The 57,671-nt window shown below is 43.8% G+C and carries 48 protein-coding genes and 1 tRNA gene (1 of these 49 cut by a window edge); 33 read left to right on the forward strand and 16 right to left on the reverse strand.

Annotated elements, in window-relative coordinates; genetic code table 11:
* A protein-coding gene (thrS, locus tag JKP82_RS11030; RefSeq protein ID WP_159531032.1) for a threonine--tRNA ligase crosses the window boundary here: on the reverse strand, positions 1–421 show its beginning. The gene continues 1,496 nt to the left of window position 1, outside the view; only the first 421 of its 1,917 coding nucleotides appear in the window; its start codon is at positions 419–421; the stop codon falls past the left edge of the window.
* A 589-nt stretch (positions 422–1,010) separates the two neighbouring features.
* Here thrS and JKP82_RS11035 point away from each other — a divergent pair.
* Together JKP82_RS11035 and JKP82_RS11040 are read left to right on the forward strand one after the other, a co-directional pair.
* A complete protein-coding gene (locus tag JKP82_RS11035; protein WP_373996596.1) occupies positions 1,011–1,757 on the forward strand; it encodes an SDR family oxidoreductase in 747 nt (248 codons plus the stop codon).
* Positions 1,744–2,868: a DUF3080 family protein gene (locus tag JKP82_RS11040; protein ID WP_218397051.1), complete on the forward strand. Its 1,125-nt coding sequence runs from the start codon at positions 1,744–1,746 to the stop codon at positions 2,866–2,868. The genes JKP82_RS11035 and JKP82_RS11040 overlap by 14 nt, the downstream gene beginning before the upstream one ends.
* Positions 2,869–2,932: 64 nt before the next feature.
* Here JKP82_RS11040 and JKP82_RS11045 read toward each other — a convergent pair whose 3' ends face one another.
* A complete protein-coding gene (locus tag JKP82_RS11045; RefSeq protein ID WP_258544388.1) occupies positions 2,933–4,135 on the reverse strand; it encodes a mechanosensitive ion channel family protein in 1,203 nt (400 codons plus the stop codon).
* Positions 4,136–4,439: 304 nt separating this feature from the next.
* On the reverse strand, positions 4,440–5,069 hold the full coding sequence (locus JKP82_RS11050; protein WP_159531040.1) for a CPBP family intramembrane glutamic endopeptidase: 630 nt from the start codon (positions 5,067–5,069) through the stop codon (positions 4,440–4,442).
* 396 nt (positions 5,070–5,465) lie between these two features.
* Between JKP82_RS11050 and JKP82_RS11055 the strand changes: the two genes are divergently transcribed.
* From JKP82_RS11055 to JKP82_RS11110, 12 genes are all read left to right on the forward strand, one after another.
* Complete coding sequence (locus JKP82_RS11055) at positions 5,466–6,323, forward strand: MurR/RpiR family transcriptional regulator (RefSeq protein WP_159531042.1); 858 nt, start codon at positions 5,466–5,468, stop codon at positions 6,321–6,323.
* 157 nt (positions 6,324–6,480) lie between these two features.
* Positions 6,481–7,044, forward strand: coding sequence for a DUF924 family protein (locus JKP82_RS11060; RefSeq protein WP_218397054.1), 564 nt, complete (start codon positions 6,481–6,483; stop codon positions 7,042–7,044).
* 194 nt (positions 7,045–7,238) lie between these two features.
* On the forward strand, positions 7,239–8,501 hold the full coding sequence (locus tag JKP82_RS11065; protein WP_218397056.1) for an amidase: 1,263 nt from the start codon (positions 7,239–7,241) through the stop codon (positions 8,499–8,501).
* 69 nt (positions 8,502–8,570) lie between these two features.
* Positions 8,571–10,148: a gamma-glutamyltransferase family protein gene (locus JKP82_RS11070; RefSeq protein WP_218397058.1), complete on the forward strand. Its 1,578-nt coding sequence runs from the start codon at positions 8,571–8,573 to the stop codon at positions 10,146–10,148.
* 254 nt (positions 10,149–10,402) lie between these two features.
* The gene (locus JKP82_RS11075; protein ID WP_159531050.1) at positions 10,403–11,221 is read left to right on the forward strand and encodes a sulfite exporter TauE/SafE family protein; all 819 of its coding nucleotides are present in this window, start codon (positions 10,403–10,405) and stop codon (positions 11,219–11,221) included.
* Positions 11,222–11,230: 9 nt separating this feature from the next.
* Positions 11,231–12,466, forward strand: a complete 1,236-nt coding sequence (gene pucG / locus JKP82_RS11080) for a pyridoxal-phosphate-dependent aminotransferase family protein (RefSeq protein ID WP_218397060.1) — start codon at positions 11,231–11,233, stop codon at positions 12,464–12,466.
* Complete coding sequence (locus JKP82_RS11085; RefSeq protein ID WP_159531054.1) at positions 12,459–13,691, forward strand: allantoate amidohydrolase; 1,233 nt, start codon at positions 12,459–12,461, stop codon at positions 13,689–13,691. Before pucG ends, JKP82_RS11085 begins: the two co-directional genes overlap by 8 nt.
* Before the next feature lie 74 nt (positions 13,692–13,765).
* Positions 13,766–14,131, forward strand: a complete 366-nt coding sequence (locus tag JKP82_RS11090; protein WP_159534555.1) for a cupin domain-containing protein — start codon at positions 13,766–13,768, stop codon at positions 14,129–14,131.
* Positions 14,132–14,356: 225 nt separating this feature from the next.
* The gene (locus JKP82_RS11095; protein WP_218397062.1) at positions 14,357–15,826 is read left to right on the forward strand and encodes an adenosine deaminase family protein; all 1,470 of its coding nucleotides are present in this window, start codon (positions 14,357–14,359) and stop codon (positions 15,824–15,826) included.
* 2 nt (positions 15,827–15,828) lie between these two features.
* Entirely contained in the window at positions 15,829–17,202 is a 1,374-nt protein-coding gene (locus JKP82_RS11100; protein WP_159531058.1) for a uracil-xanthine permease family protein, read from the forward strand.
* Between the two features lie 257 nt (positions 17,203–17,459).
* Positions 17,460–19,877 carry a TonB-dependent siderophore receptor gene (locus JKP82_RS11105; RefSeq protein WP_218397064.1) on the forward strand — a complete coding sequence of 806 codons (2,418 nt, stop codon included), beginning with the start codon at positions 17,460–17,462 and terminating at the stop codon, positions 19,875–19,877.
* A 96-nt stretch (positions 19,878–19,973) separates the two neighbouring features.
* Entirely contained in the window at positions 19,974–21,056 is a 1,083-nt protein-coding gene (locus tag JKP82_RS11110; protein ID WP_159531062.1) for a purine nucleoside permease, read from the forward strand.
* A 37-nt stretch (positions 21,057–21,093) separates the two neighbouring features.
* Here JKP82_RS11110 and JKP82_RS11115 read toward each other — a convergent pair whose 3' ends face one another.
* The 3 genes from JKP82_RS11115 to JKP82_RS11125 all read right to left on the reverse strand — a co-directional run bounded on the left by JKP82_RS11115 (position 21,094) and on the right by JKP82_RS11125 (position 26,405).
* Positions 21,094–23,106, reverse strand: coding sequence for an ATP-binding protein (locus tag JKP82_RS11115; RefSeq protein ID WP_159531064.1), 2,013 nt, complete (start codon positions 23,104–23,106; stop codon positions 21,094–21,096).
* A gap of 145 nt (positions 23,107–23,251) precedes the next feature.
* Positions 23,252–24,169, reverse strand: coding sequence for a diguanylate cyclase (locus JKP82_RS11120; RefSeq protein WP_159531066.1), 918 nt, complete (start codon positions 24,167–24,169; stop codon positions 23,252–23,254).
* 127 nt (positions 24,170–24,296) lie between these two features.
* Positions 24,297–26,405, reverse strand: a complete 2,109-nt coding sequence (locus JKP82_RS11125) for a putative bifunctional diguanylate cyclase/phosphodiesterase (RefSeq protein ID WP_218397066.1) — start codon at positions 26,403–26,405, stop codon at positions 24,297–24,299.
* Positions 26,406–26,723: 318 nt separating this feature from the next.
* On the opposite strand from JKP82_RS11125, the gene JKP82_RS11130 reads away from it, so the two are divergent.
* Positions 26,724–27,074 carry an Hpt domain-containing protein gene (locus tag JKP82_RS11130; protein WP_218397068.1) on the forward strand — a complete coding sequence of 117 codons (351 nt, stop codon included), beginning with the start codon at positions 26,724–26,726 and terminating at the stop codon, positions 27,072–27,074.
* 26 nt (positions 27,075–27,100) lie between these two features.
* Here the strand turns inward: JKP82_RS11130 and JKP82_RS11135 are convergent, their stop codons facing one another.
* On the reverse strand, positions 27,101–28,105 hold the full coding sequence (locus JKP82_RS11135) for an adenosine deaminase (RefSeq protein WP_159531071.1): 1,005 nt from the start codon (positions 28,103–28,105) through the stop codon (positions 27,101–27,103).
* Between the two features lie 288 nt (positions 28,106–28,393).
* Between JKP82_RS11135 and JKP82_RS11140 the strand changes: the two genes are divergently transcribed.
* Positions 28,394–29,725: an NCS2 family permease gene (locus JKP82_RS11140; RefSeq protein WP_218397070.1), complete on the forward strand. Its 1,332-nt coding sequence runs from the start codon at positions 28,394–28,396 to the stop codon at positions 29,723–29,725.
* A gap of 126 nt (positions 29,726–29,851) precedes the next feature.
* On the opposite strand, the gene JKP82_RS11145 is transcribed toward JKP82_RS11140, so the two are convergent.
* Genes JKP82_RS11145 through JKP82_RS11155 form a run of 3 tightly spaced genes read right to left on the reverse strand, consistent with a single transcriptional unit; the run spans position 29,852 to position 31,736 of the window.
* Positions 29,852–30,109 carry a DUF3862 domain-containing protein gene (locus JKP82_RS11145; RefSeq protein WP_159531075.1) on the reverse strand — a complete coding sequence of 86 codons (258 nt, stop codon included), beginning with the start codon at positions 30,107–30,109 and terminating at the stop codon, positions 29,852–29,854.
* Between the two features lie 51 nt (positions 30,110–30,160).
* The gene (gene puuE, locus JKP82_RS11150) at positions 30,161–31,087 is read right to left on the reverse strand and encodes an allantoinase PuuE (RefSeq protein ID WP_159531077.1); all 927 of its coding nucleotides are present in this window, start codon (positions 31,085–31,087) and stop codon (positions 30,161–30,163) included.
* Positions 31,077–31,736 carry a TetR/AcrR family transcriptional regulator gene (locus JKP82_RS11155; protein ID WP_218397072.1) on the reverse strand — a complete coding sequence of 220 codons (660 nt, stop codon included), beginning with the start codon at positions 31,734–31,736 and terminating at the stop codon, positions 31,077–31,079. The genes puuE and JKP82_RS11155 overlap by 11 nt, the downstream gene beginning before the upstream one ends.
* 309 nt (positions 31,737–32,045) lie before the next feature.
* Between JKP82_RS11155 and xdhA the strand changes: the two genes are divergently transcribed.
* Genes xdhA through JKP82_RS11190 form a run of 7 tightly spaced genes read left to right on the forward strand, consistent with a single transcriptional unit; the run spans position 32,046 to position 40,086 of the window.
* Positions 32,046–33,509: a xanthine dehydrogenase small subunit gene (gene xdhA, locus JKP82_RS11160; RefSeq protein ID WP_218397073.1), complete on the forward strand. Its 1,464-nt coding sequence runs from the start codon at positions 32,046–32,048 to the stop codon at positions 33,507–33,509.
* Positions 33,502–35,874 (forward strand): xanthine dehydrogenase molybdopterin binding subunit, encoded by a 2,373-nt coding sequence (gene xdhB, locus JKP82_RS11165; protein WP_159531083.1) that lies wholly within the window; start codon positions 33,502–33,504, stop codon positions 35,872–35,874. Before xdhA ends, xdhB begins: the two co-directional genes overlap by 8 nt.
* A complete protein-coding gene (gene xdhC, locus JKP82_RS11170; RefSeq protein WP_218397075.1) occupies positions 35,871–36,725 on the forward strand; it encodes a xanthine dehydrogenase accessory protein XdhC in 855 nt (284 codons plus the stop codon). Before xdhB ends, xdhC begins: the two co-directional genes overlap by 4 nt.
* A complete protein-coding gene (gene uraD / locus JKP82_RS11175) occupies positions 36,722–37,240 on the forward strand; it encodes a 2-oxo-4-hydroxy-4-carboxy-5-ureidoimidazoline decarboxylase (RefSeq protein WP_159531087.1) in 519 nt (172 codons plus the stop codon). The genes xdhC and uraD overlap by 4 nt, the downstream gene beginning before the upstream one ends.
* Entirely contained in the window at positions 37,240–37,560 is a 321-nt protein-coding gene (uraH, locus tag JKP82_RS11180) for a hydroxyisourate hydrolase (protein WP_159531089.1), read from the forward strand. The genes uraD and uraH overlap by 1 nt, the downstream gene beginning before the upstream one ends.
* 5 nt (positions 37,561–37,565) lie before the next feature.
* On the forward strand, positions 37,566–38,882 hold the full coding sequence (gene guaD / locus JKP82_RS11185; protein ID WP_218397077.1) for a guanine deaminase: 1,317 nt from the start codon (positions 37,566–37,568) through the stop codon (positions 38,880–38,882).
* Positions 38,869–40,086: a urate hydroxylase PuuD gene (locus tag JKP82_RS11190; RefSeq protein WP_159531093.1), complete on the forward strand. Its 1,218-nt coding sequence runs from the start codon at positions 38,869–38,871 to the stop codon at positions 40,084–40,086. Before guaD ends, JKP82_RS11190 begins: the two co-directional genes overlap by 14 nt.
* Before the next feature lie 90 nt (positions 40,087–40,176).
* On the opposite strand, the gene JKP82_RS11195 is transcribed toward JKP82_RS11190, so the two are convergent.
* Positions 40,177–41,562: a diguanylate cyclase gene (locus JKP82_RS11195; RefSeq protein ID WP_218397079.1), complete on the reverse strand. Its 1,386-nt coding sequence runs from the start codon at positions 41,560–41,562 to the stop codon at positions 40,177–40,179.
* Positions 41,563–41,892: 330 nt separating this feature from the next.
* Here JKP82_RS11195 and JKP82_RS11200 point away from each other — a divergent pair, with 330 nt between their 5' ends.
* Positions 41,893–43,023, forward strand: coding sequence for an MBL fold metallo-hydrolase (locus tag JKP82_RS11200; protein WP_258544385.1), 1,131 nt, complete (start codon positions 41,893–41,895; stop codon positions 43,021–43,023).
* Positions 43,024–43,194: 171 nt separating this feature from the next.
* On the opposite strand, the gene JKP82_RS11205 is transcribed toward JKP82_RS11200, so the two are convergent.
* Positions 43,195–44,865, reverse strand: a complete 1,671-nt coding sequence (locus JKP82_RS11205) for an Aq_1262 family (lipo)protein (RefSeq protein ID WP_159531099.1) — start codon at positions 44,863–44,865, stop codon at positions 43,195–43,197.
* Between the two features lie 59 nt (positions 44,866–44,924).
* The gene (locus JKP82_RS11210; protein ID WP_218397081.1) at positions 44,925–46,790 is read right to left on the reverse strand and encodes an alkaline phosphatase PhoX; all 1,866 of its coding nucleotides are present in this window, start codon (positions 46,788–46,790) and stop codon (positions 44,925–44,927) included.
* 386 nt (positions 46,791–47,176) lie between these two features.
* On the opposite strand from JKP82_RS11210, the gene JKP82_RS11215 reads away from it, so the two are divergent.
* The gene (locus JKP82_RS11215; RefSeq protein WP_373996597.1) at positions 47,177–49,114 is read left to right on the forward strand and encodes a tetratricopeptide repeat-containing diguanylate cyclase; all 1,938 of its coding nucleotides are present in this window, start codon (positions 47,177–47,179) and stop codon (positions 49,112–49,114) included.
* A gap of 10 nt (positions 49,115–49,124) precedes the next feature.
* On the opposite strand, the gene JKP82_RS11220 is transcribed toward JKP82_RS11215, so the two are convergent.
* Positions 49,125–49,201, reverse strand: a tRNA-Val gene (locus JKP82_RS11220).
* A 143-nt stretch (positions 49,202–49,344) separates the two neighbouring features.
* Positions 49,345–50,427, reverse strand: a complete 1,083-nt coding sequence (locus JKP82_RS11225; protein ID WP_218397083.1) for a patatin-like phospholipase family protein — start codon at positions 50,425–50,427, stop codon at positions 49,345–49,347.
* Between the two features lie 257 nt (positions 50,428–50,684).
* Between JKP82_RS11225 and hmgA the strand changes: the two genes are divergently transcribed.
* Entirely contained in the window at positions 50,685–51,986 is a 1,302-nt protein-coding gene (gene hmgA / locus JKP82_RS11230) for a homogentisate 1,2-dioxygenase (RefSeq protein ID WP_218397140.1), read from the forward strand.
* 320 nt (positions 51,987–52,306) lie between these two features.
* Positions 52,307–53,380, forward strand: a complete 1,074-nt coding sequence (hppD, locus tag JKP82_RS11235; protein ID WP_159531109.1) for a 4-hydroxyphenylpyruvate dioxygenase — start codon at positions 52,307–52,309, stop codon at positions 53,378–53,380.
* 124 nt (positions 53,381–53,504) lie between these two features.
* Here the strand turns inward: hppD and JKP82_RS11240 are convergent, their stop codons facing one another.
* A complete protein-coding gene (locus JKP82_RS11240) occupies positions 53,505–53,873 on the reverse strand; it encodes a VOC family protein (protein ID WP_159531111.1) in 369 nt (122 codons plus the stop codon).
* 403 nt (positions 53,874–54,276) lie between these two features.
* Between JKP82_RS11240 and JKP82_RS11245 the strand changes: the two genes are divergently transcribed.
* The 6 genes from JKP82_RS11245 to JKP82_RS11270 all read left to right on the forward strand — a co-directional run bounded on the left by JKP82_RS11245 (position 54,277) and on the right by JKP82_RS11270 (position 57,611).
* Positions 54,277–54,666: an ACT domain-containing protein gene (locus tag JKP82_RS11245; RefSeq protein WP_159531113.1), complete on the forward strand. Its 390-nt coding sequence runs from the start codon at positions 54,277–54,279 to the stop codon at positions 54,664–54,666.
* Positions 54,666–55,169: a PTS sugar transporter subunit IIA gene (locus tag JKP82_RS11250; protein ID WP_218397085.1), complete on the forward strand. Its 504-nt coding sequence runs from the start codon at positions 54,666–54,668 to the stop codon at positions 55,167–55,169. The genes JKP82_RS11245 and JKP82_RS11250 overlap by 1 nt, the downstream gene beginning before the upstream one ends.
* 84 nt (positions 55,170–55,253) lie before the next feature.
* Positions 55,254–55,601 (forward strand): ArsC family reductase, encoded by a 348-nt coding sequence (locus tag JKP82_RS11255; RefSeq protein ID WP_159531117.1) that lies wholly within the window; start codon positions 55,254–55,256, stop codon positions 55,599–55,601.
* On the forward strand, positions 55,595–56,728 hold the full coding sequence (gene dapE, locus JKP82_RS11260; RefSeq protein WP_159531119.1) for a succinyl-diaminopimelate desuccinylase: 1,134 nt from the start codon (positions 55,595–55,597) through the stop codon (positions 56,726–56,728). The genes JKP82_RS11255 and dapE overlap by 7 nt, the downstream gene beginning before the upstream one ends.
* Complete coding sequence (locus tag JKP82_RS11265; RefSeq protein WP_218397087.1) at positions 56,725–57,408, forward strand: M15 family metallopeptidase; 684 nt, start codon at positions 56,725–56,727, stop codon at positions 57,406–57,408. The genes dapE and JKP82_RS11265 overlap by 4 nt, the downstream gene beginning before the upstream one ends.
* A 35-nt stretch (positions 57,409–57,443) precedes the next feature.
* Positions 57,444–57,611 (forward strand): DUF2897 family protein, encoded by a 168-nt coding sequence (locus JKP82_RS11270; RefSeq protein ID WP_159531123.1) that lies wholly within the window; start codon positions 57,444–57,446, stop codon positions 57,609–57,611.
* Positions 57,612–57,671 lie beyond the last annotated feature (60 nt).

The following is a 57,671-nucleotide window of genomic DNA, read 5'->3' on the forward strand; positions in this document are numbered from 1 at the left end:
AGCTAACTTTGTTTTTAACCACGTTATAGTTAGTTTTTGCTAGCTGAAGCATACGCTTTTCAAGCTTTTGGATATCTTCCTGAGTAAGGCTCTCTTCCATATCAACATCGTAGTAAAAACCGTTGTCGATAGTAGGGCCAATCGCCATTTTGGTATTAGGCCAAAGTTGCTTAATAGCATGGCCTAACAAATGCGCGCAGCTGTGACGAAGAATTTCTAAGCCGGCTTCGTCTTTAGCGGTAATAATTTGTAGTTGAGCGTCTGACTCAATAAGGTCTACTGCGTCTACCAATTCGCCATTCACTTTACCCGCAATAGTCGCTTTCGCTAAACCTGGGCCGATATCGTTGGCAACATCTAATACAGAAACTGATTGGTCGAAAGCGCGCTGGCTTCCATCAGGAAGGGTAATTACTGGCATGATATATCCTTTACAGTGGTGACGCCTACTCTGCGCCACTTGCATCTTTAATTATAAAAACACTTAATTTGGTGTTTACGCGTAGTCGTTATATTCATTACATAAGCGGAAAGTGCTATATAAACCATATAAGCCTTATAACCGTTTACTCTTTGCCAACACGCATACTTGGGTTGGCGGTATAAACAATTATCGATGGGCGATTATAACGGCTGTAAACACACATGCAATGGGCAAGCGTATTTTCGATGCCTTGCGAGCTATATTTTGTGCTTACGGGGTATAAACAATAAGTGAAATATCCCACCAGCTGCTGCAAAGCTTACTTATTCTTATCTTTAAATTGTTGGAAATGCTGTCAAACTTATGCAAACAGAAATAGTAAATAACAGATTATTGATTAACAGAGCAGTGCCTGCAAATGCCTAACGAACACATACCTACTGAAAAAAACGCTATTGGGAATACAGTAACGGCTGATCCTACCAACGCCTCTCACATTGGCGAGCCAAAGAACGGATATAAGGCTGGACAAGGCAATCCACCAGTTGCACTCATTACTGGTGCAGCGAAACGCATTGGTGCCACTATGGCGAGAACCCTTCACAGTGCAGGCTACCGGGTGATTGTACATTATGGCCATTCAGCTGAACACGCCAACGCATTGGTAAATACATTAAATGCAATAAGGCCTAACAGTGCAGCATGTTTGCAAGCAGATTTGTGCAAGTTAGACGATATTACTCGTTTAGCACAGCAAGCCACTGCGCCGAATGTCTTTGATGTGGACACTGAGCAACCAGCCCGTGAAGATTGCAGTGATAATAGTGCAACCGGTATTAACGTATTAATCAACAATGCGTCTAGCTTTTACCCTACCCCGTTAGGCAATATTTCTGCCAGTGATTGGCAGGCACTGGTTGGCAGCAACGTTCAAGGCCCACTGTTTTTATCTCAAGCTTTATGGCCTGCGCTAAAAGCAAATAATGGCTGCATTATCAACATGGTTGATATGCATATAGACCGCCCACTGCCCCACCATACGGTGTACGGCCTGGCTAAAACGGCGTTGGCGTCTATTACACGTTCACTGGCGGTTGAAATGGCACCAGAGGTGCGGGTGAATGGTATCGCACCTGGCGCCATACTGTGGCCTGAAAGAGAATTAGAGCTCGACCAAAAACAGCGATTGCTAGATAGCATTCCATTGGGCGGATTAGGCTCGCCTGAAGATATTGCAAACACCGCAACATTTTTAATTTCAGCTAATTATATTACGGGGCAAATCATTTATGTGGATGGTGGCCGAAGCTTGCATACTAATGCATCGGCATAAGCGCATGCGACTAGCTGGCGTAGTAATAGCCTTGGGGTTATTGCAAGGGTGCTTTGGTGCGCCTAGCATTAACGACACCATGGATGAATACACCACCCGTTTATCGAGGGTATTAGAAAGCCCGTTAGCCGAAGCAGCTTTGCCAGATGCTTCTTTACCAAATAGCGCCCCGGCAGATGAAACCTTAGAAGGTGAAGCCCATTCCACGCTGCAATTAGACGCTACGCTTGCCCTGCCTTCTCAAACCTATCCATCGCTCACGGCGCTAGGCAACAAGGTTACTGCGCTGAATATAAACATTAGAGAGTTTTACGCCATACAAGATTGCGAACTTGGCCGGATAGTGGCTGAAAGAAACACAGCTTTGGGTAAAACCCAATTGCCTTCACAGCGCTTGCAGTATGAACATCAATTATTGAACGCATTGGCAAAGTGCGAAACCACACTGAAAGAGGCACAAAACCCCACTGCAGCAACAGTAGCAGAATGGCGTAAACAAAAACGCAGTCAGTATATGAACGTTTGGGCAAACGTGGTGCAAACCAGTTCTGAAATGAAACTTGGGTTAAGCATGGCTTCATCGCCACTACAGGCCAATGGCAATAAAGATGCCAAGGCGTCGGTCAGTGCGCTTAATTTTATTAATGGATTAGCTAAAACTGCTCAGTCACAAGGTGTTGTTGAATATGAACTTGAACAACAATTACAAATAATTGCGTCTTCTCGGCTTCCTGCAAAGCTATGGCAAACCCAAGCTATATTGAATAACCGTTTAGCGTTACTGAACCAAGTATTAGCACCTGCGCTAAATGACGTGAAGTGCGAAAATGGAACAAACAGCGACAAAGCCACTATTTTACGAAATGTGTTTTACTTGTACTTTATAGAAGAAATTCAGCCCATTGCGAGTACGCTTAATAGTTACCACTACCAGCTACAGCCTTTATGGGAACAATGGGCGGAAAACACTGCATTGAGCGTCCCATTTAAAGCGCACATACGCACCCACGCTGTTGATAACTTCACGCAATACAGCGCCACAATGAAAGCCCATGTTACGTTATGGCAAAACTTTCTAGGTCGCTGCAATTTATCGCCAACCGCGCCCTAGTTAACGTAAGGCGGCTAAACGTTTCATCACTCAGCTTAGAGTGTTCAACCCTATATGCTGCAAGCTAAAGAATATTCTCACCACTTTCAGGGTCGCGGGCTTTCTTCGCTTGCTCTCTAATATCTTCTGCTTCACTGCTAACGTCTTCGTTGTCATTTTCGTGTTCAAGCGCTGAATTAGCACTGCTGCGAGCTGTATCTGCCTGAGCTTTATTTGCCTGAGTTGCAGATGCCGACGCTTTACTTTCTTCCGACTCACCCGCTATTTCTACCGCTGATTTTTTGTTAGTCGCTAACGGGAAGTTATTACTTTCGGAGATGGGTTTATTAAGCGATGTGAAACCGCTGGCATCATCAGCTGTATCTTCTTTACTCACCGATTGATTAGACACTATGGCTAACCCATTGGGGAATACACGTTCGCGAGCATCGTCAGGCATGCTAATGTTTTCCTCAGTAAATCGGCCTACAATTTGGCGCATAAGTAACGACGACATTTTAAGCACGCTGGTATCTTCAACATTCACCCAAAAATACACTTTTAAATTGTAGGTCGATGCCCCTAAATTATCGATTAGCACTTGGGGTTCAGGATCGGTAAGTACCTTCGCATGGCTAGAAATTATCTGTACCGCTAAATGCTGTGCGTTACGAATGTCTGCATCATAACCTACTCCCAGCACGAAGTGGCCGCGCATTAATGGGTTAGCCGTCAGGTTTTTTATCACACCTTTGTAAATGGTCGCGTTGGGAATTTGAATATGATTTCCGTCAAAATCCACCATGGTAGTAGCACGAGACGTTACCTTTTGAATAATGCCGGTAAACTCGTTTATTTCAACAATATCGCCTATTCGAAACGGCCTTTGAATGGTAAGTAACAAACTAGAAATAAAGTTTTCGGCAATATCACGAAAGGCAAAACCAAGAATTAACCCTACTACGCCAGTTCCGCTTATTACCGCTACCGCGAAGCCGGTTAAGCCTGCCATAAATAGGAATAAATACACCCCAAGCAAAATAATAACCAAGCTAATAGAGCGTTGCGCTACCGACTTAATTAAGGGGGTTAACGAAGAAAAAGAAAAAGGCTTAAGTAGCAATCGGGATAATGGCCCTGCAGCAAAAATAAACAGCGCCATAATGAGCAGGCCAACACCAAGGCCAGGTAAGCGATACAAAAAGCCGTGCCATAAATCTAATAAAACCGACTGCGCTTCTGAAAGGTTTTCTACTCCAGAGGAAGGCGCAACGGCATCTGCGGCCAATAAAGCTGTGGGAAATATGTTTGTTAGAATGAAATTTGTTAAGTCGAGCTTTGTTAGGTAGAAACCTACTAGGTTAAAAAAAGCCGTTAAAGAATTGATGTTGCCCACCTTCGCTCCTTGAAATGAGGTTACTTGCCACGGGTGCAGCCTAACAATATGACCATCACCACGCTAGTTTCTACGTAGTACCATATCTGTAGTACGCACATGCTCATGTACTGGTTTAAGTTCTGGCTTAAGCTGTAACAAAGTCTTCGATATAGCCTCTGTTATGGCCCTACTTAGCCCTTGCTTTCCCTTTGTGTTAAGGGCCAGCCACTACTAAGTATGAACCTAAACCGATGGTGAAAAGAAAACTTCCCCAAATAGCATGTTCAATTACCACAATGGGCGTTGAGTTTGTTTGCATGTAGCGATAGCCAAATATAGCACCACCACACCACGATATAATGACAGCCACCCAATTACCGTAAATTAAATGCGCCAAACCAAACACGAAGGTACTTAACACCCAGCGCGCATTACGCGAAGGTAAAATAAGTTTGTAACGATGAAAAAAGAAGGTTCTAAAAATGATTTCTTGTGGAATAACCGACACCACTGGATACACCAATAACGTAACTACCCACATCCATGGCTCGTTAATGGGCCAATGCAAAAATAGTTCAGGTTTAATGAGATAAACGCATAGCGCAAGCAAACTTGCCCAAGGTAAAAATAGCTTAAGTGTACTTTTTAAATGAGGCCCGTAATCTTCCCAATGCCATAAACGAATTCGTTGGAATTGTTTATCGGCTAGCAGCACGCTTAAACAAAACAAACACACTATGCCCAAAATAGGCATAAGCCAATCGGAAACGTGGTTTATCCAGTAAAGTACGGCAATGGGCAGTGCAACGAACAAAATGAGCAACTCAGACCACAGCTTTACCACGAAGACCCCTACTTGATTGCAAATTGATGACATAATTATGAATTATAAAAGATAATGAAATTATAGTGCCAATTGGCGTAGAAGTCTTATCTTGCAGCGTTATACATTAGGCGTAAATTAGTAAGTCACCAATATACGGCGGGTTTTTGAAGCTTTCTGTCTTGAATTAGGGTGTGATAATAGAACGTGATAATGTGTGAAGAAGGCACGGCGGTTGATTTTTCACTTAATTACACCCCGAAGAATGTTTTTTGTGTGTATAAATAACAGGCTCATGGGTATATTTGGTGAAATTTTTTCCTTCACGATATTGTTGTTATTTGCTAAAAAGCATCAATATAGGTACACACCTAAAAGCACGCGGCAAGCACACTGAGCAGTTAAAGATAATTCACTATGGCCCAAAATTCGAACGATGTTATTAAGCAAATAGAGAAGCACTATGCGTCTTTATCACCTTCAGGCCAAACTATTGCTCAGTATTTACAGCGCAACCCTATTGCCGTTGTAACCCAATCCACCTCTCATATTGCTGAACAAACCAACACCTCGAAAGCCACGGTAAGCCGTTTTTTTCGCCAGCTTGGTTTTGAGTCGCATCAGGAAGCAAAAAATACGTTGCTTACCTTACGCGAACAGGGCGTGCCGGTAAGCCCGAGCACGACTGCGGTTCTGCAGCACGAGCAAGAACTCAATAATATTTCGCACACTTTCGATAATATTGATATTGCTACGCTTACTGCCATTGCTGAAAAGCTGGCGAACGCGCAACAAATTACCCTTATCGGCTTTCGAAACGCCTATCCATTAGCGCTGCATTTTCGCCAGCAGCTTAAGCAAATTCGCACCTCAGTCAGGCTTTTGCCTCAACCTGGTCAAACCTTGGGGGAAGATTTAGTCGATTTAGGTAAAGACGATGTGGTGGTGTTATTTGGGTTTCGTAGGCGCACTCGGCAGTTCAAGCATGTATTAAATACCGTTTCTCACTGCCAAACTATTTTAATCACCGATCCAACCGGGCAAGTATATCGGGATAACGTAAAGCATCTGCTCGTGTGCCATTTGGGCAACCATCTAAGTTCACAGGTAGATAACTACGCCCCCTTCGACAGTTACGCCGCCCCAATGAGCTTGGTTTCTACCTTATGTAACTTTACGTATTCCGCACTGGGTGATAGTGCATCTGAACGGGTTAAAGCCATTACTAACCTGTATGGCGACCTTGATGAATTAGAGCCTTCCGAGCGAAAGTAACATTAACGACTTTTATTAGATTAATTTTTAGGCAAGAATAGAAGATCGAATAAGTAAACTGGTACGTATTAAGAATCGTGTTGCCACACGTGCTACAAGAGATAACTGCGCTGTTCTCCCGTAAAAAGGCAACCTAGCATTCGTAGTTGGAGTAGAAATGGACAAATCTCACCTTGTTATAGAAGAGTCTAGCAGAGTTTTAGCATTTTGGTTTAATGAACTAACTCCTTCACAATGGTTCACTAAAGACTCTGCACTAGATCGTACTATTGCATCGCAATTTTTAACCTTGCATCGCGCCGCATCTCGGGGCGAGTTATGGCCTTGGCGAGCCACCCCTACAGGCCGGTTGGCGGAAATTTTGTTGCTTGATCAGTTCTCACGAAATATATACAGAGACACGCCTCACGCTTACTCGCAAGACCCTGTGGCTTTAGTATTAGCCCAAGAGGCTGTTAGCGTTGAGGCTGACAAAACCCTTACCCCTCAACAATGCATATTTCTTTATATGCCATTTATGCATAGCGAATCTTTGGCTATCCACGATATTGCGCTTCAACTTTTTGCGGTTCCTGGTTTAGAAAAACAATATGAATATGAGTTGAAACACGTGAATATTATTAAGCAATTTGGTCGATATCCACACAGAAACTTGGTATTGGGCAGAACCAGCACGAAAGAAGAAGAACAGTTTCTTTTGGAACCTGGCAGTCGGTTTTAATGCGAACACAGCTTCGCCGTTGTATTGGTTATTAACCCACCTCACAAATCGCCTGTAATTGCCTTATTGAAAACAACTCATAAACTAGGCCACAAAAACAAAGCATATTACACACCAGCAACAAACGTTTCACTTGACAATAAAGAGAAACGATTGTTTCATGGAGGTATCTTTTTCACTATTGCGAATGTACCGTGTCTTCTCCTTTTGTTTCTATTCCTGCTGATTTTAAAATACATGCTAAAAGCCCTTCAGCATCTGCACCAGATTCTGCGACAGTCAATGCGTCACCAACAGCTTGCGAATTAAAGGGCTATTCCTTAAAGGGCTATGCATTAGCGGTAAAAGATTTATTTCACATTGAAGGGCTACCCACCGCAGCCGGGAACCCTGATTGGTTAGCGACGCACCCTGTACCTACGGCCACCAATAGTACCGTTGAAGCATTATGTAGTGCAGGCGTCACGTTTAAAGGTAAGACGATTACCGATGAGTTGGCTTATAGCCTACATGGACAAAATAAACATTATCCACAACTGGTTAACCCCATTGCACCTGCTCACATTCCAGGGGGGTCATCTTCAGGTTCGGCAGTGGCGGTGTCGGCGCATTTAGCTGATATTGGGTTGGGTACAGACACAGGTGGCTCTATTCGTGTTCCTGCTAGTTATCAAGGATTATGGGGCTTACGTACTTCGCACAACGCGATACCGTGTGACAACATGGTGGCACTGGCACCGTCTTTCGACACCATAGGTTGGATGACGCGGGATATCGACACCTTAGAAAAAGTGAGCCACGTTTGTTTAGCCAATGCTGGGCAGGAAGAACTGTCTACCATCGCAAACGACACTAACAACATCACAATACGAATTGGTGCTGTTCAGCATTTGCTTCAAAGTGCGAAACACGGCGCTTTGGTCACAAAATGGCTTGAAACGCTTAACGAAAAAGCGGGTGTGACGGTTTGCACTATCACCGAAGACGAATTGGATTTATCGGCACTGAATACTGCCGCGACGTTTCGCGTTTTACAAGGTGCTGAAATTTGGCAGCAACATGGCCAGTGGATAACTGACACTCACCCTGATATTGCCCACGATATTATGCTTCGATTAGATTGGTGTGAAACGATTTCCGAACAAGAGATTGAACATGCCAAGAAGCAGCAAGTGGCGTTTCAAGAATACATAAACGGCTTATTTGAAACCGTAGACGTATTGTTGATACCCACTACTCCCGGTATTGCACCTCGGTGCGATGCTGATGAAGAAACATTAGCGAACGATAGGAATGCCCTGCTTGCGCTTACCTCAATTGCAGGTTTAGCAGAGCTTCCACAAATTCATATGCCGCTATTTACCCTACAAAACGCCCCATGTGGTTTATCACTGGTGGGCAAAAAAGGCAGCGATCTTGCACTCATTAAGCTAGCGAAAGCACTGACAGCAAATTGATTGGTCATACTAGGCTTTCTGAGAAAACAAGGTTGCATTGGCCAAATAACAAATGGATAAAAAAAGACAATGAGTGAAAAGCATAACGTAGGCTTTACAGCCCCTCACTTTGCGGCGTCGCAAGTGGGTTTGAATATTTTAGAAAAAGGCGGCACCGCGATTGAAGCTATGGTGGCGGCGGCGGCGTCTATTGCCGTGGAATACCCCCATATGAATGGCATGGGTGGCGACGGATTTTGGTTAATTAGCGAACCTGGCAAAGCCCCTGTTGGCATTGATGCGTCGGGCGTTGCCTCACTAGGTGCCACCCCTGAATTTTATAAAGACGACAGCGCTATTCCTAGCCGAGGCGGAAAATCAGCCCTGACTATGGCCGGTGCTGTTGCGGGTTGGAATGAAGCGTTAAAAATAAGCCACCAGTGGCAAGATGGTCTGCCGCTTAATACCTTGTTTGATACGGCAATTAGCCAGGCTAATTGGGGTATTGAGGTAACGCAAAGCTTGGTAGATGCCAGCAATAAAACCTTTGACGATTTGGCGAGTGACCCAAACTTCGATCAGTTTTTAATTAAGGGCAAAGCACTTAAAAAAGGCAAAATCCTTAAACTGACAGCGTTATCTAAAACACTCAGCCACTTAGCCAAAGCCGGGCTTGATGACTTCTATCATGGCGAACTCGCTAGCAAACTAGCAGCCGATTTAGAAGCCGCTGGCTCACCTATTCGTATTGAAGATTTCAATCAATACAAAGCGCAAATTGTAGAACCGCTTTCAGTTACTACCAGCAAAGGCACTTTGTATAACTTACCTGCACCTACCCAAGGTGTAGCGTCGTTAATTATTTTAGCGCTGTACGACAAGGTTCAGCATTTAGGCACTACCGATGCTGACATGGTTCACTTATTGATTGAATGCACCAAACAAGCGTTTATTGCACGAAATGCGAACGTGACCGACCCATCACGTACGCCTGTAGATTTATCTAGCCTATTAACCGATGCCTCGCTAGATGAAATGGTTAAACACATTTCGGTAGAAAAAGCGCAGCCATGGCCACATGTGGCGAAGCCAGGCGATACCATTTGGATGGGCGCGTGTGACAGCGAAGGCCGAATGGTAAGTTACATTCAATCGCTTTATTGGGAGTTTGGTTCAGGCATTGTTAGCCCACAAACCGGCATTGTATGGAATAACCGAGGGACTTCATTCTCGTTAGACTCTGCTAGCAACCAATACTTAAAGCCTGGGTTGAAACCGTTTCATACGCTTAACCCTGCCTTCGCCGATTTATCCGATGGGCGACGCATGAGTTACGGCACCATGGGCGGTGAAGGTCAGCCACAAACACAAGCTGCTTTATTTGCCCGCCATATTTATCACAACCAACCTATTGATAAAGCCATTGCGCTTGGCCGCTGGTTACTAGGCCGTACTTGGGGTGATGAAAGTAACAACTTAAAAGCCGAGCGTGACTTAGCCGAGTATGTAGGCGAAAGCCTTATTGCCCGTGGTCACGACATGGTGACTGTCGACCCTTGTAACGAACTGATGGGTCACGCGGGAGCGGTCATTCGCACGCCAACGGGGTCTGTCAGTGCAGCAAGCGATCCACGCAGCGATGGTAAAGCCTTTACTGATAGGGTTTAACTGCGCAGCTTAATCGTTAGATTCTACATCTATCGATAATAGTTAACTCTATACGGGTTTAATAAACTACCCAAGCCGTTTTATCGGTGTGTTGCTTTTGGCTTATTTTTAAAGGACGTCCACCCCTTTTTAGATAAGCCAGAGCAATCCACCATAATTTAATTGTGGCCAAGCGTTTTTTTACTTACACAAATTTGTATACAAAAAGCTTGCTCACAAGCACAAGATTTAATTCATAACGAGACTCTTTATTTATGCAGTTTTTACTCGATAACATGACGGTAATTTTATCGTTAATTGGTACAGGCGTGTTCGCCGGATTACTGGCTGGCCTGTTAGGTGTCGGCGGCGGTATTGTTATAGTGCCAGTCCTGTTTTTTCTATTTCAAGCGTTAGGCGTATCGGCAGAAAGTGCGATGGTAATAGCAACCGCAACATCGCTGGCCACAATTGTTCCAACGTCTATTAGCTCTATTCGCGCCCACCACAGCAAAGGTAACGTAGATTTTGCGCTATTAAAGGCATGGGCTGTGTTCATCTTAATTGGCGTTCTAGCAGGAAGTTACTTAGTCACCGTACTAGACGCTAACTTCTTAACATTGATGTTTGGTGTTATTGCCACCTTGTCTGCCATCAACATGCTAATTGGCAAAAAAGATGCCTTGTTTAACAGCCTACCTGGGCGTGTTGGGCAATCTATTATGGCGGCGTGTATTGGCTTTTTCAGTTCCATGGTTGGGATTGGTGGCGGCACACTTACCGTACCTACCCTTACCTTTTGTAACTACCCTGCGCACAGAGCAGTAGGTACAGCTGCCGCTGTTGGCCTAATTATATCGCTGCCAGCTGCTATTACCCTTTTATTTGTAGGCACTACACCTGTTGATGCGCCGTTTGCTACCTACGGTTACGTTAACCTACTTGGTTTCGCATGCATTGTACCGCTAACGGTAATTTTTGCGCCAATTGGTGCAGGCATTGCCAATAAGTTAGACGCAGGCCTACTTAAGAAGATTTTCGCTGTTGTTCTCATCATTACTGGCCTGCGCATGCTTGCGCAGGTGTTTATCTAGGAGCCTAGTATGACTGGTTTTGCACCTTTAACCCCTCCACCGCGCCTTTTAATGGGCCCAGGCCCTATTAACTGTTATCCCCGTGTTTTGTCTGCCATGTCTACACAATTGGTGGGGCAATACGACCCAGTAATGACGGGCTACATGAATGAAACCATGGCGCTATACCGCACGTTATTTAACACTGAAAACCAACAAACCATGCTGATTGACGGCACGTCGCGCGCTGGTATTGAAGCGGTTTTAGTGTCGGCTATTGAGCCTGGAGACAAAGTATTAGTACCTATTTTCGGTCGTTTTGGGCATTTATTGGCTGAAATTGCAGAGCGCGCCGACGCGGAAGTACACACTATTGAAGTGCCATGGGGTGAAGTATTTAAGCCCGAGCAAATAGAAGCGGCCATTAAGAAAGTTCAGCCAAAGCTGTTAGCGATTGTACAAGGCGACACTTCTACCACTATGTTTCAGCCTCTTGATGACATTGGTGCCATTTGTGAAGCCAACGACGTGTTGTTCTATTGCGATGCAACCGCATCGGTAGGTGGTAACCCGTTAGAAGTAGACAAATGGAAGCTAGATGCAGTTTCAGTAGGTTTGCAGAAATGTTTAGGCGGCCCTTCAGGCAGTGCGCCCATTACCATGAGCAAAAAATTCGTTGATGTGGTGCGAACTCGCCATCACGTTGAAGCCGGTATTCGAGATGCACACCATGAAAGTGCCCGTGGCCCGAAAATTCGTTCTAATTATTTCGACCTTGGCATGATCATGGATTATTGGGGTGATGAGCGTTTAAACCACCATACCGAAGCCGCTACCATGCTTTATTGTGCCCGTGAATGCGCTATTTTGCACCTTGAAGAAGGCCAGCAAAATGTTATTGCACGTCACAAAGTAGCAGGCGATGCCATGCTAGCAGGCGTGCAAGCGTTGGGGCTAACACCATTTGGCGACCTAGCTAACAAAATGAGTAATGTAGTAGGTGTGGTTATTCCTGATGGCGTACACGGCGAGCAAGTACGTGAAGACCTGCTACTGCGTTTCAACATTGAAATTGGCACCAGCTTTGGCCCTCTCAAAGGTAAAATTTGGCGTATAGGCACCATGGGTTATAACGCCCGCCAAGATGCGGTATTGCATACCCTTCAGTCGCTAGAAACCGTATTACGTAAGCAAGGTATGTCGCTACCGGCTGGCGCTGGCGTAGACGCCGCACTTGCTGTGTATTCGGGAGCCATGAATGTCTGAGTTTTCTGATGCGGCCGCGTTAGTCATGGCGCGCTGTGAAGCACTAGGTTCGTTAAGCCAAAACCCTACCTGTTTAGACAGACGCTATTTAACCGAACAGCACAAGCTCGCCAACCAATTAACCTCTGGTTGGATGATAGAAGCTGGCATGACAACTTGGCAAGACAGTGTGGGTAATATTTGGGGCCGCTATACATCGGCCGTTCCAAATGCACCTCGATTGATTATTGGCAGTCACTTAGACACCGTTCCAAATGGCGGTAAATATGATGGCATGCTAGGTGTGGTAGCCCCTGTTACGCTAATGGCCATGTTCAGCGGCGTAGGCCAACAGTTTCCTTTTCATATCGATATTGTTGGTTTTTGTGACGAAGAAGGCACGCGTTTTGGCACCACACTTTTAGGTAGCCGTGCATTAACGGGCAAATGGCAAAACGAATGGCGCAGGCTAAAAGATGAAGATGGCATTTCGCTTGAAGATGCGATGAAAAACTTCGGACTGGATTTTGATGCCATTAACAGCGCTACCATTGCACGGACCGACTTACTGGGTTACTTAGAATTGCATATTGAGCAAGGCCCAGTATTAGAGCAAGAGAATTTACCGGTCGGTGTGGTTAACGCTATTGCCGGTGCGAAGCGCTTTTCTTTAACCGTTACCGGTATGGCAGGACACGCGGGTACTGTGCCTATGTCGATGCGCCATGATGCTTTGTGCACCAGCGCAGAAATGATTTTAGCAGTAGAGTCTATTAGCCAGCAGCGTCCAGGCGTTGTGGCTACCGTGGGTAAAATTGAAAATGCGCCCAATGGAGTGAACGTAATTTCAGGGCGCTGTCAGTTCTCATTAGACATTCGCAGTGAAGAAGACCCGTTAAGAGACGCCGCATTGGCAGAGATTTTGCAAAAAATCAATGACATTGCCATATTGCGTAATGTGGAATTAAAAGTTGAGCAAACGCACAGTGCGCCAGCGGTTCACTGTGATAGCGCCCTACAAAATACATTGCTTAAGGGTGTAACTGAAGCTGGGATAGTACCCAAAGTACTGGCCTCGGGTGCAGGACATGATGCAATGGCAATGGCTGAGATATGCCCTGTTGCTATGTTATTCACACGCTGTAAGGGTGGTATTAGTCACCATCCGGCTGAGTCAATCACCACAGATGATGTTGCCGCTAGCTTGGCGGTATTGCACCACAGTCTTCGCACGTTAAAGTACTAAGGCATAGTTCCTGCCTACGCAAGGTTCACGTTTAAGCATTATTCGTTAAATGATAAGAAACAGGTATGAGTAAGATGAAGATAGCAAGGATATATAACGACGATGAAGGCAAGAGCCACTTTGGTGAAATCGATATTCCACTGAAGGATGGCGGACCTATTGGTCTGTTGTCAGAAAAGTTTGGGGCCGATAAGATTATCTTTAGAGAAACCCCTGCTGACTATGACTTTAAATGGCACCCCGCGCCAGCACGCCAGCTTCTTTTTATATTAAAAGGTCGCGCAGAATTCACTGTTTCTAGCGGTGAGCGCCATGTGTTTGGTTCTGGCGATGTTATTCTACTCGAAGACACCGAAGGCGAAGGTCATTGCTCAAAAGCCATGTATAACGAAGTGCGTCATTCTATCTTTGTAACGCTAGACGAAGGCGTTGAATTTTAATTAGTTTCAAAGCCTTGCTGTTAATTTGAGCGCGTCATATTGGCGCGCTTTTCGTTTAAAGGCACTACATTGGTGCAGCGTATACTTAATGTCATTTTCTCCCTTCGCTTATTTTACCTTAAATTACCCGTTAATCATTGAGTTAACCTTCTTTTTAACCATAGACTAACTGGTCAGCTTCTTGCAAACCTCACGCATTATGATTTTAACACTGCTGTAGTACTCATGCGTTTGCGACTTACCTTGTTATCTTTTCCACTTGTTGTCTTTATCTGCCTTACCAGCGTTGCTATCAAAAGCGCTGCCACACCAAGTTCAGTAGCCAGTTCTTCTACTTCCTCATTTTTTTCAATGCCCTTATGGTTTGAAAGTTTTAAACAAACGGCCACGCCACGCCAGATGTATCAATTTTTACAAGCCATGCCAAAAGGAGGCGATTTACATCACCACTTGTCAGGTTCAGGGTTTAGTGAATGGTGGTACGAACTGGCAGCAGATCCTACTAAAAATGGGGGATATACCTATTACACACTGGTGAGCAACACCCTATGCCATTCAGGCAAACAAAGTGCATTACGCTTTCATACCATCAGCAAAACGACATGGGCTAGGTTACCGCCGTGTATTCAGAAAAATTACACTGAATTAGGATTGCTTGATGACAATTTAAAACGCGAGTTTATGGATAGTATTCGCTTACATACTCCGTCAGAAGGGCGAGAAGAATTCTTTTCTACCCATTGGCAACGGTTAAACGAGCTCACGGCTAATCCCACGTTAGTATCAAAAATATTGCTACGTAATATGCAAGCTTACCAAAAGGAAAATCTGCAATATTTGGAAACCCAAGTGAATGTTCGCTATACAAAGAAACCGGATGGTAGCCCTTATACGCCCGACGAAGCACTCGGTATTTATACCGACATGCTTGCCAGCGACGAGGCACAAGCCACGCAAGTTACTGTTCGTTTTCAATATGCTCTGGTGCGTTTTTTACCCGACGCCGAAGCGCAACTAGAATGGATTTATGACTTTGTGGATAGCCACAGAGACTTGTACGTGGGTATTAATTTAGTAGGCAGAGAAGATGACATGAATGGGCAACCGAAACGGTTTGCATCAACACTTCGTAAGCTTCGTGCCAAATACCCTAAAGTTTCATTGGCCTTTCACGCTGGTGAGTCAGAAACCGCAGACACAAACGTACGAGACACCTTATTGCTTGGAGCAGAGCGCATTGGGCATGGTTTAAATACCATTTTCGACCCAGATACTCTATTGCTAATGAGAAACGGCCAGTACCTTATAGAAATTAACCTTATTTCGAACTTACTGCTTGAATACATTCCCAGCTACGATGCCCACCCCTTTCCAGAATATTTGCGAACAGGTATTCCTACCGCGCTATCTACCGATGATAGAGGTATGTTCGATTCCACCTTGACCGACGAGTTTTATGTTGCGGTTACCGAATTCAACTTAAGTTGGGAAGAAGTACTCACATTAGGCACCAACAGTTTGCAGTACAGTTTTTTACAACCCGATGAAAAAGCGCAGCAGCTTGCTTTATATCACCAACGTATTGCTGGGTTTGAACGCTTAGTTGCAGTAGATAACGTCACCACTCCTACCCTAAAATTTCGCGCATTCATCTGTACGTTTGAAAGCGAATTGTGCAGCAACGATAAGGATTAATCATGCAAGAGAAACCTCAAGATTTACTTTATAGCCTGCACGACAAACCCAATGCGGCAGCTTGCTTAACGGCTGCGGTTCAGCACATGCTGGCGAGCTTTATTGGTGTCATAACGCCTACATTAATTATCTCTGCAACTCTGGGACTTACAGAGCACACGGCCTACCTTATTTGCATGGCGCTTTTTGTCAGTGGTGTTGGCACCTTTATTCAAACGAAAAAATTTGGCCCAGTGGGCAGTGGATTAGTGGCTATTCAGGGCACTAGCTTTGCCTTTATCAGTGCATTGCTATTGGCCGGCATGAAAGTAAAAAATGAAGGTGGCAGTAGCGAAGAAATTTTATCTCTACTTTTTGGTTTAACCCTAGCGGGGGCGGTCGTTGAGGTAGTTTTCAGTTTATTTGTTACTCAACTTAAACGCATTATCACACCACTAACGACGGGTATTGTTATTACCGCCATTGGCTTATCGCTTATCAATGTTGGAATGACCGACTTAGCAGGTGGGTTTAATGCTGAATCATTTGCGAGTTTAGATAATTTAGGATTAGGGGTAAGCGTTTTACTAATTATTGTATTTTTAAACGCGTCGAATAATCACTGGGTACGACTATCGGCCATTTTTGTGGGGATGACATTGGGTACCGCCTATGTGTGGATCACCAAAGGATTAGACTTTTCTCACTTAAATGCCCTACCTGCTATTGCGGTTCCCCAACCCTTTGCGTTTGGTATTAGCTTCGATATCACCTTGTTTTTACCCATTGCCCTCATTTATTTATTTACTGCGATTGAAACCGCAGGCGATTTAACCGCGAATAGCCTATTTTGCAAAGAACCCGTGACTGGCCCACTTTATTTATCGCGCATTAAAGGTGGCATTCTAGGTGATGGACTTAACTCAATGATTGCGGGTGCCTTTAATACATTTCCCAATACCACCTTTGGGCAGAACAACGGGGTTATTCAGCTAACTGGTATTGCGAGTAGAAAAGTGGGTTTCTTCGTGGCGGGCATGTTTGTGTTTGTTGGTCTTTTTCCTGCTGTGGGGGGGGTGCTACAAGCTATACCTAAGCCGGTGTTGGGCGGGGCAACACTGGTTATGTTTGCCATGGTGGCCGTAGGTGGTTTGAAGTTACTTGCTAGCTACGCGTTAGATAGAAGAAGTAGCTTGATCACCGCGTGTGCATTAGGGATGAGTATTGGTGTAATGATGGTGCCCAGCGCATTATCGCAATTGCCTACATGGCTGGAAAACGTTTTACTTTCACCCGTAACCTCTGCGGGCCTGACTGCCATCATTTTAGAACTTTCTTTGCCACGTGCACCGCAAAAATCAGCAGAAGTCACCTCAGATACTCAAAGTGAAGTATAAAGAGCAAATTTGGTGCAACACGCAGGGTAAATATCACAACGCTGGTGCAGAGAGCCATCAGCATTGCTCCACTTCACATTTTGATAACATCACCACTTTCCCAACTCTAGAAAAAACTCAATAAAATCATTAATTTAAATTTATTCTACTTCCTGACCAACTGGACAAGAAGCTGGCACTCATTGTGCTTTTACCCAGACAGAAAAATAAAAAAGTATAAAAAGCCTTTTAAAAGGTTATTAAAAATAGAGGAAACCATGATTAACACTACATTCAAGCTTAACCCACTAGCCCGTGCGCTAGCATTCGGTCTGACGTTGTCAGTGCCTTCAATCGCACTTGCACAAGAGGCTGAATCTGCGCCGAAAGACGCTGACGTTGAAAAAATTGAAGTAACAGGCTCTCTGGGCAGTTTGCCTGGTCAAGATGTTGAATCAGTTTTTGGTTTTGGAAAATCAATTCTTGAAACACCGCGTTCTGCATCAACGATTTCTCAAGAACAAATGGAGCGTTTTAACGTTTCAGACATTGATGAACTAGTGGCATTTGCTCCTGGTACATTTACCCAGTCATTCTTTGGTGTAGCTGGTTCACTTGATGTACGTGGTACGCCTGGTGAAACCTATTTCCGTGGCGTTAAACGCCTAGATAACCCAGGTAACTACCCTACGCCAATTGGTGCTTCAAGCCGAATTGATATTGTTCGTGGTCCAGCATCGCCAATTTACGGCCCGTCTAAAATTGGTGGTTACTTAAACTTTAACCCTAAATCTGCCCGTGCTTCATCTGGCCAGTATTTAGAAAAGCCTGAAGGCGCAATCTCTTACACGACGGGTTCGTGGGATAAGAGCGTGTTAACGGCAGAGGTTGGTGGTCCAGCACAGGTTGGCGATAAAACAGTCGGTTATTACCTGTACGGTGAAGTAGAAAACTCAGATAGTTACTACGAGAACACACAAACTGACCAAACTATTTTACAAGCCGCTTTCAACATAGATATTACTGATAACCTTCGTGTTGAATTTGGTGGTATGTACCACGATTACGATGGTAACCAAGTTGCTGGTTGGAACCGTTTAACACAAGAGCTAATCGACGACGGTACTTATATTACTGGTACTGCACAGCCACTTGATACAGACGGCGACGGCTCAATTAGTCACGAAGAGTATGGCGCAGTAAATATTGCGGGTAACAGCTTCTTCTACGTGCCTGGTGCTGCATTTACCGATGATGAAGCCACTGCCCTAATGGCACTTGAAAACGTAGGTACTACTACCCTAAGCGGTAGCCAAGTATTGGTTGCACCAGATGACCAATTGGGTAACGAAGCGATTACTTTCTACTTCGATACCATCTATTACGCAGACAACTGGGAAATTCGTAACCAGTTCTTCTACGATTCATACGATAACATTAACGAAAATGCGTATGGCTTCTCTCAATTCCACGATAGCTGGGTAATTGAAGATAAGATTGTTTTCGCTACCGAATATGAAAACGATAGCCTATTAGCACAATTCCAAATTTCTCCGTCAATTCGTTACACCGACTTTTTACACGGTGATGATTTTACGTACGAGTACTTTAACCGTCGTGACCTAACAATGGCATCATCGGCGCTTGATAGACGCTTGCTTTCTACTCGCTCTGGTATGAACTACGATAACTACGATGAAGGTAACTACCTTGATTTAGGTATTGGTGCCATGACCGACCTTACTTGGGATTGGGGCTTAAATCTTGTGCTTGGTGTACGTTACGACACCATTGATATCGAAACGACTTCACGTACCGACCTGCTACTTGGCGCAACTGGCGATGAAGTACCTGTATATGCTGAGGATACAGTAGGCGGTTGGTCTTGGAATACCAGTATTTCATACGAACTTCCGTTTGGCTTAATTCCTTACATCACGGCTGCTGAGCAAGCAACGATTGTTGCGGGTCAAGGTGCAGAAATTGGTGTTGGCCAACTAGAAGACGGTGCTTTCGATACGTCTGAGTTATTCGAGTTCGGTGTTAAAGGTTCATTGCTAGACGATACCCTTTACTTTGCACTTTCTTCATTTGAAATGGAAAGAACCGACTTTAGCAGCCAAAACACGGTTACTAACAACACCACAAACAACAAAGGTACTGAATTTGAACTTCGTTGGGTTGTTAACGAAAACTTAGTGATGTCTGCAGGCTACACGAACATTAAGGTTATTAACCTTACTGCACTTGAAAATGGTAGCCAGTTTGGTTTCCTTGGTGCTGAAGACTTAACAAGTCTTACCGATCCGTCGCTCGTGTTTGGTGGTAACGTGATTGGCTTGAACTTAATTGGTGAAGGCTTTGCTAACACTGATGCACGTAAAGCGGGTATCCCTGAAAACGTGTACACAGTAACGGCAACTTACGACTTCCAAAACGGTTATGCGGCTAACGTGAGTGTAGTTGACGTTGAAGAAGTAGCTTCTGGCTTCTCTGCTTCGGTAATGCTTCCAGCGTACACGCTAGTGAATGCAGGTGTTTCTTATCAGGCAGATGACTGGTCTGTAAACTTTACTGTTAAGAACTTAACTGATGAGCGTTATTTCCGCGCTAACTTCCCTGACTTGTTCGGTAGCCAAGTTGTGTTGCCAGAACTACCACGTCATTGGAGCGCGAAGTTCGCTTATAAGTTCTAAGACACTGCATTATAAGCTGTTGTAATAAAAAATGTTATAAAGGTAAATCTACCCTCGTAGATTTACCTTTTTTTATACCTAAGAGGACAATTATTAATGCGCTATTTTGCTAATGCTATTCTCGCCCTTTCTTTTTTCGCTTCTGCTGGTCACTGCGCTGAAACAACCGATACTTCCCCTATTGAGATTAAAGCCGTTGTGGTTGCCATGTTTGAAATTGGTGAAGACGAAGGTGACAAACCTGGTGAATTCCAACTTTGGAAAAAAGGCCAAAAGCTTTCAACCCGCTATGCCCTGCCCCATGCTCACCATGATATTTTTGTTAATGAAGAAACCGGGGTATTAGGTATTGTAACGGGAATGGGTATAGCCCGCGCCTCGGCTGCTATTATGGCACTTGGTCTAGATCCTAGATTCGACTTAACGCATGCTTACTGGCTTGTAGCCGGTATTGCAGGTATGGATCCTGCTGACGGCACCATTGGCTCTGCAGTATGGACTGACTATGTGGTTGACGGCGATCTTGCTCATCAAATTGATGCACGTGAAATTCCAAGTGACTGGAAAACGGGCTACTTCCCGCTTTTCACTCACTCACCTTATGCTAACGCCGCATCGGTAAACCCAGAACAAGCGCCTAACGGCGAGGTTTACATTTTAAATGCCAGTTTAAGAGACTGGGCGTTTAACCTTACAAAAGATACAGCGTTACCCAATACACCCGCCATGGATAAATTGCGCGCGACTTATACGGGGTACCCTAATGCCCTTGCTGCCCCAACCATTATGACGGGTTCACATTTATCGGCATCTACATTTTGGCACGGCAAATTACTTAATGACTGGGCTAACGATTGGGTGGGCTACTGGACACAAAGCAAAGGTAACTTTGTCACGTCAGGCATGGAAGATTCAGCCACCTTACAAGCGCTTACTTACTTAGACAATGCTAACTTGGTTGATAAAGACCGTGTACTTATTCTTCGTACTGCCAGTAACTTTACCATGCAACCTGCAGGTTTGACCGCAGCGAAAAATCTTGAGCTAGAGAGTTCAGGGGAAGGCTACGCGGCATTGCAGTCGGCAGTAGAAGCAGCATACGCTGTAGGCGCTGTGGTTATTGAAGAAATTACAAAAAACTGGGATACAGTGAAAACTGACATGCCGGTTAAGCAATAGTCAAAAAATGAATATTAGGTGACAGCGGGGCCCGCTGTCACTGATGCATTTCAAGTGACTTACTTAGCAAGGCTTTCTTAAGTTCTAACGTGACTTTGCGTTGGTCGACTGGTTTACATAAAAACGCTGACATTCCCGCCTCTGTACACGCTTTTCTGTCATCTTCTGACGTATTAGCCGTAACTGCAATAATGCTACCTTGGCTGTGCATCAACCCCTCTTCAAGTATGACTTTGGTGGCTGACACCCCATCAAGCACCGGCATAGCACAATCCATGAAAATAAGGTCGTAGTCTTTTTCTCTGGCTTTCTGTACTGCAACTTCACCATCTTCAGCTTCATCGGCAATAAAGTTATATTTTTCCAACATTGAAGTAAGCACAATGCGGTTAATATCGTTATCGTCCACCACCAGAATAGACAATGGGATAGTGAGTAAACTAGATGGTAGGGCATCGTCGTGGTCAAGCAGGCCTTGTTTAGCATCTGTCAGGGTGACAGGAAGGACAATATCAAAGGTAGTGCCTACATTCCTTTCAGAGCGAATATCTATCTCGCCATCCATTTTGTCAACTAGCTGTTTTACGATAGAAAGCCCTAAGCCTGTTCCACTGCCTTTAATTGCCGATTGCTTTTGCCCTTGTATGAAAGGAGTGAACAACGAGGTTTTAGTGACCTCATCCATTCCCTCCCCCGTATCTTCTATAGAAATAAGCAAGTTAGGCTCAGTTAACGCTTCTCTAAGTGTTAACTGGATGGAAATGTGCCCTCGTGAAGTAAACTTAATGGCGTTGTGCAGTAACTTAGAAATAATTTGCCCTATTCTATTGGCATCACCATTTATATAGGTATTCTCGGGGAACGACAAAACCGCGTATAAACGAAGGCCTTTTTCTTTGCACAAGGATTTAAATACATCAATCAACTCTTCTGCCATTGCACGCACGCAGAAGTGACTTTTCTTCAGTACAAGCTCGCCACTGGAAATTTCAGTGTAGTCTAAAACATCATCTATTAGCAGCAGTAAGCGGCTGGCGCTCTTAAGTGCTAAATCCGTTTTTCGCTCTCGAATATTCACTCGCTGCTCGAACTTTATGGCCTGTAGCATTCCCGTAATACCATTTAGCGGCGTTCTTAATTCATGACTGATACGAGATAACAAGTGACCCCGCTCTTTAAATGCAGCTTCTGCGTCTTTCTGTCTTTCCTCAAGTTCCAAGCGAAGCTTTACCGGCTTATCAACATTTTGAAACGTACCGAAAAGCCGAACACAATGACCTTCAAACATTTCAACCATACCGTGGTTTTCTACCCACACCGGGTTTCCCTTTGCGGTAATTATCTGCAAGGTAGCGGTCCATGGTTCGCCTGTTTCTATCGCGTGATTAACCAACCTTGTAATTTCATCGCGATCTGCCCCCTCTTTATAAAACTCAATTGCTGAGCCAAGTTCTGGCGTATAATTTTGAGGCACTTCATGAATAACACGGGTTTGAGAAGACCAAAAAAGTGCATTGTCGGCAATATCAACTTCCCATACACCTATGTTTGCCACTGACTGCAACTTTTCAAATAACTCAGCATGTTTGATTGAATTATCGTCTGCTCCACGTTCTTTTTGTAAAACGCTTTCTAGCCAGTTATCAAGTAACGATAACTTCCCTTTATCGAAAGAAAAATCTATACCTTCCACACTGTTTACCAGCATTAACACAAGGTGATAGTTACCAACACGATGAACACGGCCAATAATATAGTTTTTCGCCGATAAATTTTGCTCTGCCCACTGCTTAACCTCACCGCAGCTTGCGAACTGGCCAGCCGGAAGGGAGGTTATATCAACAGGAAAAGGGGGTAGGAGTAGTTGGTTAGGTGCAAGAGAAACATCGGCTTTGGCGATCACGTCGATATGTTCGCAAGTAACATGTAAAAGTATACCTTGCTGCATGGATAATATGTCGCAACCGGATTTAAGCACTTTCTCGAAGTTAAGTACCGTCGATGAAACGGAAATAGGGTACTTTTCTTTACTATTGAATTGTTGAGACATAGCAAACCGCCATCAAAATCAAGAAGCCCCCTGAGGGTCAGAAGAGCCACTACAGTTTTTACACTGCTCCATTACGGCAATGATAGTGGTTATTTCAAATAAAAAAAATTAAACAATAGGCTAGTTGTGAAAAGGGTAACACCATTTAACCGATAGCGCGGTTACGCCCAGCCTCTTTGGCTTCGAAGAGAAAAATATCAGCTGACTCTATAAGAGAAGATACACCATTATCTTGCAATTCATTAGCAGCTCTCACCGCAAAACCCGCGCTGAGGCTTAGCTTCCCCCCCTTGCCGGCATAATGCGTGATATTCTCACTTCTTATTGCAGCCACAATGTCTTCAGCAATTTTCTTAACCCCGTTCATGTCGGTGTAAGGTAATACCAGCATAAACTCTTCACCACCAAATCGAATGGCTGCATCTTTGGGACGGCGCGCATGCTCACCAATAACCCCTGCCACTTGTTGAAGGCAGATATCCCCTTGAAGGTGACCATAATTATCGTTATAGAGTTTGAAAAAATCGATATCCATCATGATGATACCGACAGTTCCATGGTCGCGAGCAACTTGCTTTACTAATAATGGAATTTCATTACTTAAGTACAGTCGGTTGTATAAGCCTGTTAACTGATCGTGAAAGGTCATTCTTTCAAGCAAATCTGTACGTAGCTTACCTTGCAAGTGGTTTTTTATGCGATGCACTAGTGTAGAGGCGGTAACCGGCTTCAACACAAAATCTGAGGCCCCCACTTCCCAACACTCATTTTCGGTTTCAACGTCAATAGTAGAGGTAACAAAAATAACAGGTATGTGGGCTGATTCAGTGCTTTCTTTTAAAGTACGACATACGGTAAGACCGTCAATATCAGGCATGTTCATATCTAACAGAATGAGGTCAGGCTTGTGTATAGCACAATGGCCAATTGCCTCTTTGCCGTTTGAAGCAGCAATGCAGGTAACGAAAGGCTCGAGTATGGAGGTAAGAAGCATTCTGCTAATAGGCTCATCATCGACCACGAGTACCTTACATGCCGAGTATGGTTTTAGTTCTAACTGCATAAATTTAACAGGACTATCTTAAGAAATTGAGGGGCAAACCGTAGTAGTCTCATATTACAACATTACTTACGGGATATTAACCCAAAAAGGAGAAACTTCCATCTTTTCATATTTTTAAAATTTACTGTTACGTCATTATTGTCGTTTGATTTAAAAACCGTGTGGTAAATTCATTTTCTGATATCGGCTTACACATGTAGTAGCCTTGACCATATTCACAGCCTAACTGCCTAAGCGTATGAAACTGCAATTCGGTTTCAAGCCCCTCTGCCACTAGAATCATATTAAGACAATTGGCGAGACGAACAATAGCAGTCACAATATCAAGCGCTTGGGGTTCGTTATCCATATCTTTTACGAACGATCGGTCAATTTTAAGTACGTTTAAAGGAAACTGACGTAAGTAGGATAAGCTTGAGTAGCCGGTGCCAAAATCGTCTAGTGCTAACGTAAGCCCTAATGAGGACAACGCCAGTAACATATTTCGCGTTAGGTCGAAATCGGCCATTAGTGCTGACTCTGTTACCTCTAGCTCTAACAACTTTGGGTCGATTCCGGTCGAGACAATGACTTCTTCAACTTCTTTCGCAAAGCTAGGGTTTGCTATTTGCTGTGCTGACACATTAACCGCAATTTTAAGCGGTTTATTCGCTTCAACACACTTAGCAATAAACTCACAGCTTTTTACCAAAACTTGCTTACCTAGGCGGTGAATTAACCCCGTTTCTTCAGACAGCGGAATAAATTCATCTGGTGAAACAATACCACCATCGTCATCAATCAATCTAACGAGGCTTTCTGCGCCAACGACTTTGTTTAAGTTTAAATCATATTTAGGTTGAAAAAATAATGCCAAGCTGTTGTTATCAAGTGCTGTGCGAAGCTTTACTTCCATTTCAACTCGTTTGCGCATAGCCAGTTGAAGATCTTTCGAGAAGAAACTGAACTTGTCTTTACCAGTCGCTTTCGCGCGATACATGGCAGTGTCTGCATGCCGCATCATTTCTTCTGCACTAGAAGCATCTTGAGGGAACAAGCTAATACCAATGCTCAAACTAAGTTGGTGATGCCGACCATCAATGTGAATAGGCTCCCTTGCACTTTGCAAACAACTCATTGCCACCCCATCGGCACTTAAACCACTACCTACATCGGCTAATAAACATGCAAATTCATCCCCACCAACCCGCGCTAACGTTGCAGACTTACCGCATGCTTGTTGAAGGCGCTTCGATATAGATAAAATAATGGAGTCGCCGACTTTGTGGCCGAGCGCGTCGTTTAAATATTTGAAATTATCAATATCTATTAGTAACAGTGCGATACTTGGCTGTGCCGTGTCGGTGCGATGAATACACTGAACAATTCTGTCGTGCAATAACACGCGATTAGGCAGGCCGGTAAGTTGATCATGATTAGTGACATGGGTCATTTGTACAGCCATTGCCACAGATTCAGACACGTCTTGGAATACAACCACGGCCCCTTTGACGTTTCCTTGCGTGTCTAAAATAGGGGATGCTGTATCTTCTACCCTACACTCTTTACCTTGCTTGCTAACTAACTTTACGTTGAACGCCATAGCAACAGGCCGCTTAACCTTCATGGTATATAACGCTGGGTTAATCACTTCAGCATTAGTCGTGGCATCTCGTAACTCCATAATGTCATCCACCATTCGCCCGCACGCTTCAAACTCATTAAAGCCAGTTAAGCGCTGAGCAACCGGGTTAATAAAAGTCACAAGACCTTCTGCGTCTGTGGCAATAACCCCATCAGCGATAGCATTAAGTGTAATATTTAGCTGCTCTTTTTCTTCGAGTACTCTTTCGTTATAAGTAGATAACTGTGATTTTTGGCGTTGCATTAGCAGGTGATTCTTTACCCGCATCCTACAAATTTCGATATCAATGGGCTTAGCAATAAAATCAATAGCACCCAATGCGAGTGCTTTTCGCTCATTTTCACTGTCGGTAAACGATGTAACAAAGAGTATCGGAATTTCTCGTAAACCCAAATCAGCCTTAACTGCCCTACAGATGTCAAACCCTGACCGCTTAGGCATACTGATATCAAGAACAATTAAATCGGGTTTATGAATTTGGACAAGTTGAAGGGCTTCTTGACTGTCGCTGGTACTAATTACGTTCGCTAAGCTACTTACAGCCGATTCTAAAATGACAATATTTACAGGTTCGTCATCAACAATAAGCACTTTTTGCGCACGCATATCCATAGCTGTCGTTTTTCCTATTTACTTTTTTCTCTATTTAGTATCGACTACGTTATACTTTTTGTTATTAGCCTTTAGTATATATTCGTCTATGCTAATATTATTAGTATTGCGATAATAGATTATGTACGCAAGGCTTAACTGATAAATCAACGTGTACAGCAAATACTATCACAACCACAAAGAGAAACTTAAAGGTGAATTTAATAAAACAATAGACAACCTTACTTTAAATAGCTCCACAATTAAATTTTAAATTTAAGTTTTAACTGTAAATTAACTACTTACACTTTTTAAATGGCTTATAAGGCAAAAAACGTTATGAATTTTGATAGTACGTCGCTTTGGCAATATGAAAAAGCATTACAACGTTTAGCGGGAAACCACGATCTTTTGAAACGCGTTGCAAAGATGTTTATTGATCAAATCGATGAAAAATACTTAACGCTTACTACAGCGGTTACAAATAGAGATCGCGAAGAAGTTCGCTTCACTAGCCATGCTATTAAGGGGGTTTCAGGTGATGTGGGTGCCGAGGTACTACGCCAGAAAGCTTCATCCATTGAAATATTATCGACAACAGACGATTGGGATGAGATTGAAGCACACGTTGAAGCGTTGGCATCAGTAATCGATGCCACTAAATCTGAAATGACTACCGCCCACGCTTAGAAAGAAGCAATAAGCGGCTTAACAGTTTAGCTTGTTAAAGAATGTATGTGAGCAATGTGTCGTTGCTTAATGTCATCCGGTAAAAAGCTAGCCGTAAAACTATTGATAGCAAGTTGCTTCACGTGTGCTTCTGTTACAGGTAGCGCATCACACAATGCAATATAATTATCATTTAAAAAACCACCAAAGTACGTCGGATCGTCTGAATTCACTGTGACCATTAAGCCCTCATCGAGTAACGATAAAATATTGTGCTTGGCTAGGTCATCTACCACACACAATTTCAGGTTACTCAACGGACACACGGTAAGAGGAATTTGATTATCGTTAATGTAAGCCATCAACTTTTCGTCTTCCTGGCATCTTACACCATGATCAATCCGGTCAACGTTAAGCAAGTCTAACGCTTCCCAAATATATTCTGGCGGGCCCTCTTCACCTGCATGGGCAACTATTTTAAAACCAAGTGCTCGCGCTTCTTTAAATACCCGTTCAAATTTAGACGGCGGATGTCCCAGTTCAGAACTGTCTAAGCCAACCGCGTCTATGACACTGTAATAAGGTTTGGCGGCTTCAAGTGTGGCGAAGGCATCGCTTTCTGGTAGGTGCCTTAAGAAAGACATAATTAAATAACTGGAAATACCGTACTGCTTTTGTGCATCTTTCATGGCACGTAAAAAACCGGGCATGAAAACTTCAAACCCTATCCCTCTTGCGGTATGGGTTTGCGGGTCGAACATGATTTCGGTGTGTACCACGTTGTCTTCGTGGCAGCGAGTGAAATACGCCCACATTAATGCGTAAAAATCATCTTCATCAATGAGAACGCCCGCGCCGGCATAATATATATCGAGGAAGCTTTGAAGATTAGTAAATTGATAGGCGGCAGCTATCTCTTCAATGCTTTTATATGGCAACGTGATACTATGCTTGCTTGCCAGGTGCCACATAAGCTCAGGTGTTAGGCTGCCTTCTATATGCAAGTGCAGTTCAGCCTTCGGGAGTTTTTGAATTATTGTTGATAGCGACATGGCCCCTCACAGTTAGAAACGCACCATTTTGATGCAACTTGATCTTAATTAGTGCGCAACTTCTTTTCTAGCGTTGATTTAGTCAGGCGTTGTTATAACGCTTCCGATGTGAAATAGACGGTTTTTAAAACCTTTATTAGTTGATTTCACTGGCGTACCACTGACTTTGCGTATTCTGGCTATGATTACCGTAGCACAAAACGCACCAACAAACTGACTAAGTGGTCAAGTTTTTGCTTCATGCAACATCAAATAATGATAAATGACTCAACGCATAGAGAAATCTACATGTCTAATAACGTATTAGAGCGCCTGTTTAAGCTTCAGGCGCATGGAACCACAATAAAAACAGAAGTGGTAGCGGGGCTAACCACCTTTGCCGCCATGTCGTACATCTTAGTGGTAAATCCAGGGATCCTTGGCTTAAGTGGCATGCCTATCGAAGGATTAATTACGGTAACCGCGCTCGCTGCCTGCTTGGGTACTTTATTGATGGCGTTTATGACTAACTATCCCATTGCACTTGCGCCTGGTATGGGTTTAAACGCCTTTTTTGCTTTTACAATTTGTTTATCTCGAGAAATCCCGTGGGAAGCCGCGCTTGGAATAGTCTTTTGGAACGGTGTTCTCTTTTTAATTCTGTCCTTAACCGGGGTAAGAACTAAAATTGCGGAGTCTATTCCTCCGGCTCTAAAAATTGGTGTGCAATGCGGTATAGGGTTATTCATTGCCTTTATTGGGCTTAAAAATGCGGGCTTGGTTGTCGACCATCCTGCCACCTTTGTGAGTCTTGGTGATTTATCTGACCCTGCGGTAATGCTAGCGCTACTTGGAATTATTTTTACCATTGTCATGGTAGTAAAAAAAGTAACTGGCGGTATTCTTATTTCCATCGTGGTGCTAACGGTGATTGGTGCTTTCGTACCTACCGAAAATGGCATGTTAACCGCAACGCCAGAAGCCATTATCGGCTTGCCGGAACCTATTTCGAACACCTTCATGGCAATGGACTTTTGGTATCCTATTGATCATATCGCTGAGACATGGGACTTAATATTCGCGCTTATGTTTGTGAACATGTTCGACACCATTGGTACCTTAATTGGGGTTTCTCGCCGTGCGAACCTTCTAGATAAAAACGGTAGATTACCTAAAATAGGGCCTGCCATGACCGCTGATGCATCAGCTAGTGTAGTGGGTGCTTTTATTGGCACTTCACCGGTAACCAGCTACGTAGAGTCTGCTACTGGGGCGTCTGCAGGTGGTAGAACAGGGTTAACTGCAGTAGTAGTTGCACTGTGCTTTGTGCTCGCTTTGTTCCTTACGCCATTAATGAAAGTTATTCCGTTGATGGCAACGACGCCTGCCCTCATTATGGTGGGTATATTGATGATGGAAGCCATACGTCAGATAGATTTCGATGATTTGGGCGCACTGGCTACCGCATCAGTGGCACTGTTGGCCATGCCACTAACGTTTAGTATCAGCGAAGGTATTGCCCTTGGGTTTATTACTTATGTCGGTATTAAGATGGGCACAGGGAAATTCAAAGAGGTGAGCGGATTAACCTACGTGTTAGCGGGTGTGTTTATACTGCGCTATATATTTGACCTAAAATAACAAGCGCAGACTTATGCTTAGCATATAAAAAAACGGTGAAGATAATCTTCACCGTTTTTTTGTGTTTTGCGTAATCTATTTAGGCTACTTAGATTATGTAAATTACATAGATTGGGCTTTCTACCCCTACTCTAAACCGTCGTAGCTAAAGGTAACGGCTTTATCACCCATAAAGACTATCTTTACGTGCTTCGCTTCTTCGTTACCCCAAATACAAGACACTGCGCCCATGGTTTTTGCGCAATTATCTGCAGCCCCTATCACCGATGACACTTCATCTTGAGACATACCCATTTTTAATTTGTCGTAGTTTTCCTGATTTAGCTTCGAACAGCCCGTTAACACGAGCGCTGTTAATAAACACAAGGCAATTTTTACTTTCATTTTTATATCTCCAGTTTATATAGCGTAGCTTGCTTCTTATAGCTTTACACTTTACTGGGATTTTTCAACCAAAGGATGTTCTGCTAACCAATGTCTCGCAATGTCTTCACGAGTAGCAAGCCACACTTTGTCGTGAGATTGCACATATTCAATAAAACGTTTCAATGCCGCCATTCTCGCTGGCCGCCCTAAAATACGGCAATGCATGCCTATCGAAAGCATTTTAGGTGCTTCACTGCCCTCTTCGTATAACACATCGAATGCATCTTTTAGATATTGAAAAAATTGCTCGCCACTATTGAAACCTTGTGGAGCAGCAAAGCGCATATCATTGGTATCTAACGTATAAGGCACCATTAAAAGGGGCTTGCTGTAATGATTATCAAAATAAGGTAAATCATCGGCATAAGAATCGGCACAATAAAGTATGTCATCACGCTCAGCTATCAATTTGAGCGTGTTAGGGCTGGTACGCCCTGTATACCAGCCAACCGGCTTCTTGCCAGTAAGTTGCTCATGCAACATGATAGCGTCGTCTATTTCTTTTCGTTCAGTCGCTTCATCCATATCTTGATAATGCACCCAACGCATAGCGTGACTCGCAATTTCCCATTTAGCATCTAACATGGCTTGCACGGCATCTGGGTGACGTTGCATGGCCATAGTGATACCAAAAACCGTTACCGGAATATTGTAGCTGGTGAGCAAACGATGAAGTCGCCAGAACCCCGCTCGACTGCCGTATTCGTAAATAGACTCCATACTAAGGTGTCTATCATTAAATGCTTGTGCCCCAATTATTTCAGACAAAAAGGTTTCGGAGTGCGCATCACCATGAAGCACGCAGTTCTCACCACCTTCTTCATAATTTAAAACAAACTGGAGCGCAATTTTAGCGCCGTTCGGCCAATTGGCCTTAGGTACATCAGCCCCGTAACCTATAAGGTCGCGAGGGTAAGTATGGGAATTATTCGACATCAATATTCTCAATATAACGACTTGGCACTGGCAGGTTGCACCCACCTAGCACCAATTGAATTAATTGGCGTGTGGCCGTTTCAAAATCGGCCTTAATCATTTTACGACCACGAAGACGGGTAATTTGAGCAGAAAAGTCTGCATAATGCTGGGTGCTAGCCCAAATAGTGTAAAGTAAATATTCGCCATCAAGCTGAGGAAGTTTACCTACTTCAATCCACTGGTCGATAAGTGCTAAGCGCCCTTCCATCCATTTGGCATGTTCTTCATCAAAATAACCGGTTAAGTTCTGCGCACCGTTAATAATTTCCATCGCAAATATTTTAGACGCTTGGGGATGGGTGCGAGATACTTCCATTTTTTCTGTAATGTACGCTGCTAACACTTCAGCGGGGTCGTCATCTACAGTGGCTCTGTCGAAATGGGAATTCCACAACGACAGTGTTTCTTCTAACACTGCCACATACAATTCTTGCTTCGTTTTAAAATAATAAAGCACATTGGTTTTAGGCAGTTTCGCTTCATCTGCAATTTTTTGAACCGCAGTACCTTTGAAACCGAACTGGGCGAAACATTTTTCAGCCGCCTGCAGAATGTTTCTTTTGTTTGTGGCGCCTACTCCTGCGTCTGTGTCTCTTAATTTGATCATCGTTGTTATTTTATCCTTCACTACACGTCTGGCATCCGTTTGTATTACGTTATCACGGTTTTAGCGTAAAACAGAAAACGTAAACACTATACCGTTACCTCTACTTAACTTCGTGTTCTTTATATTAAACCTTGCACGATTCTTGCCTGTATGACATCAACAAGTATGCAGTTTTGCTTACCAAATCAGGGGCTATTCTCAGGGAAGCCTTTTTTTTAAAGCAATTTTTTGACCAAATGGTCTACTTTTCTATCAAGAATACCGCTATATTAATGGATATATCAATGAAAACAGTGATGAGGTGCGGGTATGATTCGCTTTCTTATTAATCAACAACTCGTTGAATTGGACGATACCCGGGCAGACCTAACGTTACTCCAATTCTTACGCGAGCACAGGAAACTTACCGGTACCAAAGAGGGTTGTGCTGCAGGCGATTGCGGTGCGTGTACCGTTGTGATTGCCGAGCCTACTCCACAGTTCGATGGGTTACATTACCGTACAGTAAACAGTTGTATAACCTTAATGTCGGCTGTGCATGGAAAACAACTTATTGCGGTTGAGCACTTAACTCAAGGCAACACATTACACCCTGTACAACAAGCACTTATCGACTTTCATGGTTCGCAGTGTGGCTTCTGTACACCGGGGTTTATTATGTCGATGTTTGCTTTGTATCATCAAGAGGGTACGCCAAATCGCGACGATGTTCTGCATGCACTTTCGGGCAATTTATGTCGTTGTACCGGCTATCGCCCTATCATTGATGCGGCGCTATCAGTATGTGGAAACACACCTGACGACGCATTTTCACGTAACACGCCCAGCACGCTAAGTTCATTAAAGCAACTGGCTGGAACCCCCTTACTGGGTACGAGCAACTTGCTTGTTCCTGATACTCGCGCAGCGCTGGCCCATGCTATCGCACTGCATCCTGATGCACTATTAGTCGCTGGCAGTACCGATTTGAGTTTGATGTTTACTCAACAACTCAAAGATGTGAGCACATTAATCAGCTTGGCTGGGGTAAAATCGCTAAATGGATGCACTGCAAACGAACATTCGATCACCTTTGGTGCAACCACGCCATTAAGTGATTTGACGCAACCTTTACTGGCGCACTTTCCCCAGTTAGCAGAGTTGATTACCCGATTTGCTTCGCTACCTATTCGTAACCAAGCTACCTTGGGCGGTAACGTGGCTAACGCTTCCCCTATTGGTGATATGCCGCCTGTATTGCTAGCATTAAACGCGGTGCTGCATATTGATAACGGCACACAAACGCGCGCTGTACCTGTAGACGCCTTTTTTACCGGCTATCGACAAACGGCGCTAGAAAAAGGCGAATGGCTATCTGCCATTGAAGTTCCTTACCTAACACAAAATGAATTGGTCGCGGCTTACAAGATTTCAAAACGTATGGAAGATGACATTTCTGCCGTATGTGCTGTATTCAACGTAACGCTTAATAACGGCAAGGTTGAAGGCGTTAGTACTGGCTTTGGCGGTGTTGCCGCAATACCAGCTAGCTGCGAGGCGCTTAATAGCGCATTAAAAGGCAAACAGTGGGCAAGTAGCGAATGCTTGAATATTGGTAAACAGATTTTAAGCGAAGCCTTTGCACCGATAGATGATGTAAGGGCCAGCGCAGAATATCGTAAAACAGTACTGGCTAATTTATGGCATCGGTTCTGGCTAGAGCATCAAAACACTAGCCAAGCAGGCAGTCATAGCAGCAACAAGATTGAAACTCGGGTGGTGCAACATGCGTAAACTTATCGATAGCGCGAAAGATTCAGCCTCAACACAGGTTGTTCATACGTCGGTAAAGCATGAAAGTGCTGCTAGACAGGTTCAAGGTAGTGCGAAATATATTGACGATTTGGTAGAGCCGCACGGCACGCTGTACGCCGCTGTGGGCACCAGCCAGTGCGCGGCGGGTATTATTGAAACTATGGATTTATCTGCCGTACGTGCAAGCGAAGGTGTGGTAGATGTTATTACCATCGATGATGTACCTGGTCATAAAGACATTGGGCCTGTTTTTGAAGGCGATCCGTTACTCGCCAATGGTGAAATTAAGTTTTACGGCCAACCGTATTTTGCTGTTCTTGCCACCTCGGTGCACTTAGCGCGAAAAGCGGCACTAAAGGGCACCATTAAGGTTATTCCTACTGCAGGCGTATTTACCACCGAAGAAGCACACAAACACGAGCGCTTTGTTCGCCCTACTCACAAGTTCGGCCAAGGTGATGCTGATACTCAACTGGCCACTGCGCCTTTGAGCTGTAAAGGCCATCTCTCTATTGGCGGCCAAGAACATATGTATCTTGAAGGACAAGTATCTCTGGCTATCCCAGATGAAGATGGCCGTATGAAGGTGTATACCTCAAGCCAACATCCTAGCGAAGTACAAAAACTGGTTGCTGAAGTGCTCAATATTAAGCTGCATCATGTGATGGTAGATATGCGCCGCATGGGTGGCGGGTTTGGCGGAAAAGAAACCCAAGCTGCCCAGTGGGCGTGTTTGGCGTCTTTGTTAGCGTCTCGCAATCAGTGTGCAGTGAAGTGCCGATTACCCCGCAGCACAGATATGCATGTAACAGGTAAACGCCACCCTTTCGATAACAGCTTTGAGGTTGGCTTTAACGAAAACGGTAAAATTGTTGCTACAAAAGTAGATATTAACGGTAACTGTGGGCATTCACCTGACTTGTCTGACGCTATTGTCGACAGAGCCATGTTTCATGCCGATAACGGTTACTTTTTGGGTGCAAGCTACATTGTAGGTCATCGCTTGCAAACTAACATGGTATCGCACACCGCTTACCGTGGTTTTGGTGGGCCGCAAGGAATGATCATGGCTGAAGCCATGATGGATGCCATGGCACGCAAACTGGAAGTAGACCCGCTTACCGTACGTAAACAAAACCTGTACGGGCCAGAAACTGGCACGACTACCCCTTACGGCATGGAAGTAGAGCACAACCTATTGCCAGAAATGATAGCTAAACTTGAAAAAGACGCCGATTATTGGGCACGTAGAAACGCGATTACCGACTTTAACCGCAATAGCCCTGTTATTAAGAAAGGCCTAGCCCTTACTCCGGTTAAGTTTGGTATTTCCTTTACTGCAAAACACTTAAACCAAGCAGGCGCACTGGTACATATTTATACCGACGGTAGCATTCAAGTGAATCATGGCGGCACAGAAATGGGCCAAGGCTTACACACCAAAATAGCCCAAATTGCAGCGAATGAGTTTGGTGTGTCGATGGACATGATAGAGGTGACTGCCACCCGCACCGATAAAGTACCGAACACATCGCCAACGGCGGCGTCGAGCGGCACAGATCTAAACGGTAAAGCGGTGCAAAATGCCTGCATAACGTTAAAACAACGCCTTGCGCAGTGCTTTGCTACCGAGCTAGGCATGCCAGAGCAAGCCGAAAAGGTACAGTTTACTGCCGGTAACCTAGTGCTAGGTGAACATCAAAAAGCCTTTAGCGATTTAGTTCAGGCGGCGTATTTTGATCGTGTGTCATTATCGGCCAATGGTTTTTATAAAACCCCTAAACTACACTACAATCGCGAAACTGGCGATGGCCGCCCGTTTTTCTATTTCTCTTATGGCGTGTCGGTAAGTGAAGTATCTGTTGATACCTTAAGTGGTGAGTACTGCGTTGATAAAGTAGACATACTCCACGATGTAGGTAATAGCTTGAACCCTGCTATTGATATTGGCCAAATAGAAGGTGCTTTCATTCAAGGCATGGGCTGGCTGACTACCGAAGAACTAGTGTGGAATAACGATGGTCGCTTAACCAGTGAAAACATGGCCACCTATAAAATTCCTGCTATTGGCGATACCCCTAAACATTTTGATGTGAAACTTTTTGGCAGAGAGAATGCTGAAGACAGTATTTACCATTCAAAAGCCGTAGGAGAACCCCCCTTCATGCTAGCAATTTCGGTATGGTGTGCTTTGAAAGATGCCATTTCAAGTATTTCTGGTTACACCCAAGATCCACAATTAGATACACCTGCCACGCCAGAGCGTGTACTGAATGCCGTAATGCAGCTGCAACAAGCAACACACTCTCAATCGGTTCAGAACGCGCAACAGGAAACGCAATGAAAGTGAGCACATGGTACGAAGCGGTAGCGCAGTGTCAACAAGACGGTGCGCCCTACGTTATTGTGACGGTCATTAGTATTGCTGGCTCCACACCCCGTGAAGCCGGAAGCAAAATGGTGGTTACCGATGCACAAAGCATTGATACCATCGGCGGCGGGCATTTAGAATTCGACGCAATCAAAACAGCCCGTGAGATGCTAAGCGGCGGTAGTCGTAGTAAAGAGAGTGCAAGCACAGAAATACGTTCATACCCCCTTAGCAGTAAGCTAGGGCAATGCTGTGGCGGTGCTGTTAAAGTGTTGTTTGAAGTGTGCAATCGCCATGCGCAGCACATCGCTATTTTCGGTGCAGGCCATGTGGCAAAAGCACTGGTACCTATTTTAGCCCAGCTTCCACTTCGTATTTCCTGGATTGATAGTCGTGAAGATTTGTTCAGTCACCCGCTGCCGGCAAACGTCAAAATGGTGGTAGAAGAAGCGCCAGAGACTGAAGTACGGGGGCTGGAAGAAAATACCTGGTTGGTGATATTGACTCACGATCATCAACTCGATTACCGCATTACCGAGCAAGCATTAAAATACCCTGCGTTACCCTTTGTTGGCCTTATTGGTTCACAAACCAAAGCCAAGCGTTTTATCACTAAATTGGAACACCGTGGTTTTAATGAAAGTGATTTAGCGCGCTTAGCAACCCCTATTGGCGATACTTCAATACCCGGCAAGCGTCCTATTGAAGTGGCGGTATCTATTGCTTCACAAATTATCCAGCGTTTACACGCCGGTGAAGACAATGTTGAAGATGCTACGGTGACTAACGCCGATAGATTTAACACTAAGGAACATAATGTATGACCTTAAACGAACTTAATACCCTATCGACCAGTGCTGCTACCGGTTGGTTTCAACAAACCTGCGCAGCACAGTCGTGGATTTACAGCATGGTGAACGCCCGCCCTTTTGGCACCGTTAACGATGTAAAAGAATATGCCAAAACCGCATGGGCAAAATGCGGCAAGGAAGACTTTTTAGAGGCATTCACCGCCCACCCAATGATTGGCGATGTAGATTCGCTGCGTAAAAAGTTTGCCAACACGAAAACCATTGCCAGCGGTGAACAATCAGGCACAGCCAGTGCGTCAGAAGCTACGCTGCTTACGCTAAAAGAAGCGAACCAAGCGTATCTTGATAAGCATGGTTTTATTTTTATTATTTGTGCCACAGGGCTTTCGGCCGACGCGATGCTTAGCGCCTTGCAAGCGCGATTACCGAACAGCACCAATGAAGAAATTCGCACAGCAGCCCAAGAACAAATTAAAATTACCTTGTTACGCTTAGACAAAGCGTTAACTGCCAAGGACGAAAATTAATGAATACCTTATCAAGTCATGTATTAGACACCACATCGGGCAAGCCAGTAGAAGGTATTGCGCTTACTCTTACTTTGCCTAATGGCGATGTACTTACCGGTAAAACCGATAACGACGGACGCTTTAACCAATGGGGTCAGACATTCGAAGCCGGTGTGTATACATTGCGTTTTCACAGCCATGACTACTTAATTGCTACCCATGGGAAGAGCTTTTACCCCCATATAGATATAGCGTTTGAACTTGAAAGTGACGGCGGCCATTACCATGTGCCTTTGCTTATCTCTCCTTTTGGTTTTAGCAGTTATAGAGGCAGCTAAATATAATGCAGCTTTTTCGTGCGAATATTGCACACTTTCCAACACCTAGTACTACGTCATCTTCCTTAGTGGAAGATATTAGTGTTATTTACGATGGCGGCTTGGTTATTGATGGCAAAAAAATTATCGCCACTGGCGGGTATATCACGATGCGTGAGCAGTACCCTGATGCAGTGTTACATGATCATAAAGACAGCTGGATTTTACCTGGGCTAATAGACAGCCATTTGCACTACCCACAAACTGAAAGTATTGCTAGCTATGGTGAGCAGCTATTAAGTTGGCTTGAAAACTATACTTTTCCTACCGAAAAGCAGTTTGCCAGCGTGGAGCATGCCCAAAAAATTGCCAAGGTGTTTTTGCAACAATTGTTGAAGAACGGCACAACGACTGGCTTCGTTTTTTCATCGGTACACCAAGGGTGTTGTAATGCCTTGTTTAGTGCCGCCAGTGAAATAGACATGGCGATAGTGGCAGGTAAAGTGTGCATGGACAGAAACTGCCCTGCGGACCTACAAGATTGCCCCGACACTGCACAAAAAGACAGCGCCGTGTTAATTGAAAAATGGCACAACACCGGCCGAAATCGCTACGCGATCACCCCTAGGTTTGCGCCGACTAGCTCTGAAGCGCAATTGGCAGCTTTAGGTGAACTGGCAACCCAATTTAAAGATGTCTTTGTGCAAACGCATTTGTCTGAAAATGTAGATGAAATTGCATGGGTGAAATCTTTATTCCCGAGGGCATCTGGATACTTAGACGTTTACGATAAGTACAACTTAGTACGCCCCCGTTCGGTATTTGGTCATGGTATTCACCTTTCTAGCGATGAATGGCAACGATTAGGTGAAGCGGATGCAACCTTAGCGTTTTGCCCTACCTCGAATCTATTTTTAGGTAGCGGGTTGTTTGATATGCAAACCGCACGGGCCAATAATGTGCATGTAGCATTGGCCACCGATGTTGGCGCTGGCACCAGCTTTAGTATGTTAAAAACCTATGGCGATGCGTATAAAGTTAGCCAGTTGCGCCACGCGCCTATCTGCCCAATCGAAGGGTTTTACTTGATGACCCAAGGCGCTGCGGTAGCACATAAATTAGATGACGAGATTGGAAACTTAAACCCCAATACGGTTGCCGATTTTATTATTGTAACGCCCCGTTATGATGAACTCATGGAATTACGAATTAAGCCTAATGCTGAATTTGACGATGTCTTTTTTGCACTCAGTATATTGGGTGATGACCGCGCTATTGCAGAGACCTGGATAAGCGGTCAATGCTGTTATAATAAGAAGGAAACACACTATGCCATGGCTTGATTGGATAAGCTTATTTGTACGCTGGTTTCACGTAATTGCCGGTGTGGCGTGGATTGGTGCGTCGTTCTATTTTGTCTGGTTAGACAATAATTTGCGCACCCCGCCTAAGTGGAAAGAAGATAAAGGCATTAAAGGCGATTTATGGGCTATACATGGCGGCGGCTTTTATGAAGTAGCCAAGTATGCTTATGGCCCAGAAAAAATGCCTGAAACCTTACACTGGTTCAAATGGGAAGCTTATACCACCTGGTTATCAGGCTTTGCGCTACTCATCATAGTGTATTACTTTGGCGCTTCGGCGTATTTGATTGACCCTCAAGTCAACAATATGTCGCCCTCGATGGCAATATCTTTAGGCCTTGGACTTATTTTTGGTGGCCTTGCCATCTACGAATTGGCCTGCAGAAGCCCATTGGCTAAATACCCTATTGTCTTTGCGTTATGTCTAGTCTCGCTTATTTGTGTAGTCACTTATCTATCAACACAATGGTTTAGTGGTCGTGGGGCTTACATTCATGTTGGGGCGTTAATTGGCACTATTATGGTGGGTAATGTGTTTTTCAACATTATGCCTAACCAACGTAAAATGGTTGCTGCGGTACAAGCAAAAGAAAGTATCGACCCACAATGGGGCGCGGGTGCCAAATTGCGTTCGATGCACAATAACTACTTTACCTTGCCGTTATTGTTTATCATGATTTCAAATCATTACCCTATGACCTATCAGCATGAGCAAAATTGGTTAGTGCTTATTGCATTAATGGCGGCTGCCGCGTGGATTCGACATTTCTTCAACCTACGTCATGTTGGCAAAACTAAACCATCGATATTAGTAACAGGTGCTGTTGCTATGCTTGCCATAGCTCTTTGGGTTTCGTGGCCGAAAACGCCAGCGAATGTTGAGGTAGCGGGTACTGAAAATGAAAGTGTAGCCGTGGTAACTAATGAACGAGTAACCGAGCTTGTGAATACCCATTGTGTAGGCTGTCATTCACGTACCCCAACTGATGATATATTCAAAGTGGCCCCGCTAGGTGTGGTGCTAGATAGCTGGGAAGATATCACTCGTTATGCACCTCAGTTAGTAAGACGCACTACCGTGACCAAAGACATGCCGTTTTTAAATAAAACCGGCATGACCGATGACGAGCGGGCTGAAATAGCGGCGTGGTTTGCCACAACGCATGCCAATAAGGAAAACTAAAACCTAACTGGGCAATTTAACATTGCCCTTCATGGTAGCGCATGCCGTTGCACTGTTTTTAGATTAATTGGATTAGAGCAGGCCAGTGATTCAACTTACCTTTTGCGCGCCAGTATATTTTTTATACTGGCGTTTTTGTTTATACATGGCTTCGTCAGCGGCATCTACCCAGTTTTGGGCAGTCACAATATTTGAATCCCATGTATGCCACCCCAAGCAAAAAGACAGAGAGGTTCCGGTGGTAGTGGAACTATCTTTTCCACTATTCACATTACTGTCTTGGCTAGCGCCGGAAGCTGCTAATTCACTGTCAAACTCACTGTCAAATTCAATTTCGAATGAGGTTTCTGCTAAGCGTTCAAAAAACACCTCAGCATCGGTGTCATTTGAACCAAATAAAAGCACAACAAATTCATCGCCGCCTAACCGAGCAAAGCGGTCGGTTTCTCGTAGGAAATTTTTCATAATATCTGAGAAGCCCACCAATGCTTTATCACCGGCTTTATGGCCAAAGGTGTCATTGATACTCTTAAAGTCGTTAAGATCGATGAATACAAGCGTTGAAGGTTGCTGACCACGGTTTATTCGTTGTATTTCTCTATCTAATTGAATGAACATCTCTCGTCTATTTGAAATACCGGTGAGTGGATCTGTTTTGGAAAGATACTCTAGTTTAGAAATCGCCTCTAACAACGCTTGTTGTTGCTCTTTTTCATAAGAAACATCGTCAGCGGTGCCTACCACCAATATCTGTTGCTCATTCTCATCAAATAGTGGCATGCCCCTATCGTGGATATATTTTACCTCTCCCCGACTGTTTTTGATGCGATATTGTAAATCCCAGCTTTCTAACGGTTTCGCTTTATATGCCTTTTCTACAAGCAAGCGATCGTCTTCATGAACATAAGATAAAAATGCATCAGGCTTAGTATGCAACTCATATTCATCACGCCCGTAAATATTACGATAACCCTCGTTAATGTAATGGATGCGGGTTAACTCTGGGTTCGCAACCCAAACAAAAGAATGCGAAGAAAAAGCTGCCACTATCTTGCTGAAAAGCGCCTCTGCTTTATAAAGCTCTGATTCAATGCGCTTCTTATCATCGATATCTTCAACGACAGAAATAAAATAATCTGGCTCACCGTTTTCATCACGAACCAAAGTGACCGTTAATTTTCCCCAAACGTTATGACCTTTAGCATGAATGTATTTTTTTTCTATGCTGTAAGTATCTATTTCGCCGCGAAGCACTTGGTGAAGAAGATATAAATCCTCTTGAATATGTGAGGGTTCTGTAATGCTTTGAAACGACATTTTGATAAGTCTCGCACTCTCATAACCTAAAAAGCCGCTTAGCTTGCTGTTCACACGGATAAAATCACCGTGCGGGCTCACATGCGCTAATCCCACGCCACATTGCTCAAATGTTTTTTCGAAAATATCCTTTTCTCTCATAAGCCCCGTACTATCCATTCACTACCCGCTACGCTACGTTTTCAATTCACACTTTTAGTGTAGTCAACATTTCTAAGCTGGGATGAATTACGAAGACTTTTAAAAAAAATTACTCCTGTTTTTGGGCATAACGCACTTACTTCATTTGCATCCCACAAAAACCGCACAATAAATAGACAGCCAGTGGCTTTAACATCGCGTTACGCATTTTCAATATTTAATACAAGATAACGACAAAATTACACTTACCAGTTTACTTTTTCTGAAATTACACTAAACTACACCGTGCAGTTTACTTTGTTGGGGTTTTATATGCTTCGCAATTTTTTCACTTTAGGGTTCATATTAATGATCAGCACCAACGCATTGGCGACTAATGGTTTACAAGCAAATGTATCAGACGGAAAATTTAAAAATTCTGAAATAGAGTATAAAACTGAATTGTCATCTATTTGGAAAATCACTAAAGCCTACCTTACCGATGATCGCGAATCAGCAGTACCTGATTTCCCGATCCCTGTTATTCCGGTGACCCGTGATGCCCTATTGAACCTAAACCATGATGCTATCATTCGTTTAGGTCACTCCAGTGTGTTGCTTAAAATTGACGGAGAGTTTGTACTGTTAGACCCCGTTTTTAGTGAACGAGCCTTCGCCGTAGAATGGCTTGGCCCTAAACGTTTTCACGACACGCCCATCAGTATTGATGAATTACCGCCTATTAAAGCGGTTATTATTAGTCATGATCACTACGACCATTTAGACAAATCGGCAATCAAGAAGCTCGCTCATATTACAGAGACATTTGTTACTCCCCTTAAAGTGGGAAACCATTTACGAAAGTGGGGCGTGCCCAATGAGCAAATTGTTGAGCTAAATTGGTGGCAAAGCACTTCGGTGTCATCTATGACTTTTACTGCTACCCCTTCCCAGCATTTCTCTGGCCGTGGGCTATTTGATAAAGACAAAACGTTATGGGCAAGCTGGGTGATAAAAGGTGAAAATACCAACCTATTTTTCAGTGGCGATTCTGGCTATTTCGGCGGGTTTAAAGACATTGGCGAGCGCTTCGGGCCTTTCGATTTAACCTTAATAGAAACCGGTGCCTACAACGATATGTGGTCAGAAATTCACATGCTACCTGAGCAAAGCTTGCAAGCTCATATTGATGTTAAGGGGCACATCATGATGCCCATTCACAATAGTACGTTTGATTTAGCACTGCACAATTGGTTTGAGCCTTTAGAAAAAATTACGCAACTGGCTACTGAAAAGCAGGTAACAGTTTCTACGCCTAAGTTTGGCGAAGTGGTTAATATCAACCAGCTGCCTAAATCACTAAATGTTAATAACGAGCACAAGACTGCTAACGATGTGAGTTCATCCACTACTGACACTCATTTAAAAACGGCTACTGAATCTGGCGCAGAAGCGATTAGTGGAGCACCTCGTCCTTGGTGGTATCCGCCATTGATGTGACTGTGGGGCAACGGAAAAATTAGAAAGCCCCCAATAAGATCATAAAAAGCTCACCGCATTACTGCGGTGAGCTTACTTTCAGCGATAGAGAGCAAAGCCTTTAGCTTTGATTACTTGCAAGGAAAAGTACTTTTAAACTATTTATCCTTAAACAAATTAACCGCTGTAGTATTACTGCCCAGCAACTTCTTCCGTATCTTTGGCATTCCAATTTAAACGCATGTCCCACTTAAAGCGATGTTCTGGCTTCAGCGGTGGTTGTGCAGCATCAATATGGCTTAACACGTTGGTGGCCTCTGTGAGTGTGGCATCGCGGCCAAATAAGTAACTTTGTTCTTGTACAATAGTTAAATAAGCTTTATTTAATGCTAATGCACGCTCGGGGCTTGGTGTTATCAGTTCATAGACAGACGCAGCTTTACTTACTTTTTCAGCATTCACCATGCCGTTATCAGTAAACCATTTGGCTAGCATCTCGCCATTTTGGCGAAATTCGTCGCCCCCACCTACACGCTGCATGTAAGTAAGAAATTCACCTTGCTCTTCATTAATGTTAGGTACATCTTCCATGGCATGCAGGTTGATATACCCCCAGCCATTGCTGCCTGGCACTTTGCGCGCAAAAGAGAAGGTTTGATCGAATGTAGAGCCTACGGTTTTATGGCATCCATTACAAAACGCGAGCTCTTGATCATGCTGAGCGCGCAATTCACCTTGCTCATTTTCAATAAAGCCATTAATGGTCCAGCCAAAACCGTTTTCAATGCCCTGCTCACCTAAATAGCGAGTTTGCGGTAGGTTTTCAAAGTGCTTGTCTTTGGCTTCTGCATAATAAGCTGAAGCTAAACTTTCCCGGCTTCGAAAACGGTGCTTTTGCATATAGCGTACTTCTTTCATGCGCTCAGCGTTGTAAATATCGCCGTTCTCATCCACCCCTACATAGCGCACGGTGTGCAAAAACTCTGTGCCTTCTGGGAACAACATATGTGCAAGCTCAATATCAGCCGCGTCGCCAATATAGTTAGGCCGGCGCACCATGGTTGTCACCCGTTCACTTAATGCTTTGTCGCCGCTTATATCAAGGCCCAATACTTTTTCATTAATGCCCAGTACTGGCAAGGCATCTACTTCTTTGAGTGCCATTTCAACCAGGGTTAAATTCGCTAAATAGACATCACGGCTGTACTCCCCTTTGTGCTGTTGGAATGCACTGGGTAAGCGAATCATAGCATCGCCCGTTGAGCCATTGGTGGGCCAAAATGTACTGGGGAAAGGTTTGTAGTTATACGACACCCACCCGCTACTGTCTTTCGCAAGACCGTCTTCATCAAACGCAGCGGCACCAGCACTTAAGTTTTTAATATGCATATAGCTTGGAATAGTGCTATCGCCTTCGATGGCGGCAGTATAGTTATCTTGGGATATGTATTTTAAAATGGCATCGTCTTCTATGCCCGCGATTAATTCTCGTCTATCTATAAACAGATTTTTCCAGCTGTTGGTTAGCCCAACATCTGAGAATTCGTAATTCCCTTGTAGTGTACCGTCGCCCATTTGATTAGGGCGCTTTTCGGCGCGATCATAACTTTGATGACACGCATAACACGGGTTATTTTCACCTTGGGTTTTGGTATAGCACTGAGGCGGGATAACCGATTCAGGATTATAAACTTCGTTATGCGCTATGTAGGCTAACGCGGGAATGGCATCACCCTCTTGATAAGGGTAAATGTTCGTCTCTTCTGCTAGCACGGCTTCAACTTGCTCGGCAGGCGAACACGCAAATAATAAGGGCAGCATAGCCGCGGTTAATAAAGGAAGTGATCTAATTTGTATTTTCATAATAGTAACAACGACAAAATCCGGGCACAAATGTGCCCGGATGAATTAAAAGGAAAAACTTACTTATCTGCTGGCTCGTACATCCACAGCGTATTGTTTTCCTGGAAGCCGTCTTCACCAATTAAAATGCGACCATCGTTCATTACAACTACGTTGTCAGGTTGAGATAGCTGATCTACGTCACAGCGTTCTGCACCAGTTAGGCTTGACCGGAAAGTGCCGCCCATAACAACAGGTTCGATGCGGGTGATGTCATAGCCAGCTTCAAGACGTGCACGATAAACACCGCCACAATCTTTAACACGAGCTGAAAGCTGAATATCACCTTCATCATCAACCATAGTGTTATCTAAATCGGCAATACCGATATAGAGGTAAGCATTCTCAACCACTTCACCGTCAATGGTATCGGTACCTTCCACGGCTTCTTCAGCGCGTTTAAGGTTAATTGAAATACCTTCAAGCTTACGCCATTCTGCAGTGGCCCCTTTCGCGCGAGCAGCAGCTCGTGATTCTAAGAATGCGACACGGTCGTCCATGGGTTCGCCAGCCGTTTGACTGCTTCCGCCATCTTCAACAGTAGGGTAAGTAGCATCGCCATTTGCCCACGCTTCTACATCAGCCATCGTAATGTAAGAGCTTTGGCCTTCTACATAGTCATCAGTGCCAATGCCATTGTATTCATCAACCCACGCACGAATAGTCATGTTGTCGCCACTGGCAAGTTCAACCCACTCAACCGCAAAGCCCGTTGTGGCTGGGTCGTTTTGGCCAATATCTTGAGTTAATTTTGCGCCATAGAGCGTACCTGCTGAAAGGTCTTCAGCTGTATCAGCAACAAATTTGAACAGCACACCACCGGTATCATCTTGCGACAGATAAACGGTTTTTCCATCAGGCATTACTGTCGAGTTTTCATGTTCGTAACGGCCCATTGCTAGGTGTTTAACAATAACTGGCTCATCTGCAAGCGGCTCGGTCACTTCGGCAATGTAACCATAATTATATGGGTTTGACGCATCTGGTGCGGTCATTTGCCACATACGACCAAGGCGCGCTTCAGTGGCTACCGCTTCAGGATTATTCCAGTTAGGCGATGTAGTTGAATCTACCGAAGAATCAACGACCCACTCTTCTGAGGTTAGCGGAGTATTCCAAGGTGACATTGAACCAAAACAGTTGGCCGCTGTGCCCCATACTGGCGAGAAATCAAGCATCATGGCTTCGGTGACTTGCCACATACCAAAGTCATCTTTTTCAACTTTCATTCGGCTCATGCCACCTGGAAGTTCTTCCCAGTTTGAGAACAAGTAGCCTTCGCCAGCATCGGTAGAAATGAACCCATTAAAATCTGGCATATCGTTTTCTAAAACCAGCTCTTCGCCATCTAGTGTATAGATGTGGCCTAGCCCTTCAGGTAACTCAGTACCAAAAGTGTCGCCCGTTTGACCAAGTACTTGGTATTGACCAATAGCTGAAACCACCACTTCTTTTTCTTCATCAGAAGCAGGTACAGGTGAATTAGGCAGCGTAACAGGTAAGTTATTGAAGTTAGCACCGGCTAACACACCTACCGTTCCTGTATTAATAGGCATGGCATTAACGTCGTTAGTCACTGAGTTAGTGCCTGATGGATGTTGCACGTTGAAGAAAAGATCGCCTTCGTCGGTCAAGAAAATTCCGGTAACTTCTGCACCTAAAGGAACTGTCGCAATACGGGTTAATGTTCCCGCTGTATCGCCTTCTTCACCTTTATCGCCTTGCTCTCCCTGTTCACCTTGTTCTCCAACAGGGCCTTGCTCACCAATTGCTCCCGCGACACCATCTTCACCGTCATCGCCTTCCAATGAACAAGCAGAAATACCAAAGGCTACCGCTAAAGCTAGCGCCGAATATTTTAAATCGCGTAAACGTTCAATTTTCATCAACTATCCTTTTTATAATCGTTAGGTTGAGATGAGACTGCTTCCTTCATCTCTAAAATGGTCTTAGCGGCAAATATAGTGAGGACGTTATATGACTGGCCCATTACACATTGCTTACATAAAATTGAAGGTTTCTTGACAAAGGTAAAGTTGGCCACCTTGATACAAAGAAATAGGTGTGATAACTAATGAGTAGAGATAACCCTGTTTTTTATCGCGTTCAGATAGCTAACTAGGTATGTAAATTAACAACCATGATGCAAACAATATCTGTTCAATTTATACCCATTGAGTAAGTATAACTTTGTAAGCATAAGCCATTAATTTTTCAGCTAATGCTATAGTGCTAGGAGCAGTTAATATCTACTGGTTTATAAGTGATAATTATCGATAAAAATTTTCAGAATAAAGGGTTATTTAACGCGCGTTGGCTTAACGCTTTGGCGATCTTACTTTTTTTATGCTTGACTCAAATGTCTGAGGCTCAAACTAGTCTTGCATCCGAAAGCGCTTCAAACCCATTTTTAGGCGTTCCCGATTTTGAAAGTACACGCAGCGTTATTAATGACATTAGGCAAAACAAACTTGATTACCTGCGCAACAAAGAAAAACTAGAAAGTGCCTTTAAAGTCAGCAAGGAAAAAGGCTGGGAGGAACTTCACTTAGAAGCAGCAGCGCTTTATTCTGAACTCCTCTTTAGAGAGGAAAAATATGCCGATTTAATGGCTCATTTATCACACTATTTAAATGATAACGAATTAGTAAAGCGAAAAGATATTTATCTACTTTTCTTAGAGACTAAACTAAAGGCTCTTGCCAGATTAGATGATCCCACCCCAGCAAAAGATCTTTCTAAAAACTTAGAAGCGCAAATCTCGCAACACTCACTAAATGAAAAAATCATTATTTTTCGCGCTTTGGCTTATTACTATACGGCTAATGATGCGTTGAGAAAAACGCTAAGTGCAGCGTTAGAGGGCCTTGAATTAGCAATAAAAAGCGATGACTTCCCTTCGCAAGGCTATTTTTACAGAAAGATAGCAGATGCTTATGGGTACTTAGAGGAAGATGAGGACAAAGCAGTAAGTTACGCAAAAAAGGCGGTAGAGACATTCGAGAAAACAAATGATGGGCTTTTTACGGCAAAAGCGTATTGGAGCTTGGGTAATATACTTCTTGAGACTGGCGATTCACAAAATGCCTTAGTCTATCTAAACAAAGCCTTAGCCTATTTTAAAGACGTTAATATGAATAAAGGGCTCGCTTTTGCCCAATACTCAATTGCAAATATTCAATATCTTCAGGCCAATTACGATAAAGCCTTATCATTAGCAAAAGAAAATATCGAACTTGCTCGCACCGCGGGCATTGATGATATGCATCTTGCGTCTATGATTTTACTTTCGAATATTTATGTAAAACAGGGCCATTTAGATAAAGCCGAGCAAGTCAATGACGACGTTTTTGCACTTGTAGATAATTTTAGTCGAAGCATTTATAAAGCGGATTTTTTCAGTGAACGCTATACATTGAAGCGAGAACTAAACCGCATTGATGATGCATTTGATGCCATAGAAAAAAAGCTTTTGTATACTAAAAAACACTTTGAGGCCACCAGCGAAAGCAACATTAAAGCCTTACAAGTACAGTTTGAAGTAAAAGAAAAAGAAGACACAATCCGTAAGTTAGAATACCAAAAAGATATTAGTAACCTTCAAGCTAAAGAGGAATACCAGCAAAAAATTATATGGCGCTTAAGCACTACTATTGCTTTTATTTTAGTTCTTGTCGCCTTGATTTTAGTTTACAGACAATCACTCCAACGTAAAAAATATCATCGTATGGCATCCACCGATCACCTGGCGAACTGTCTTAATCGTCGGGGAATACTGGCTACTGCCAACACTAAACTTGCGCAACAAAACATAACGGTCGCCATAGTTGATTTAGATTACTTTAAAAAAATTAATGACGAATATGGACACGATGTGGGTGATTTAGTGCTGATTGCTTTTGCCAATGCTGCAAAAGAGACACTGTCTAAACATGATCATTTTGGCCGTTACGGCGGCGAGGAATGGTTATTCGTTTTACATTCGTCGGACGAAATTGTAGTTCACCAGATGTTTGAGCAGCTAGCTGCAACTTATCAAAAGTACTGCAACAACATCGATGCCATTAAGGAAGATTTAAGCATGACGTTTAGCGTTGGGGTATCGCTTGGGAATAAATCGAACAGAACATTAGATACGTTAATTAAGCATGCCGATAATGTGCTCTATCAGGCAAAAGAAAACGGTAGAAATCAGGTGATAATAAATTGAATCTAAGAAGTGGTGCGACTACCCTGATTCGAACAGGGGACCTCTACCATGTCAAGGTAGCGCTCTAACCAACTGAGCTATAGTCGCAACTATACTTCGGCAGAACTGCCTGAAGGACGGCGCGTATCATAGCGATGCGCAGTGCGTCCTGCAAGCTTATTTTGTGTTTAAGGTGTGTGTTTGATTGATTTGCCACCATTTATTGAAAAAGTGAGCCTTTTCACACCGAATTAAGCGTTTTCGCGCTGCATAAATGGCAACGGCTTGATTTTATCAACAATGCTGCCATCACTCGAAATTTTCATAAAGTACTCCCCTAACCTATCGGTTTCTTGCAATACGGTTTGCCAGTACTTAATACGGGTAGTGGCATCGAGTTGCTCGAAGTCTTTTCGATCTGGAATTTTACCATATGGCAGGCTTGCAACGAACTCGGCAGAAGGCACAAGCATGACCACATTATCGTAACTGTTTTTATGTGCAACACGGCGCTTTAGCCCTTTATCGAACCACCCCGGAATGGGCTTAGGGTAAAAGTGTGGATATAACACTAAACCTTTGTCAGGGCCAAATTCTAGGTCAAAATGATAGTCAACAATACCACCATCACGATACATAGCTTGCGGGGCACCCGCAATATCTCGTATTCCTTCTAGAACAACAGGAATAGCACCGGAAGCAAGCAGTGCGTTATGGATATTTTCGTTATTTAATTGGTAATGCTCGGTGGGTAATTGATACGGGTCTTTAATTGAAAATTCAGTATTAGGCGACGAAAAAATACAGCGGGTGTAATAACGCCCCAGGTTTTTCCGCGTAACCGCGTTAGCAGCAGCACTCATAGCAAGGCCAGACAGCTGCGAAAACTTATGCTCGCGTCGAGTCGCGCCTAGGCATTTGGCGACGAAGATGTGTGCTTTAAATCGCTCGTTGGCCAACACCTCTTTTTTGCCTTCGCTATTGACCATTTCTTTTACCAAAGCTTCTGCTTTGCGGGTTATTTCCGCAGGCGTTGGTTTATCACTATAAGTGGTGGTTGAATAGGAAGTGGCTAGCCGATTTATGGCTGCAAGCGGGTCATCTTGAACTGCACAGATAGCCCTAAATGCACCCGCAGACGACCCTATAACATGTATTTGATGTGCGACATGACTAAACCACTCAGGAAACAGTACTCTGTCTAACCCTGCAAGTGAAAACCATTTTGGACCGCCTGAAGCGCCGAGAAAATAACTAAATATTTCGGGGTGAAAGCCTAGCTGCTTAATGGTATTCATTGCCCCATTGCCGGCATAAATTTCTAGCGGTGCCACGTGTTGTCTCTACTATGATGTTTGCGTCTAATTTATCAGTAAAAGCTGTAAAATCAATGAGCCGTCCATCACCTTTATGAAACCAGTACTATAAGTGGGCGCTTATGTAGGAAGTTTCCACCTGTGTAAACAAATCATCACACATCACCATTTCGCAAAAACCCTATCGGCACCACGCAATTGATTTACTTATTATTAATATTTACGCTACATAAATAGAAGCGTTAAGCATCAGTAGTATTTAAAAGGTGGGTATGGTGAATCAATTAACTTATTTGTCGGGTTTTAATAATGAGCATGAAACTGAAGCCTTGCCTAATGCACTACCCAAAGGGCAATTTAGCCCGCAGAAAGTTAATTATAAACTTTACGCTGAGCAGTTCAGCACCAGTGCTTTTACAACGCCCAGAGCCGAAAATAGACGCAGTTGGACTTATCGAATACGACCCTCTGTCGCCATGGGTGATTTTTCACCTTATAAAAACACACAGCTTCAAACTGGCCCTGAAACGCAATCGCCGTGCCCGCCAAATGTAATGCGTTGGGATCCTATCCCCCTTCCCGATGAGAGTAGCAACATAGACTTTATTGAAAGTTTAGTGACCATAGCCACGAACGGCGACGCTAATCAGCAAACCGGTATGGGCATTCACTGCTACAGTGCGAATTCGTCTATGGGGAATAAGGTATTTTACTCATCCGACGGTGAGATGCTGTTCGTTCCACAACGTGGAAACATGGAAGTGAAAACTGAGTTTGGCAAATTACACCTAACCGCGGGTGAAATTATGGTGATCCCTCGTGGGGTTCGCTTTAGCGTTGCCCCTATCGATGGCGCAATTCGTGGGTATATTTGTGAAAACTATGGGCAGTCATTTGTTTTACCAGAACGAGGACCCGCAGGGGCAAACGGGTTTACCAATCAAAGAGACTTTTTGTACCCCACTGCGTGGTTCGAAGATGTAGACACGCCCCATGTCATCATTAACAAGTTTTGTGGCCATTTATACCAAGCCCCGCTTCCGCATTCGCCCTTTGATGTAGTGGCTTGGGTGGGTAATTCAGCGCCTTACAAATATGATCTTAAGTGTTTTAACGTGATCAATACCGTCAGTTTTGACCACCCCGACCCTTCCATATTTACGGTACTGACCTCGCCTTCTGAACTTGAAGGCACTGCCAACGTTGATTTTGTCATTTTCCCCCCACGCTGGATGGTGGCTGACAACACCTTCCGCCCGCCTTATTTTCATAGGAATGTGATGAGTGAATTTATGGGGTTAATTGAGGGTAGTTATGATGCTAAAGAAAAAGGCTTTGCGCCTGGCGGTATGAGTTTACATAATTGCTTTACCCCTCATGGCCCCGAAGCTTCTGTATTTGAAGCTGCCTCGAATGCCGCATTAGCCCCACAGAAATACGAAAATACACTGGCGTTTATGTTTGAGTCTCGCTTTCCTATCGCCCCAACTGAGTTTGCACTTAGTACCTCTCTTCGCCAAACAGACTATATCGATTGTTGGAAAGGATTAACGAAGCATTTCGACGGTAAGATATAGGCACCAAAATAGTGGGTATTTTCTTAGTATGTATTCATATATGAACATTACTCGGTTGCGCACAAATAAAAATAAAACATTTAAATTCATATATTTAAAATATTAAAAACGAGATGAAATTGCGTTTTAACACAGCTGAAAACTAAACGTTACACTTAAAACGTAACAACAGCTCGCGCCATGTCTTAACACTCTATTGCCCTTATATTTACCTCGACATTACAATCTAGTCTTCTATTTATATCCGCCTTTGCATGAGTTCAATAACAAAAACTATTCAACTCGTACAAAGGCACTGACTTCAGTAAGCGAGAAAGAAAATGGCAGACGTATTTGAAAACCCAATAGGGTTAGATGGTTTTGAGTTTTTAGAGTTTACCGCGCCTAAAAAGGGTTTATTGGAGCCTATGTTTGAAGCTATGGGGTTCACCCGTGTGGCCAGACACAAATCAAAAGATGTGGAGCTTTGGCGTCAAGGCGATATCAATCTTTTAAGTAACTATGAAAAAAATTGCCATGCTTCCTATTATGCCGAAGAACACGGCCCTTCAGCGTGTGGCATGGCCTTTCGCGTTAAAGACTCCCAGCACGCGTATTCTGAAGTGCTAAAGCGCGGCGCTCAACCTATGGACACCCACACGGGCCCTATGGAATTAAAACTGCCTGCGATCAGAGGTATCGGTGGTGCCATGCTTTATTTAATAGATCGCTATCAAGGTGAAAACACTATTTATGATATCGATTTCACGTGGATTGAAGGGGTAGATAGACACCCAGAAGGTTGTGGTTTCCATACGCTGGATCACCTTACTCACAATGTGTATCGCGGGCGAATGAATCATTGGGCAAAGTTCTACGAATCGTTATTTAACTTCCGCGAAATTCGCTACTTCGACATTAAAGGTGAGTACACTGGTTTACTTTCTAAAGCCATGACCGCACCAGATGGCAAAATTCGTATTCCTCTCAATGAAGAAGCGGTAGGCGGTGGCGGCCAAATTGAAGAATTTTTAATGCAATATAATGGTGAAGGTATCCAGCATATTGCCTTTGCTTGTGACGACCTTGTAAGTTGTTTAGATAAACTTAAAGCGAAGGGGATGAAGTTTATGACCCCGCCTCCTGATACTTATTACGACATGCTAGAAGAGCGTTTGCCCGGTCACGGTGAGCCTGTTGGAGAATTCAAACAACGAGGCATTTTGTTAGACGGTACCACTGAAGGTGAGTCTCCTCGTTTGCTATTGCAAATTTTTTCAGAAACCGTTTTTGGCCCAGTATTTTTCGAGTTTATTCAACGCAAAGAAGATGATGGGTTTGGAGAAGGTAACTTTAAAGCGTTATTTGAATCGATTGAGCGAGATCAGGTAAATCGTGGCGTATTAAATAAATAATAACCTTAACGCTTGCTCAAAAATTTACACATAGTGGTGTTAGCCCCCTTAGCTTCGAGCTGACATCACCATGTGTATCCATGTTCTATCCTCGCCGTGTACTTGCAATGAACTTGTATTACCCTTACGACTCTTCGCCTTGTTCATAAAGCGCACAACACGCCCCTGAGGGGTCTTTTATTATGCAAAAGCGTGATGTGCCATGGTGGCGAATGTCTCCTATTTGCTCCCCACCAGCACTTTTAGAAGCGGCTAACGCTGAGTCTAATTCGGCTACCGTGAAATACGGCACCCAACCGCCAGGAATGCTACTATTACAGCCTCGCTTGTTGCATATGCCGCCAGCAGGGCTGCCATCTTCTTTCATCATCACATAATCGTTATAGCCGCCCATGTCGAAGGCTTCTTTTTTCCAGCCCATTACATTGACGTAAAAGTCAGCTAAGCCGTCAGCGTCATCGGTGGTAATATCCATCCATAAACTGTCGCTCATTTCATTCTCCTTTTGAGGTTTAATATTTTTAAATTATCAAGTCAGTATTTAAGCTTAGTACTCATTGATAATTGCACAGCCATTGATAAAAAACCACGCAGAGATCGTGTTTATTACGTTGGATAAAAGAGAGCTGTGTCAAGACAAGAAATTGCAAAATAAGCAGAACAATTTTCAAATATGTATAGACAGAGGCTGTGGAAAATGCTTGTGAATAGGTAAATGTTATCCACTGGCTATTGTTTGTACAGTTTATTTTATTGTTTAATTTCAATATCTTAAACAAAAGCCCCAAACTACTCAACAAACTTATCCACAGATTAAGTGGATAACACGTAGCACTTAACCACAGATAGTGTTTTAATGTGGATACTTTGATTGAAACCTTTTTTTCCGGTTATTCATGCCAAAACAAACACTCGCGGTACTTCCCCAACAATTTACGATCCACAGCCTAGATGGCGACAGTGCAATTCCTTCAAATGTACTTCAAAGCCCGCTTTTTTTCTTGGGCAAAACAGAAGATGAACTGTCTATCGTTATCCCGTCGAACGTAGACGTTGATTCACTCGATTCTGACGAAGGCTGGCGAGCACTTGAACTGCTCGGCCCGCTGCATTTATCTATGGTGGGTATTATGGCGCAGATTGGTGCTGTACTTGCCGCAGTAAAAGTCTCTATCTTTGTTGTATCTACGTTCGAAACCGACTTTTTCCTTGTGAAAGATAATAAACTTGCTGATGCAAAAAAGGCATTAAAAAATGCAGGCTATACGGTACTTGAGGGTAAGTAGTGTTGATAGAAAAGCAACTAACCAAGCCTCCTGAAAATTTTAAAAAAGCCATTCCTATCGCCGCACCAGTTTCGGGCCATTGTATTTTACTGCAACACGTAAATGATGACTTGATAAACGCTGGGGCATGGGGGCCGGGTATGGCGCTTGTTACCGCTTCCAGTAAAGTGGTCTCCCCGTTTAATGCAACAGTAGTGAAAATAGATCCCCTAGACTACTCAATAGAAATTAAATCTTCTTTTGGGCTTAAATGTCGAATCAAATATGGTTTACACACCCAGATGTTGCATGGGGCTCAGTTTTTAACACAGTTGAAACGAGGCGAGAAGATAAAAGCAGGCGCCATGTTATTTAGTGTAAATTCTGCGTGGCTAAAACAACAAGGCGTGGAAAATATTTGTATAATGACCTTACTAAATGCCACAGCCCTATTAGGCGTGCTACCTACGCATCAAAAATTTGTTGATGCGTATAGCGACACGTTTATAACCCTGTATATATAGGCAAATTCGAACCCTTTTTGAAAATACATAATAACCAGCTTATTATGCACTTACACTAACTTCACGCTGTAAGGGAGTATCCTTTTGAGTACAACAATGTATGGCATCGCAAATTGCGACACGATTAAAAAAGCGAAGAAATGGCTTACCGAGAACAACATCGAATTTACTTTTCACGATTATAGAAAAGACGGCATAGACGCTGATTTTCTTGCCGAAGCTGAAGCCAACCTTGGTTATGAAGTGATGTTGAACAAACGTGGTACTACTTTTCGCCAACTTGAAGACAGTGATAAAACAGATATCACCCGCGAGAAAGCGTTAGCCTTGTTACTTGAACACCCTGCGATGGTGAAGCGCCCTATTTTAAATCATAGTGGTACGTTTCATATTGGCTTTAAGCCTGCGCAGTATGAGGAAATATTTTGTTAAACGATAACGTAATAGACATCGCCAAAAACTTGATGAACAGGCGTTCGGTAACCCCAGAAGATGAAGGCTGCCAAGAAGCCATGAAAGACTTCTTAGGTACCTTTGGGTTTAACAACGAAACCATGGTGTTTGACGATACCACCAACCTTTGGTCTCGCCGTGGTACCGAAGGCCCTGTTTTTTGCTTTGCTGGTCACACCGATGTGGTACCTAGTGGGCCAGAAAGCGCATGGAAAACCCCGCCTTTTACGGCTACTGAAGTAGACGGGTATCTACATGGCCGTGGTGCTGCCGACATGAAAGGCAGTTTGGCCGCAATGTTAGTGGCAACGCGTAAATTTGTGGCTGATTATCCTGATCACAAAGGCAGTATTGCGTATCTTATTACCAGTGACGAAGAAGGCCCATTTATTAATGGTACTACTCGTGTCATTGATACCCTTGAAGCGCGAAATGAAAAAATTACCTGGTGTGTGGTTGGCGAACCATCCTCTACCGATGAAGTGGGCGATATTGTTAAAAATGGTCGACGAGGCTCGCTCACCGGAGACCTTACGGTTAAGGGCATTCAAGGCCACGTTGCTTACCCCCATTTAGCAAAAAACCCCGTTCATTGTGCCACACCAGCATTAACTGAATTGGCACAATCTCATTGGGATAATGGTAACGAGTTTTTCCCGCCCACCAGCTTCCAAATTTCAAATATTAATGGCGGTACCGGTGCAGGCAATGTGATCCCTGGGGAACTTCATGTGTGCTTTAACTTCCGGTTTTCAACCGAAGTGACAGATCAAGAACTGATCAAGCGTGTTACGACTATCTTGGATAAACACGAACTTGATTACGACATAAAGTGGACGTTTAACGGACAGCCTTTTTTGACCGACTCAGGCCCGTTGTTAACGGCTACGGAAAAAGCAATTGCTGATGTACGTGGCAAGCCCACCATTTTATCTACCGCAGGCGGCACATCTGATGGGCGATTTATTGCGCCGACTGGCGCACAAGTTATTGAGCTAGGACCAGTAAATGCCACTATTCATAAAATAGATGAATGCGTGAAAATGAGTGATTTAGAGGCATTAAGCGACATGTATTACGGTATTTTGGTAAATCTACTCGCATGAACCCCGCTACCTGGTTAGGGCAAGATAATCCTCACCTTGTTGATGCAGGAAATGGACACTTCCTGCATGCTAACGTGCTAGCCGCTTTTGTTAATATGCAACAAGCCGCCCATAATGACGGTATAGATTTATGCTTAGTAAGCAGCTTTCGTCACTTTGACAAACAGTGTGCTATTTGGAATAGAAAATGGCGTGGCGAAACGGCGCTGTTAGATAACGAGGGCACTACATTAAACCCGAATACGTTATCAGACGTAGAAAAACTGCATGCAATACTGATGTGGTCAGCGTTACCTGGCGGTAGTCGACACCATTGGGGAAGTGACTTTGATGTTTATGACAAGCACGCGGTTGAACAATGGGGCGGTAAGTTTTCGTTGGTTGATAGCGAATATCGTAAAGGTGGGCCTTGTTTCTCGTTAGCTACATGGCTTGAAGCGAATATGAGCACCTTTGGATTCTTTCGCCCATTTAGCGAAAATAAAGGTGGCGTAGCATGTGAGCTTTGGCACCTAAGCCATCGGGCTGTTGCCACTGAGTTTGAACAAGCGCTTTCGCTGGCTGAACTGACTACTGCCGTTGAACTCAGTAGCATTGAAGGTAAGGCTGTTGTGCTTGAGCATATTGATGAAATTTACTATCGCTACGTGTTAAATCGTGGCGTGAGTTGGGTTAGGTAAGCTCTCACAACTAAAAAGCTTTAATGGAGACAGTGATGGATACGCTTTGGGTTGTCATTATTATCGTTATTGTATTGGGCGTGGTGATTGGCAATATTACACTGTTAAAATACAGCGCTAAATTTAAATTCCCAACACCGCTTAAAAAGAACGATGATAAGCAAAAGAAAAATGGGTTTGAAGATGAAGAGGACGACTGGTAAAACAGTCGCCCTATATTAAGCGCCCCACATTAAAATTGCTCAAATCTGGGCGTAAATCTG

The sequence above is a fragment of the Alteromonas lipotrueae genome (assembly GCF_019249215.1).
GTDB classification, from domain to species: domain Bacteria; phylum Pseudomonadota; class Gammaproteobacteria; order Enterobacterales; family Alteromonadaceae; genus Alteromonas; species Alteromonas lipotrueae.

What these genes read in the sequence shown, in the direction of transcription:
- JKP82_RS11035 (WP_373996596.1), top strand. Translation starts at nt 1,011, where the DNA reads ATGGCGAGAACCCTTCACAGTGCAGGCTACCGGGTGATTGTACATTAT.
- JKP82_RS11040 (WP_218397051.1), top strand. Translation starts at nt 1,744, where the DNA reads ATGCATCGGCATAAGCGCATGCGACTAGCTGGCGTAGTAATAGCCTTG.
- JKP82_RS11055 (WP_159531042.1), top strand. Translation starts at nt 5,466, where the DNA reads ATGGCCCAAAATTCGAACGATGTTATTAAGCAAATAGAGAAGCACTAT.
- JKP82_RS11060 (WP_218397054.1), top strand. Translation starts at nt 6,481, where the DNA reads ATGGACAAATCTCACCTTGTTATAGAAGAGTCTAGCAGAGTTTTAGCA.
- JKP82_RS11070 (WP_218397058.1), top strand. Translation starts at nt 8,571, where the DNA reads ATGAGTGAAAAGCATAACGTAGGCTTTACAGCCCCTCACTTTGCGGCG.
- JKP82_RS11075 (WP_159531050.1), top strand. Translation starts at nt 10,403, where the DNA reads ATGCAGTTTTTACTCGATAACATGACGGTAATTTTATCGTTAATTGGT.
- pucG (WP_218397060.1), top strand. Translation starts at nt 11,231, where the DNA reads ATGACTGGTTTTGCACCTTTAACCCCTCCACCGCGCCTTTTAATGGGC.
- JKP82_RS11085 (WP_159531054.1), top strand. Translation starts at nt 12,459, where the DNA reads ATGTCTGAGTTTTCTGATGCGGCCGCGTTAGTCATGGCGCGCTGTGAA.
- JKP82_RS11090 (WP_159534555.1), top strand. Translation starts at nt 13,766, where the DNA reads ATGAAGATAGCAAGGATATATAACGACGATGAAGGCAAGAGCCACTTT.
- JKP82_RS11095 (WP_218397062.1), top strand. Translation starts at nt 14,357, where the DNA reads ATGCGTTTGCGACTTACCTTGTTATCTTTTCCACTTGTTGTCTTTATC.
- JKP82_RS11100 (WP_159531058.1), top strand. Translation starts at nt 15,829, where the DNA reads ATGCAAGAGAAACCTCAAGATTTACTTTATAGCCTGCACGACAAACCC.
- JKP82_RS11105 (WP_218397064.1), top strand. Translation starts at nt 17,460, where the DNA reads ATGATTAACACTACATTCAAGCTTAACCCACTAGCCCGTGCGCTAGCA.
- JKP82_RS11110 (WP_159531062.1), top strand. Translation starts at nt 19,974, where the DNA reads ATGCGCTATTTTGCTAATGCTATTCTCGCCCTTTCTTTTTTCGCTTCT.
- JKP82_RS11115 (WP_159531064.1), bottom strand. Translation starts at nt 23,106, where the DNA reads ATGTCTCAACAATTCAATAGTAAAGAAAAGTACCCTATTTCCGTTTCA.
- JKP82_RS11120 (WP_159531066.1), bottom strand. Translation starts at nt 24,169, where the DNA reads ATGCAGTTAGAACTAAAACCATACTCGGCATGTAAGGTACTCGTGGTC.
- JKP82_RS11125 (WP_218397066.1), bottom strand. Translation starts at nt 26,405, where the DNA reads ATGGATATGCGTGCGCAAAAAGTGCTTATTGTTGATGACGAACCTGTA.
- JKP82_RS11130 (WP_218397068.1), top strand. Translation starts at nt 26,724, where the DNA reads ATGAATTTTGATAGTACGTCGCTTTGGCAATATGAAAAAGCATTACAA.
- JKP82_RS11135 (WP_159531071.1), bottom strand. Translation starts at nt 28,105, where the DNA reads ATGTCGCTATCAACAATAATTCAAAAACTCCCGAAGGCTGAACTGCAC.
- JKP82_RS11140 (WP_218397070.1), top strand. Translation starts at nt 28,394, where the DNA reads ATGTCTAATAACGTATTAGAGCGCCTGTTTAAGCTTCAGGCGCATGGA.
- JKP82_RS11145 (WP_159531075.1), bottom strand. Translation starts at nt 30,109, where the DNA reads ATGAAAGTAAAAATTGCCTTGTGTTTATTAACAGCGCTCGTGTTAACG.
- puuE (WP_159531077.1), bottom strand. Translation starts at nt 31,087, where the DNA reads ATGTCGAATAATTCCCATACTTACCCTCGCGACCTTATAGGTTACGGG.
- JKP82_RS11155 (WP_218397072.1), bottom strand. Translation starts at nt 31,736, where the DNA reads ATGATCAAATTAAGAGACACAGACGCAGGAGTAGGCGCCACAAACAAA.
- xdhA (WP_218397073.1), top strand. Translation starts at nt 32,046, where the DNA reads ATGATTCGCTTTCTTATTAATCAACAACTCGTTGAATTGGACGATACC.
- xdhB (WP_159531083.1), top strand. Translation starts at nt 33,502, where the DNA reads ATGCGTAAACTTATCGATAGCGCGAAAGATTCAGCCTCAACACAGGTT.
- xdhC (WP_218397075.1), top strand. Translation starts at nt 35,871, where the DNA reads ATGAAAGTGAGCACATGGTACGAAGCGGTAGCGCAGTGTCAACAAGAC.
- uraD (WP_159531087.1), top strand. Translation starts at nt 36,722, where the DNA reads ATGACCTTAAACGAACTTAATACCCTATCGACCAGTGCTGCTACCGGT.
- uraH (WP_159531089.1), top strand. Translation starts at nt 37,240, where the DNA reads ATGAATACCTTATCAAGTCATGTATTAGACACCACATCGGGCAAGCCA.
- guaD (WP_218397077.1), top strand. Translation starts at nt 37,566, where the DNA reads ATGCAGCTTTTTCGTGCGAATATTGCACACTTTCCAACACCTAGTACT.
- JKP82_RS11190 (WP_159531093.1), top strand. Translation starts at nt 38,869, where the DNA reads ATGCCATGGCTTGATTGGATAAGCTTATTTGTACGCTGGTTTCACGTA.
- JKP82_RS11195 (WP_218397079.1), bottom strand. Translation starts at nt 41,562, where the DNA reads ATGGATAGTACGGGGCTTATGAGAGAAAAGGATATTTTCGAAAAAACA.
- JKP82_RS11200 (WP_258544385.1), top strand. Translation starts at nt 41,893, where the DNA reads ATGATCAGCACCAACGCATTGGCGACTAATGGTTTACAAGCAAATGTA.
- JKP82_RS11205 (WP_159531099.1), bottom strand. Translation starts at nt 44,865, where the DNA reads ATGAAAATACAAATTAGATCACTTCCTTTATTAACCGCGGCTATGCTG.
- JKP82_RS11210 (WP_218397081.1), bottom strand. Translation starts at nt 46,790, where the DNA reads ATGAAAATTGAACGTTTACGCGATTTAAAATATTCGGCGCTAGCTTTA.
- hppD (WP_159531109.1), top strand. Translation starts at nt 52,307, where the DNA reads ATGGCAGACGTATTTGAAAACCCAATAGGGTTAGATGGTTTTGAGTTT.
- JKP82_RS11240 (WP_159531111.1), bottom strand. Translation starts at nt 53,873, where the DNA reads ATGAGCGACAGTTTATGGATGGATATTACCACCGATGACGCTGACGGC.
- JKP82_RS11245 (WP_159531113.1), top strand. Translation starts at nt 54,277, where the DNA reads ATGCCAAAACAAACACTCGCGGTACTTCCCCAACAATTTACGATCCAC.
- JKP82_RS11265 (WP_218397087.1), top strand. Translation starts at nt 56,725, where the DNA reads ATGAACCCCGCTACCTGGTTAGGGCAAGATAATCCTCACCTTGTTGAT.
- JKP82_RS11270 (WP_159531123.1), top strand. Translation starts at nt 57,444, where the DNA reads ATGGATACGCTTTGGGTTGTCATTATTATCGTTATTGTATTGGGCGTG.